The sequence below is a fragment of the Marinilabilia salmonicolor JCM 21150 genome (assembly GCF_000259075.1).
GTDB classification, from domain to species: Bacteria; Bacteroidota; Bacteroidia; order Bacteroidales; family Marinilabiliaceae; genus Marinilabilia; species Marinilabilia salmonicolor.
Map to the genome: position 1 here is coordinate 115343 of NZ_AJKI01000040.1, position 57671 is coordinate 173013.

A 57671-nucleotide genomic window follows, 5' to 3' on the forward strand; every position below is an offset into this window, starting at 1 on the left:
GCACCGGCAAAAGCACCCAAAATACCGACGATGGCGAATGCTGAACCGGTTCGGATATCCAAGTTGCCTTTTCTGTAATGCATTGCAGCCCCAACAATACATATTGGTAATGTTGCCACCAGCGAGGTAATGACGGCTGTCTGAGCCGGAGCCCCAATGATCAGGGTGAGTATCGGCAGAAAGAAAAAGCCACCACCACCGCCCAGAATTGTACCAAACAGGCCAACTATTAATCCTGCAAGAGGGAGTAAATAGTAAATTGGTTCTATGGTTGAGAAGAATGTCATTTTATGGCTGCAGGTTTTTGGCCAATTCAAAATCGTAATCTCTGATTTGAGTTAGCTGACTGAGTTTTGTGATAGTTAACTCAGAGGTTTTGCCACTGGTAGGATTGTAAACGTGTACCTTGTATGGAAAATGATTTTCTGAAGTATAAAATTCGGGATGTCTGTAATCAGTGAATTCAGTATTGGAGGTGAGGTTGTCTTTGTTATCAAAAGAATTGATGCGGTACAACAGTTCAGCCTGGACATCAAGATAAATCACCAGATATTCGGCATTTCCGGGAAGCTGAAGTTTGATTTTCTGAACTTCTCTGCCATTAAAATTATCTTTTTCTTCTTCTGAGATGAGATAATCGTCAAAAGCTGTGCTGCTGAAATGGCTCATCGGAATTTCGGTGCCGGGAATTTTTAAGTTTCGATTATTGGCTCTGAACTTCCTGATTTTCTTTGTTGAAGGCAAAAATACCTCAATGATATCCTTCCGGCTTTTGTCGGTGAAGTGAGTTGTTAAAATTTGAGTTCCTTTTAAATCTTCCGGTGCTGTAATTTCTATCATTACCTTTCTGGCTTTCTCAAAGCACCCAAAAGAGACGTTTAATTTTCGTAAGATGCTGCTGCCTCCTGTATCAGTAGTCTCCAGTGTCATCTGTGCCTGCACATCCTTAAGCGCAAGTTTTTTCACTGCATTTTCGAAAGCAGTTTTAGTATGTTTTTCTGCTCCCTTTACAGGATTAATTATTCCCAACAGGCAAATTAAGAGTATGGCTTTTTGCATAGTTTGTTTATTATCAGTTAATTATTTTGGTCAGGTTCCAGGAATTTCGGTCTGGTTAAGGTGACAATAGCAGGCACAAGCAATAATGCACAAATCAGGCAGGAAAAGATTGAAATGACTACCAGAAGTCCGAAAAAACGAAGGGGCGCAAACCCCGAGAAGGCCAAAACGGCAAAACCAATGATTACTGATAATGCATTGAATATAATACCTCTTCCTGTTGTTGTTAGTGTCGTTGAAATGGCTCTCTCCATGTTGCCTTGTGATGCGTATTCAGCCTTGTATCTCCAAAGGAAGTGGATGGTGTAATCGATGCCAACGCCAATCATAACAGAGGAGAGCAGAGCGGTTACAATATCCAGTGGTATTCCGGAAAGGCCCATTAATCCAAACAGCAGTAGGGTGGAGAAAAGAAGCGGCAAGCTTCCGTGTATTCCTGCAACCATTGTTTTGAAAATGATGGACAACAGAATGATGATGATGAAAAATGCCAGTATCAGCGAGGTGACCTGTCCCCGGATGACCATGTCGGCAATTTGAATTTTGGATAATCCCGATCCGGCAATTCCTTTTAGCAGAGGATCTTTTCCGGCAATATTATATAGTTCATTCAGGAGTTTTTTCCCTGTTTCGTTACTACCGTCGGTAAGACTAACCAGTATTCTGGCATTCTCATGCTTAAGGTCTATCAGCTGTCCTATTTGATTGTCAAAACCCGCCATAGATGCAATTTCAAGATATTGGGCTGCTTCAGATCGTGTTTGAGGGAGATGGTCATATCCGGGTTCATCTGTGGAATACAACCCTTTGCTCAGCTCTCTGAAAAGGGTTACAGGAGATATGATGTTACCTGCCTGAGGCAATAGTGCTATTTGAGCTGTGTATTGATCGATGCGCCGGAGTACCTCGGGTTCGAGGATGTTGCCGGAAAAGAGTAAAGAAATATATTGAGAACCTCCCAGTTTTTTATTGGTTAGTTCTATGCTGGTGCCAACGGTTGAGTCGTCGGTAAAATATCCTTCCACATTGGTGTCCACCTTAAGGAGAAAAAGTCCCCCGATACTGATGAAAGCGATTACCAAGAAGGAGATGACGATGGTTTTTGGATGCTTATTGACACACAGGGCAAAAAAATGAAGGATTTTGCTTAAGAAACTGTTGGCGTTTCTTTCAATGATCAGTGTTTTGGGAACTTTTTTATAGAATGTGAGGAGAACCGGGATGAGATAAAGACTCAATATCAATGCAATGCCAATGCCTGCTGAAGCAAGGACTCCTAACTGAGCAGCGGGGGCCATCTGATGCGATAGAAGTCCGAGCATCCCTCCAATGGTGGTCAGACCTGTGATAGTAATGGGGCGTTTGAGTGCCTTAAATATTTTTTGTGCAATAGCGGAAGGGGGCTCCTGATTGTTTTTAAGGGATTTTTCCTGGTATAAGTTGATGAGGTGGATGCCATAATCGTTGGCAATGGCTATCAGCATGATAGGAAGAAGTATCGAAACCAGCGAGATTTCCCAGGAGAAAAGGGCCATGAGCCCAAAGGATAACACAATGGATAGAAGGACCACCAAAAAAGGTAACAAAACGCCTTTCCACTCTCTGAAAAAAAGAAAGAGCATCACGATCATCACAATCAGAGCTGCAGGGAGTAAGGTTACAAGATCTTTTTTGATGTAGGATTTAACTGAACTTCTTATGTAAGCCAGTCCCCCAACGTGGATTTCATCTTTACCGGGAGTTTCCCTGATGACCCGGTTGATTTCAGCAATGATGGTCTGATCATCGGTGTTGTCTGATTTGGTAAGAACAATGGCAGAAGTGGTGAAATCATCACTTATAAGATGCCCGGCCATCGGGTTTTCGGTAACCTTCTTTTTCAGGGAGTTTAACTCTGAAGGCATATCCGGAATGTGCGAAAGAAGTGGGTGGATTTCTGTAAAATCATCTTTTTCCCTAAATTCTATAATATCCTTCAAAGAGAAAGTGTGCTCTATTTCATTTATTGTCTTCAGCTTTTCCACCAGTAGCTTCGTTCTGGAAAAGCTTTCAGGTGTGAGAACACCTTCTTTATTGTATTGAATCAGCAGGAGTTTTTCATTGCCTCCAAAGACACTATCCAGTTTGTTCAGAAACGCCCTGTTGTTGATGTTTTGCGGGATGTAACTGTCGAATGATGAATTAATACTAAGGCGGGGTAACATCCAGATCGACAGGGCAGATAAAATGGCTATCCCTGTAATCAGAGTTGTGCGGTATGTTGAGTTTTTTAACTTCACAGTATTCCTTTGCCTGATTTAGGGTGGAAAGATTATTGCAGCGATGCAACAAATCCATAAACCGAAGCGCAAAGGTAGAGAGCTGTGAAGTTATTTATCGGTGAAATAAAATGAACCTGCAAAATGAGAAATTGAAACTTCAAATTCGCAGGTTTAGTTGAAAATATCTTATCGGTCGAGCCAATTTTTGACTGTAGAGGCCTTATCGCGGCTAACCACAATTCGTTCCGGCGTGTCTAAGCCGGGAATAAGTTTGACGATTAGTTTGCTGTTGAAGTAGTTTTCAACCCTGTCGATTGCATTGAGATTGATGATGAACTGGCGGTTCATGCGCATGAAAACATCTGGGTTCAGTTCCTCTTCGAGGTCAGAAAGGGTCCAGTCGATAATATGTTGCCGGTTTTTGAAGGTTACAGCGAGCGTTACCTTTTCTTCCACCATAAAGAAGGCAATATCTTCAACCGGAATTTGCTTATATGAGTCGGCTTTGGGCACCAGGAATCGTTTCCTAAATTTGTTTTGATGGCGGGTGACTTCCTCTGCCAGTCTGGAATAATCGATGGTTTTAGCTGCTGCGATGTGGTGACCGATGGCCATGGAAGTTTTTTCGAGTTTGGCAAAAACCCTTTTCAGGTCTTCTGTCTTGATTGGTTTCAGTAAATATGCAACACTGTTGATATCAAATGCTTCGATGGCATACTCGTTGTAGGCGGTTGTGAAAACAATGCCCTTATTGGAGGCATCAACCTGGTCGAAAATGGAAAAACAGATTCCGTCTGCCAGCTGGATATCCATGAATATGAGGGCAGGTTCCGGGTTGTTCTTTAACCATTTTACTGTGTCCTCCACGGTTCTTAATTCATCATCTATCGTGATGTCGGGACGCAGGTTTTCTATCTGTTTCCTCAGCGCCTGTGACAACAGGGGCTCGTCTTCTACAATGAGTGTTTTATAGTTCATGATAATCGCTTTTTTGGATTAATGGGATAGAGACGGTGAATGTTTGGTTGGTGTTGAGGACTTCCACGCTGCTTTTCAATCCCAGGTACTGATATCTTTTTTTGAGGTTGGACAACCCGGTATTTGTGGAATAGGTTGAGTTTCTTGGTTGATAGTTATTGGAGACGGTCAATCGGTTGTTTTTTGTGTAGATATCCAGTTTTAAGGGCCGGGTTTCGGTAGCCAGATTGTGTTTGATGGCATTTTCGACCAGGTACTGTAAACTCAAGGGTGGCAAAAGCTTATTTAGTTGTTTTTTTGGTATCTTAATGTTGTAGTTAAAGCCTTCGGCCAGTCGCTCTTTATGGAGGTTAATATATGCTGTTATAAATTCAAGTTCATCTTCCAGCGGAATAAGGCTGGTGTTTGTGTTTTTTAGTACATATCGATAAACATCCGTAAAATTTTCGGTAAATGAAAGGGCCTTGCTTGTATCATTAGGAATGATGGCCATCAGGGTACTCAGATTATTGAACAAGAAATGTGGATTTAACTGATCCTGCAAGGCAAAATAATCCAATCTGAGTTTCTCCTGTCGGAGCTTCTCATTTTCAAGAATGAAATACTTGAGAGAATTATGGTAGTTGTTGGCCACCAGTGCAGCCACATAGATTATAACAAAGAGAACCAGAATGGTGATTCCCAGGACAAAAGAATCCGGGTCTTTCAGGGTTTCATCCGGAATAAAGAACGGGCGCACCAAGTTTCCGATGATTCCTGTCACTACCAGCCAAAAGGGAGCAAACATTAGGAGAGAAGAAACCCTTTTGAAAAGGGCCTCATGCCAGGGGTATCTTTTGCCTACCAGCGCATCAAAGACAAAAATTCCTTCGCTGAGAAACACAAAGATGGACACAAAAAACAAAACAGCTTTGAATTGCAACGTTTGCAGGGATTCCTCTCTTACAAGAGTGGTTATTGTAAATATGAATAGCAGAGATGTAATTATCTCTGCTATAAATCTTTTTAAGAATCCTATTTTGCGTGGTAATTGCTCGCTTTCGGAACAATACTTGTGTAATTGTTTAAAATTCCTCATTGGTTTGCTGCGCTTGCTGACCGGCGTTGAGTTGTCCAATCGCCTTGAGCCATTTTGTTTTAAGAACCTCGTAATCGGAAAGGGCCTTTACCAGGGATGCTTCCGAACGCTGGTGGGCCACACGGGCATTCAGCAGATCGGTGATGGTATTCAATTCTGCATTGTAACTGATTTCCACTTCCGATAATGTTTCGGAAGCTTCTTCCAGCGATTTGCGGGCCAGCTGTATTCTTTCCAGCCCTTCTTCCAACTTCAGGCGGGCCTGGCTGATTTCCAGTGTTACCAGCTCCCGGGTGTTTTCAAGTTCTAATATAGCCATTTGTTCATTAATCTCCGCCTGTTGCATTTTGTGCTTTTTCTCGCGCCAGTGAAAAACCGGTACTGAAAGTTGGGCTGCTGCATTAATATTCCAGGAGCCGGGTGCGATATCGGGTGCTTCCAGATAACCATAACTCACTTGTGCCCCCAATTGCGGAAGATAGTCAGCTTTGGTTACTTTTTTCTCAAGATTCATTATTTGTGCCTGATTTTCCAGAATATTTATTTCCGGGCGACTATCTACCCCGCCAGATATTTTACTGGCATCAGGAGAAATTTTACTTTTCTGGTTTGCCCCAGGATTAGTGGTGGCTAACAACTCTTCATTAACTGGTCGCCCAATGATATGTGCCAGATTCATTTGCAAAAGCCGAATCGCATTATTGACCTCGAGAGCGGTCATTTCCGCTTCATTCTTCCGAACGGTAACTTTCAGAAGCTCACTTTTGGGAGTGATTCCCAGGTTATAAGTGGCCTGAAGCTGATCTTCAAGGGAGTCGAGTGCTTCGGTAAAACGGTTTACAACCTTCTGCTGTTTCTGCATTGCAAAGAGTTGCCAGTAAGCTTCATCCGTTTCCAGAATAATGTCTGCTTGTTGTTTTTCTCTGGCTTTTTCTGCCATTAGCACTCCTTTACTGGCCATTTTGTTGGCCAAGCGGATTTTTCCTCCTGCATAAATGGGCTGTTGAGCCGATATTTGTGCCTGATATAGTTGAAGGTTGTCTTTCTCTATGCCAAATTGTCTCAATTCCTCGAGGTCGGGAATGAAAATTGCATTGGCACTCCCATCAATGGTTGGGAGATAAGCTGTGGTTGCTTCTTTTTTTGCCGCCTCTGCTTTCTGAACCTTCAATAGTGAAGTTTGAACTTTTTTATTGTTGGAGAGCGCCTCTTCCCGGCACTCCTGCAGAGTAACAGGAGTTTGAGAGATAGCGGCTACTTGTAGCAGGGAAATCAGAGCGATATATATTGTTTTTTTCAGCATAGTTTTAATTTGAATTTTTTGGTAAATCATCGTGATGGGCAATGGCCCGGGTGTCCACCTTGTAAAAAACTGCGTACAGCACCGGCACAATAACCAGCGTTATGACGGTTCCAAAGAGCAGTCCGAACATGATTGATACAGCCATTCCCTGGAACATTTCATCGAATAAAAGAGGGAACATTCCCAGAATTGTGGTAAGGGAAGCCATCGTAACAGGGCGCACTCTCGATACGGTGGCTCCGAGGATGGCCTCCAGTTTTTCTTTACCACTATTGATGTCGATATTTATCTGGTCAAGTAGCACCACGGTGTTTTTAATCATCATTCCTATTAGTCCTAATCCTCCGATGATGGCCACAAAACCAAAATTAAGCCTGGTAATGAGAAATCCGGCAATAATACCGATAAAGGCCAGTGGTACGATAAGGAAAATAAGTGTAGGCTGCCTGAAATTGTTGAACAGGGCAATTGTGATAAGGACCATCAGCAAAAGCGCAAGCGGCAGGTTTTCCATTAATGCCTGATTGGCTGTATTGCTGTCCTTTAGCTCTCCATGCCATTCAAGCGTGTAACCTTCGGGCAGTTCCAGTGCTTCAATTTCAGGCCTGATTTTCTCCATTACCTCTGGGGTTGTCATGCCTCTCACCGGGTCGCATTGAGCTTTGACAGACCTGATTCCGTCATATCTGCTTATCAGGTAGTTTTGCCCTGTCAGACTTAATGAATCTGTAATTTGGGCCAAAGGAACGCTACTTTTTGAATAGTTGCCCCATACGGGAACCGACCCAATATTTGCAGGATTATCTGCAAGTGATGGCTCCAGTTTTAGTAATATTGGAAGCTGGGTGTCTTCTTCATAGAAAGCTCCAATTGGCATGCCTTCTGAGGCAATAGCCAGAGCTGAGGCAATAGAGTTTCTTGAAATATTCAGCGGTCTGGCTTTTTCGGGGGCATAAATAGGTGCCAGGTTTTTAACTTTGTTGCCCCAGCTATCATTTACGAAAACCGCAGTGGGTTCATTGTTCATTATTTTCTTGGCTCTTTCTGCCAAATCCCTCAGAATCTCAGAGTCGGGACCTGAAAACATAGCCTGAATCTTATAGTCCCCTCCAATAGCTGAATACTGACGGCAGCGGATGGTTGAATTTGGGAACCTTTCTGAGAATTCTGCTTCTATCCGGGGCATGATGGTCATCGTTTCCTCGAAAGTATTGGTTTCGACTATCAATTCACCATAGCCTGGATTATAGCTGTTCATGGGGCGTGCCAGGGTATAACGTACAGGTGAACTACCCAAGGCTGTGGTAACTTTTGTTACTTCTTCCCATTGAAGTAGATTTTTCTGGATATATTCCAGGTCTTTTTCTACCTGGTAAATATCGCTACCGTCGGGTAAACTGTATTCAACCATAAACTGATTAAAGTTGGATACCGGGAAAAAATCTTTGTTAATAAAGCGAAAAGCCCAAAAGGAGATGACCAGGATTAATATTGTGGCAATGGCTACCAGCGATTTGTGCCAAAGGGCAAAGCTGATGATTTTTTTGAAGTACCGGTAAAATCCACCAGAGTAAATTTCTTCTGTATCTTCTTTCTTCTTCTTTCTTTTCCCTTTTTTGTAAAACAATGAAGCCATAAAAGGGGCCTGAATCATGGCCAGCATCCAACTCATAATAAGAGAAATTGTTAAGACAAAGAAGAGCGGTTTCATAAACTCTCCTGCCGCTGTTGTATTAAATGCCATTGGCATGAATGCCAGAATGGTAATGATGGTAGCACCCAGCAGAGGAAAGGCATTTTGTTTAGCGGCCATAACAAAAGCTTTGTGGCGCTTAATTCCTTTTTGCATGTCAGCAAGTATCCCATCAACCACCACAATTGCATTATCGACCAGCATTCCCATGGCAATAATAATGGCAGCCAATGATACTTTATCGAGGGTCATATCCAGGAAATTCATTATGATAAAAGTGCTTAGAATGGTAAAAATCAGACTACTGGCAATGAGTAGCCCAGCCCGAAATCCCATTGCTATCAGTAGGACAATAATGACAATGGCCACCGATTCAATCAGATTGATAGTGAAGTCGCTTATAGAATCTTGAACTTTGGATGGTTGGTCATAAATTTTATGGACTTCAATTCCGACCGGGATTTCGGGTTTCAGCTCTGTCAAACGTGAATCTACCCGTTCTCCCAACTTTATGATGTTGTCGCCCGATTCCATGGAGATGGCGAGCCCCATTGCAGCTCTTGAGTTGAATGACAAACCGCTCTGTTTGGGTCTATAGAAGTCTTTCGAAACGGTGGCGATGTCTCCCAGCCGAAAACTTCTGCCATCACCAGTAAAAATGTTTAGATTTTCCACTTCGGAAATGGAACGCAATTTGGTGCCCACATTGATGCGCAACCTCTCTGTTCCGGATACTGCGCTTCCGGCATCTACTACTTCAGCTTCGTCGTTGAGTGTTTGAGCAATGGACATGGGGTTGATGCCCAAATTGGCAAATTTTTCTGCCGAGAAAGAGATGTTTACCACCTCGTTTTGTTCGCCGACTACTTCGATTCGTTTCACCCCTTTAACCTGCAGTAATTCTTTTCGGAGGAAGTCGGTATAATTATCCAGTTCTTTGTAAGAATACCCATCGCTGCTGACAGCCAAAAATATGCCATATACGTCGCCGAAGTCATCATTGACAATGGGAGTTCCAGCTCCGGCCGGCAACCCTGAACTGGCATCGTTCACTTTTCGTCTGAGGTGATCCCATATTTGGGGGAGTTCCTCTGTTGTAACCTTTCCTTCGAGTGTTACAGTGATTTGTGACATACCTGGAATGGAGCGTGATTCTATGTAGTCGATGTTTTCGAGTTTTTGGATTGCCTCTTCCATTAATTGGGTTACCTCCAGATCTACTTCTTCAGTAGAGGCCCCCGGGTAGGGGGTTATAACCACAGCAGCCTTTACCGGAATTTCAGGGTCTTCGAGCTTGCTGAGACTGGAGAATGAGCCAATGCCTCCAATTACCAGGATGGTTAAGAATGTGATGAGTAGTGATTTCTTTTCGAGTATTTTCTCTAACATCGGTAACTGGTTTTTATAGTGAATGATTCTTTGAAAGTGGTTTTACCTGTTGCCCTTCCATCAGGGAGTGAACTCCTGCAACAATAATCAGGTCTTTTTCCTGTATTCCATTGATGATCTGTACGTGTCCGTTTTCGATGACTTCACCTGTGTTCACCTGGCATGCGGAAACTGTATGGTTTTGTTCGTTGTAAATCCAGACATTCGCTTTTCCGTCTTTGAAAAAGAGGGCTTCAGCAGGAACGGATACAGTTGTTGAGTGCCCAGTCTCAGTATTGTGGATGAATGCTCTGGCGGTCATGCCGGGTTTAACAGTGCGGGGATCCGGATTTTGCATTCTTAATTGTACATTGAACAACCCGTCGTCTCCGGCTTTTTGGGCCACCGATTTGATGGTTGCCGGATAGCGTTGTGTTACCTGGTGGTTGAGGCTCACCATGGCCTGCTGTCCTTCATGTAACTGGTTGATGATGGATTCAGCCACAGAAAAGTTCACTTCCAGTGTATTGGTTTCAATGATTACTAAGGCGGGTTCTCCCGGGGCAACCGTTTCATGGTTGTCGATGAGCTTTTGATGAATGTAACCCGAAAAGGGGGCTTTCAGCTCCGTGTCGGTAAGGGCATTGGCCGCACTTTTCCAGTTACTTTTGGAAGCCAAAAATCCGGCTTCCAGTTTGTCCAGGGAATTCTTCGGGAATTTGCCTTGTTCATAGAGTTGTGAATATCTTTCAAATTCGCTTTTGGTCTGTTTGTATTGGGCTTCGGCAGCAAGCAGGCGGGTTTTGAAATCCCGCTTGTCCAGGACTGCCAGCACCTGACCTTTCTTTACATAGTCTCCCTCCGCGTAATAAAGGTGGTGCACTTGTCCGCCTACCCGGAAAGCCACAGATGACTGTTGATTTTCTTCAATCGTGGCATTAAATGACCTTTCATTAGTAGAGTGGGGGATATCCACTTTCTCTACTTTCACATACCGTATTTCCTTTTTTTGGTCTTCTGGTGTGTTCGAGCACCCGATACTCAGAAAGATAAGACCAACAATGGTCAGGGATAATAGTACTGTTCTCATTTTCTTTTAGATTTAGATGTTGTTCTTCATCTGTTTTTTTGCAAAAATAGAAACTGAGAAAGGGGAGAACGTTTATTTTAAGTGGAAGGGGAAAATATCCGTGTTGAAGGGGAGAAATGAAGTGTTTAATTGGAAAATTGGAAGGTTGTTGTAAGGAGGATGATGGAATGAAATTAAGGGGTGTTTGGGGTATTTTTTTGGAAGAAGTGTTAGTTCTTTGGAAAAGGGGAATAGGGGAATAGGAATTTGCCAGACCCGGGGAGGATTCTGATTATGGGATAAGGGAAATTGTGCGATTAGGAAATCGCACTTCCTGGGAAATTGCACGTCTTAAGAAAAGACACCCGGCGGGAATAAGCTAATAGTATCAAGGGCCATGAAGATAGAATTTACTATCCCTAACCGGGTGTCTGTAGGATGGAAAGAAAAATTATGCTGTGTCTTTTTTGATTATTGGCGGGGTGGGATGAGCTTGATTATTTGCCGGGGAGAGGGGTTGGTTGATTTGTGAGATGTGATGGCCGAACTATTGGATGAGCTTGCGGTATCTGCCATTACATGATTCAACCGATGTGTTTTCTTATGTTGATGCAGAAAAGTATCGTAAAATCTGCATTGCTCAAAATAGGTTAATTTGATGTTGGTAGGGGTGAAGAGGTATTTCTTAAGGGTAAAACTCCATCTGCAACTACCACCCAAAGTTCGGATTCCCTTTATTTTGTAATAGTATTCGAGCAGTTCGTCCGTATTGAACCGGTGATTAGTAATTTGGCGGAATTTAATTATTACCTCCTGTCTCTGCGATGATCCATCCGGGAAAAGGATAACATCGAGCAACATGGTTGCTTTTCTTCTCATCAATGCAGGGATTATTCTGCGAAAGAAGAAAACCACACAAGGCAACAAGAGAGCCACTAAAATAATTATTGTCAGATAGTGCATTCAGTTGATTGAATTGTTTTGAATATGTACGTCGAAGGTTTGGGAAGGTTTCAGGATTTTAAATTAGGGGTGGTCGAAAGATTTTCATTGTCAATTTCTAAATTTCTATTCTGTATCAACAAAAAAAACGACTGAGTGTTGATAACTTTCTGTTAATTAATATTTTAATGTGATTTTTTGTCATGTTCTTTGTCAGATAACAAGAAAATATGTTTACCGAACAAAAAGTTAACATTCAAAAAGTATTAGGATTGATACCTGACGATCTTTTAGCCAGGTTAGGCCAAGACACAAAAGTTGATTACTGTGCCAAGGTCTTGTATGGACAAAGGATTTTCAATTTGCTCTTGTATGGTTTATTGACAACAGATAGAACCAGCCAAAGGACACTGGAAGATCTTTTTGGCAGCCAACTGTTCAAGTCTCTTTTCAATTACGATGCGGATATGAAAGTATCACACAGCTCCATTTCAACCCGGCTTTCAACTATTGATCCAGAATTTTTTAAGTTAGCCTATGAAGCAATTTACAGTGAGTTTTCGAAGTTTTTTTCAAAAGAAGAACAATTAAAGCATCGAATTATACGTGTGGACAGCAGCATGATAGCCGAAACATGCAATAAATTGGAGGAAGGCCTTTCTCCGGGAAACAAGAAAAGGAATGGCAAGGAATCTGTGAAGCAAATCAAATTCACAGCGGCTTTTGATGGATTAACTGCTTGCGCATTCGATGTTTTCACCCAATCCAAATATACCAGTGAAGATCGAGCCATCCCCGAAGTGGTGCTCAAAAATGCAATAAAAGGAGGCTCCCAAACTGATATTTATACTTTTGACAGAGGGGTTACTGCAAGCAAAACATTTGGTTCTCTTAACCAACAGAAAATCTCTTTTGTAGGTAGATTAAAAACCAATAGAAAGTTTGAAGTTATAAACACAGATGAATTACCTGAATCTGAAAGAGATTTAGGGGGACTTACTCTTTTGAGCAGTCAAGTTGTCCATTTGTTTAATCATAATAAGGTAGATACAAAAGAGGAATACCGGTTGATAATAGCAGAGCGCAAAGAAAAGATCGATACAACACCGCCAAACAATAAAGGCAAGGTCAGGAAGAAAGAAAACACCTTCGTTTTTATTACCAATAACATGGAACTATCCCCAAAGGAAATTGCTCAGATATACAAGCAACGATGGGACATCGAAGTCTTTTTCCGTTTTATAAAACAAGAGCTTAATGCAAGCCACTTTATATCTGTTAGTAAGAATGGGATAACTGTAATGCTTTATATGACTCTTATTGCAGCCATGCTGTTACAAATCTATAAAAAGATTAATGGGCTTGGTTATAAAACAGCAAAACGAAGATTTTCGATAGAATTATGGGAAACCCTCATTTCCATCATAGTAAAAGAATGTGGTGGGAATCCGGAGCGGATGAATAAAGCTTACTTCAAGCAATTTTCAATTCCTTGATTTTGACCTTATGAAAAGTCGTCCCTAAATGCTTCTTTCGACCACCCCTAATTTTAAATCCATTGTGTCCTGACCACTACTGGCACTATAAAAAGAAAGGCCTGCCGGCATTCCGACAGACCTTTGACCTTAACCCTAACCCAATGGCAAATATAAGTCTGAAAATATGGGTGAACAAGTTTTTTATAAGAAAAATTTTTCTTATAAAACATTTTCTTTTGTGAGCTTTAGCTTTGCAAAAACATTAGACGGGTTATTGTTTTTATTTAGGAAATACTCCATTATAGGATTTGTATCGAGTTGATTAAAATCCGTTAAAGCTTTCTCCTCTGGAAGGATTATAACCGGAAAGATAATACCTGTCTTGATATCGTTAATAAAATACCGGGATTTACTATAAGATATCCGGCCATAGAATTTTATTCCCCTGGCCATTCGTTCTTTGATAGATTCGATTGTTGGATTCTCGATAAAAGTAAGGTGGCAGGCCTGATAGTCATGATCTTTGTTATCTGAGGTTCTTAAACTAAAGGTTACCACATCGTCCTTGTGGGGACAAGTCATGGGCAGCTCTTTGGTTTGCCGGGCCCACAAAATCTGTTCATTTCTGTCATATTGGAAAAAGTAAGACTTTCCGGTAAGATCTTCTTTGATAAATCCGTAATTCTTGGTTACATCAAATTGGGTTACAACGCCTCTGTGCTCTTTGTTCATATAGGTTTAACGATGGTTTGAGTGCTAAAGATGGTGATTTTTATTGACTCAGATATACCCTAAAACAAATTATCCGAAAACCAGATTTGATGTTTTTTTATTTTCTTTTGTCGGGAGTTTCGGCGGGGAATGCGATGAGATTGCACATTTCCCGTAGGCGCGAACGAACTCTTGGCCCATAGATGTCTTCAATTTCATCGGCAGAGAGGTTGGTGGTAAAATGTGTTAATCTGTGATGGCGGGTGAAGTTTTCATAACGGGAGAGAATGATTTCTGCCATTACGTTACATTCCTTTCCGTAATGGGTAAGAATCTGTTCGGTTCCGAGGTCGTCAAAGCAAAACGTTTTGATGATTTTGGATTTTACACCCGCCAGGTAGGTGATACCAGAATATCGGCGAAGGATTTCAAACCCTTCTTTTTCAAATTCAAAAGCAATGTCGCGACATGGTTTCATGAAATGGGGTGCTTGTTCTCGTGAAAAATGTCGCATTAGATTCATAAGTGAAGTCTTACCGCTGCCAACCGGTCCGGAGAGGAGAACCCCTTTTTGGAGATTTATGCCTTTGAGGTCAGCTGTGGCTTTGTCGCGAAGAAACCATGCCAATAGTTTTCCTATCACCTGGGTATCGTTAGGGTATAGGAGGAAGAAATTTCCATACGTTTCTCTTCCTTTTTGTTGGAGGTATGCGAATGCTTTTTGGTAGTAGGGGGACATGGCGTTGGAGATTTAAGGGGATTAGATCCTAAGAAGTTGGGCATGGAGCATGGAGCATAGTGCATGAAGAAAAAGTGCATAAGGCATGGGGTATAGAGCATGGATCAAGGGGCATGGTGCATGGAGAAGGGAATGTGGGGGTTTGGAGGTTAGGGGCTGAGTGTTGGAAGAGGCTTTGTTGTTCATGGTATGAGATTAGAGAGGTGTGTTGTATTTTTTGTTTTGGTTGAGTTTGTGATTTCCCGGAATTTGGTGAGGTGTCTTTTTTCTTCGTTTTTTTGTTTTTGGGGGGTTGAACTTCGGGATGTTGATGATCCAGTTACGGGCGGCGGCCTTCCAGTTGGTGATTGGGTTGAATGAATTGTTGAGCCAGTTTCGTGCTTCATAGTAATTGAAGAATTTTTCTGCTTCCATATCCGGAGCTTTTTTTTCGTTGAAATAGATTCTGACGTGTTGCAGATTGGTTGGAGCACCCAGGTTCGCTGATTTTTCATTTTCAGGGGCGTAAGCGTTGAAATTTTGAATTTGAAAATCATTTTCTGACTTTTTATATATTGGTTTATTGTTTATATGTTTATAAAAAGGGGGCATGACTTGTTCCCTAAATACACTAGTCGGGAACATGTAAATTTTACTGCCGAAAACTCTTGAAGTTGACTGTTCATATTTGAAGTATCCCCAGTCGGCCATTTCCCTGATTGTTTTTGCATAGGTCTTAGGCGATTTGATTTTGGCTTTTTGCATGATGAGATCCCTGTTTACCATAATGGGGTTTGTGAATCCTGCATGGTTCCATTCCCTGAAAAGTGCCAGGTAGATCATTACATGGTAGGGGCCGAGTCGTTTGTCGTGATCGAACACCGCGAATATTAGATTTAGGTGTTTGATGTAGTTCATTGAGTGGTTTTTGTTTGTTTTTTTGTCCCGAATGACTTTTTTACATTGATAAATAGGACTAAACTATGATGCCTTTTTACAAAAATGTGTTGTAAGATGTTCTTTTTGGCATTCCGTGTGTCGCCGTAGCTTTAGCGTTTCACCTTCGGCAAGCCTTTGGCGACCGATGGGAGGCACTGCCCCAAAAAGGAACCAAATCCCGATTATGGTTTTTGAGAGTTTTTGGCAAAAACTTTACAAAACCTATATCGGGACTAGTCCGCCATGTTGTTCTTTTTGGCATTGCCCCAAAACGGGAACCAAAAAAGTCTAGTCCGCTTTATCCTATCCCCCCGCGAAAGCCAAAATTTCCGGCCTAAGTGTCGTATCCCGCATAAAATTGTGCACCAAGTATCATTGATTTTACTTTTTTCTGCATGATAAAAAAATCACGTAGCTAAGGCTATGCTCTTTTATTGTTCTTTTTGGCATTGCTCCAAAAAGAACCAAAAAGGTCTAGTCCGTTTAAACCTATCGGCCCGCATCAGGCTTAATTTCCGGCTGGCCCGCAATCCCTGAAGCCGCCCATTAAGCCTTCTCGCCACCGCCGGCCCGGAAAACGGACGGGCCCGCGCGCCTTTTAGGTAGTAAGCCTCGTTTTGGTGTAAGGCATAAATCAAAAATTAGAAAAAAGGTTGATAGTGGATTTTGAACGAATTGGGGTTTCCTATTCTTATCGGACCATGTTTTGGTTTAGGAGGGCATCAATGTCATCTTTGTTGTAATAGATGACTCCGTTAATCCGTGTAAAAGGTAAAGTGCCGTTTACTCTAAGGTTTTGGAGGGTTCCTGATGATATGCTCAGGAGTTCTTTGACCTGGGCTGAGCGCAGCCACTTTCGGCCATCTGTGGAGTTTGTTGAAGTTTCTTCCAGGATGGCCCTGATTTCGGTGATGAGGTCTTCCTTGAAAAGACGAAGTTCCTCTGTCGTTACAATTTGAATACTCATAATTTTTCCGATGAAGTTTGAGATGCAACAAATATGAGAAACTGAGGAGAAAAAATTGGGTTGCAGTGGGTTGCGCAACCCAGGTGCAACCCTTGATGTTATGCGGGTTGGAGGATTGGAAAAAAGTGAAATTTAACATTTGGGTTGCAGATGGTATTTCAGGTGATTTTTGAAAATCACCTGAAAGTGGTCTTTAACACTTGATTTTATCGGGTTTTGGGATTAATGGAGATGGATTTGTTCTTTTATTTGTAATTGATATCGTAGAGTATTTCGTTGATTTTATCATCCCAGGTTTTGATGATAGACTTGAACTCTCTGAGTGATTTCTCATCAGGGGAGTAGAATTTGTTGCGAAGGCTGGCGGCGGATATTTTTTCTTTGTTTTTGAGTTCCAGAAGTGTTGCCAGAGAGTTTGTGAGCTCCGTTGACGTTGCATTAATTATGTGACCATGTTCATGGAGTAGCCTGCATAGGATGCCCAGATGGCTGACTTTTAGCGATGTCTGCAGTCGGGGTCTTGAGTAATATTTTTTTGGTTCTCTTAATTCCTGAGACTGATTGTTATTCGCTATCTTATCAAAATATTGAATTCTGGAATTGATTGCTTTTTGAAAAAAGCTTTTCGCAGAAGGATTCTTTTTTGAGTACATCATAAATGTAGAACGGGGCAAATCAGAAAGACAAATTTTCAGATTATGCAGAATGTCTGATTTTTCATGGAGATAGGGCTGGTTGTCTAAAAGGGTTTTAATGTAATTGGTGAGATATGCCTGGAAAGAGATTGTGTTGAGATTTCTGGATATCAAAAGACAAATGAGATCACATTCAGCATTATGAAAGTGATTGTTGATTGAAAGATATTCGTCGAGCCACTGGTGATATCGGGATAAATAAAAATATCGATAAAACCGAATGTTTTTTTGTTTTTCGAAATTGGCCCGGATTGGTTTCAGTGCGACGTTTATCAGATTATCCGGAATTCCTTTGTCTTTCAATCCGGCTTGAAGGGTTGTGTATTTGTTTTTCAGCTCTTCCCGAAGTGATTCAGCCATGTACCGAGGGGAGTTCATTTGATAGTTGAACAGGGTTTGGTAATTGAATTCGAGGAACAGGATGAATTTTTTTAGTTGATTTAAAGTATTGGCGGATGATTCCTCACTGCAGTCATTTTCATTCATGATATGTGATATGATATCAAGCAGGTATGACAAGGATTGCCTTTTCTCCTTAGTTGAAATGGATTGAGCTGCCAGTTTGAAAACAAATGTTTTGAATGAGGTAATTAATCGTTTGAATTTACGCTCATCTTTGAGGTACGGTATGGAACCGGCTTTAGATACCAGGTCCTCAAGAAAAACCAGGCTCTTTTGCATTTTAGGGTGTTTTGGGTTAAATGTTGGTTTTAATATGTTAAAAGTAGCCTGATTTTTCTATAAAACAAAACAAATGCTATTGATTTGTTTTTCTATTGGGCTGGAAGCCTGGCCTTTCCAGTTTGTTCCTGAGTGATTGCATATCGTTTGCCACTTTATTCTCTATTACTTTGGCATAAATTTGAGTGGTCTTGAGGTCTGTATGTCCCAGAATCTTGCTAACGGTTTCGATGGGTACACCATTGCTTAGGGTTACCGTCGTTGCAAAGGTGTGGCGTGCCATGTGGAAAGTAAGGTTTTGCCTGATACCTACTAAGTCGGCAATTTCTTTGAGGTAGGCGTTTCCTTTTTGATTGGAAATTCGGGGGAGTAGCCAAGACTGACCATCTAAAGGTGGATAGTCGGAATATTTATCGATGATGGTTTGTGCCCTGCTCAAAAGCGGGAGTTTGACTGAAATCCTGGTTTTGTGTCTGTGGAAGGATAGCCAGTTCTGACCGTCTATTCCCTTAATAAGATTGTCTTTGGTCAGGTTTTGTAAATCAATATAAGCTACACCGGAATAGCAACAAAAAATAAAGAGATCTGCTACTGTTTGAAGCCGGGGTGAAAGAAACGTGAAATTCTCCAGCCGGGAGAGTTGGTCATTATCCAGGAATCCTCTGTCGAATTTGTCGTATTTTAGTTTGTAGCTTTTAAAGGGGTTTGATGAAATCCATCCTACACGTTCGGCGAGATTCAACATTTTACGTATTCTTGCCTGATGCTTCATTGCTGTGTTGTTGCAGAGCTTTGTGTCCACAAGTCGTCCATCCCGCTTTCGAAGGAATAATTCGAAATCGACCAGTAAGGTGTAGTCAATGGCTTTTACTGCAATGGTGTTGCTTTTCGTTTTTTTTGATAGAAATTCTCTCCAAAGATTTTGGGTGATGAGATATAGCTGGTAGGTTTTTGGTGAGAGTTTTGTCTGACACGTAGTGTTGTGGTATTCAAATAAATCGTCTGTTGTTTTAATCTGCTGCTCATTGATTCCGAAATAGGCATTCTTGATGGTTTGTCCGTTGATAAGTTTCCCGGCCAGCAGGGCTTCTTCGTAACAGTCCATTATTCTTCTCCTGATTTTGTCGAGATGGGTATTGATTTGTGGTGCTTCTTTGGATTTGGACTTTACTTTCCCTGCTTCTTTATTCCATAATTCCGGGTCAACTGCTCGTTTGACGGAGAATTCTGTTCTTCGTCCATTTATTGAAAAGCGCGCGAAGACGGGGGCTTTGCCTTCTTTTATCCGTTGGGTGCGAATAATAAAGGATACAGTGAAGTTTTGAGCGTTTGCCATGACTGCTGTGTTTAATGTTTGACATTCTGTTCACCGTGAACAGTTAAATTTCAGCTCAAAACTCATCGGAAAATGAAATGAGAGAATAATGTAACAAACAATAAACCAGGGCTTACGGTGATTGCTAATAACAAATATACGAAAAAAATTTGTTCACCATTTTGTTCACCGTCATTGTGGTTTTTGATGGTTTTTGATGAATGGGCTAAAAACAGAAAAAGCTGTAAATCAGGGGATTTACAGCTTTTTGTTATTCGTTGAATGTGGTATTGTTGTCCCGCCAGGATTCGAACCCGGACTGGATGGACCAAAACCATCTGTGCTACCATTACACAACGGGACAATCATTGAATGCTTTTTCCTTTAAAAGCGATGCAAATATAGGATGTTTTTAATGAACCCGCAAAAAATATTTCTCAAAAAAATTAAAGATTATCCAACTTCTGTTGAGTCTTGTTTTTACGGTGCTTTTGCAATAGTTTAGCAGCCAAAAGATTATTTGTAATGCAAAAGGGGTTGAGTTATCTGAAAAAAAACTTTCCGGGATTGCTGATTCTTGGGATTTCTTTGCTGGTTTATGGCAAAACGGTGGCACCCACCGTTAGTTTTTGGGACAGCGGCGAGTTTATTGCTTCAGCTTCCATGCTTCAGGTTCCACATCCTCCCGGAGCACCGGTATATTTAATGCTGGCTCGTATGTTCACGGTTTTTGCTCCCACTACTGCCGGTGTTGCCTTGTTTGTAAATCTTTTATCTGTTGTGGCTTCTGCGTTTACGGTGCTTTTTATATTCCGGATTTTATTACTTCTGTTCAGGATGGTGCGGACTCAGGAGCGTCTGGCTCCGCGGTGGATTGAGCAGGTGGCTGCCGGGGCTGGAGCATTGCTGTTTGCATTTACAGATACATTCTGGTATTCTGCCGTTGAAGCAGAAGTGTATGCGCTGTCTCTCTTTTTTTCGGCCATAACACTGTGGAGTTTTCTGAAGTGGTATTTGAGTGGCGATGAATCCCCCCGGTGGTTCTATCTCGGAGTGTTTTTGTTGGGGCTTTCCATTGGCGTACACTTGTTGAATTTGCTGATGACTCCGGTTTTTGTTTTATTTTTTTTCTGGAAAAGATTCAGATCCGGGATTAAATCAACCTTGTTGGGGCTTTTTTGGGGTTTTGTAACTTTGGGAACTTTATTTTTTGGTTTAGTATCCTATGGACTATGGCCGGCCATGGAACTTGAGTTGTTGTTGGTCAATAACTGGGGACTATTTCAGCACTCGGGTGTTTTGGTGTGGCTTATAATTCTTGCAGGCGGAACAATATCCGGCATGATTTTTTCCTTTAGAAGATATCCCAAAGCGCATTTTGGCTTTACCATTGCAGGACTGCTTCTTATGGGATGGTTTTCTTACCTGATGGTGCCGGTCCGGGCTTCTGCTAATCCGGATATCAACATGAATGCTCCCGATAATGTGTTTGCCATGCATGACTATATTAACCGCACTCAATACGGTAGCCGGCCGTTAATGGTGGGGGCTCATGCCTGGGCACAGGTGGAAGACTGGACTACAGTCAGCGGATATGTTTTTAACCGGGAGGATTCCCGGTATGAAGCTGTACCAGTCGGCACTGTTTTTTCTTATCATCAGGATGACTATGTGTTTTTTCCCCGGATGTATAGTCGCCAAAGTCATCACAAAGAAGGTTACGAGTGGTGGTCGGGAATTGATGGGGATATGGATGCTCCAGGACTGGCCCATCAGGTTGATTTTTTTCTTAAATATCAGATGGGTCACAGTTTTTTGCGGTATGTGATGTGGAATTTTGTGGGACGGCAGAATGATGAACAGGGACATGGAGACATTGTGTCCGGAAATTGGGCTTCCGGCATTGATTTTATCGACGGACACATGCTGGGCAGCCGGGAGTATTTTCATTCCGGAGAAGCCTACAGTGCTGCAGCCAATCATTATTACGGGTTGCCACTTGTCTTTGTTTTACTGGGATTTTTTTTCCTGTTGGCAAAGGGGCCGGGACGCAAGCAGGTGCTGGTGGTGCTGGGTACTGTGTTTCTGATGACTGGGCCATTATTGGTGCTTTACCTCAATCAGCCTCCTTATGAGCCCAGGGAACGTGATTATGTATATGTGGCCTCATTCATGGCACTTGCCCTTTTTGGGGGAATCGGGTTTTACAACCTTTTACGTACAATTCTTCATTTCTCCGCTTCGGTCTTAACCACTGCGTTGTCGGGACTGTTGTTGTTTCTGGCTGGTCCGGGGCTTTTGTTTTCCGTTAATCTGAATGATCACGACAGGTCGGAAAGGTATCTTGCCCGTGATCTGGCAGCAGCACAGTTGCGAAGCTGTCCTCCGGGCAGTATATTGTTCACCTATGGCGATAATGATACTTATCCCTTGTGGTACGTTCAACAATCAGAGGATGTTCGTCCCGATGTGAGGATTGTGAATCTTGGTTTGTTGCATGCCACCTGGTATCAGCAATACCTCAGACGTGCTCAAAAAGGGAATGGGGCCCTTGAAATGACACTCCCGGAGGATTTTTATCGCAACAATGCAGTGGAGTTTTTCCCGGTTTCATCCATTTACTCTGCCCCCGGTGGGGCTGTTGAGATACTGGAAAAATTGTCAGCGTGGACAAAATCAGGAGTGGAGGAAAGCCGTAATGACCGAATACATCCCGAATGGGAAATGATGTTGTCGGATGGAGAAAAATTGGAGTTCACCCTTGAACGTTCCTATTTATCCATCGGGGATCTTACGTTGCTTGATGTGGTTGCTGGCAATGCTGCTCAGCGGCCTGTATGTTTTACGCGCAACGTGGATGTAGCATCGCTTGGAAGCTTTAAAAATCACTTGCAACCGTTTGGGTTAACACTCAGACTTGTTTCCGGCACTTTATCTGATGAAGAAGTTCCGGCTCATTTAGAGGCGCGATGGGCCCTTTTTTCTGACAGCATTTCTCTTGGAAAGAACGAAACCTGGTACGATAACACTTGTCGTCAGGCACTTTCCACTTCAGAATATCGGGATGCTGCGTTGGAACTGGCCAGGGAGTTGCTGGCTGCCGGCGACAAAGAAAGGGCCGGAGAAGTTCTTCGGAAAAGCTTGCAGGAATGGCCCTTTTCACCCATGCAGGATCAGGCAAAGATGCTTGAGATGGCACAACTGCTGCAGTTGACCGGTAAGAGGGATCAGGCTTCGGGATTGGTGAATGATTTGGTTTATGTAAATTTGTCTGATTTGTACTGTTTTTATTACTCAGGATTCGACTTGCAGTATCTGAATCAACGCTATTGCGACTTTTTTAAGGATTTACATCATCTCTCGAAACAACTAAATATGGATCAACAGGCCATAGAACTGGAAATGGAACTTCAAAGGATTTGTAGTTTTTGAACAGATTGTTTTAATTGCGTCAAAAGATTTGTTTTTACAATATTTATGAGTCGAATGTAATATTCTTCGTTACCTTTGCTTCCATAAATGTAAAGAACAAGTAGATTAATTCTTTTTTGACAATATTCGCCTTTTTCGCCCGGGTAAAACGGGTTTATTGAGGATAGCCGGGGCACTCCGACTTAACCGAAGGTGTACTTTTTATTGCATCAAAAGAGCTGATGCCGGCAAAATAATTCTGCGAATATCAATCATCCTGATTTCTTCTGCATCTCTTTTCAGTTATTTTATTGAAACATGAATGGAGCTTTGATTTTTCAAATTTATTCCAGGCTGTTCCCGTTTGTCGGAAAGGATGTGGAAGAGATAATCGGGGGCCCTGTTCAACTTTTAAAAATCAAATTTTAAACGAATGCACAATTTTAGTCCCCACACATTTCACGTGCCTGTTATGGGCATTGGATATACCATTGACAGTCCTCTTAAGCTTGCCCATTTGGGGATAACTTCCGTAGTATCCCTGGTTGATGATATGCTTATGGAGAAAATGCGGGAGTTTCACAGCAAAAGTATGAACTCTCCTTTTCAGGGGATTTCTTCAAAAGTTGCTGATTTCAGAGCCCGACGCATTACAGCTTTTTTAGACCTGATGGATGGGATGGTTAAAGAGAAGATTGCCGGAATGAAAAATTCCTTTTCCAGAAAAAGTGAAGAAGTTGACAAGTATTTCGAGATGCTTCCGGCTTCTTCAAAGGCAAGGCAGACATATTTTTATCTGAAACAAAATGCCAATTTCAATGATCTGAAAGAATGGGTTTGGGAGAATCTTCAACCTGGTGAAATCGATGTCAATATTATGACCAAACTGGATAAGCCCAATTTTGCAGGAGGAGAACAGCTGCCGGTGGAATTTAATGATGCCCATGCTGCTTTGAGAGGCTTTGCACAAAGTAATCTGTCGTCTTCGCTGGTATTATCGGCCGGAATGAATCCCCGTCTTTTTAGTTATATGGAGAAATGGGATGATTTTTATCCCGACCAGGAGGGACTGATTAAGAAAAAAGTGACCATAAAAGTAAGTGATTTTCGGTCGGCCGTGGTGCAGGGGAAAATGCTTGCCAAAAAGGGCATCTGGGTGTCAGAATTTCGCATTGAATCAGGTCTGAATTGCGGTGGCCATGCTTTTGCTTCGCAGGGAAACCTTATGGGGCCGGTGCTTGAAGAATTTAAACAAAAGAGGAATGAATTGATTAATGATCAATTTGCTACCTTTTGTGCAGGTCTGGCAGCAAAGGGGATGAGGTGCCCTGAGCAGGCGCCCGCATTGCGTTTCTCTGCACAGGGCGGTGTGGGAACTGCAGCGGAGCATCAATTTCTGCTTCAACATTATCATTTGGATTCTGTGGGGTGGGGAACTCCTTTCCTTATGGTTCCCGAGGCCGTTAGTATTGATGCCGATACGATCAATAAGCTTGGCCGGGCTAAAGAAAAGGATCTTTATCTGAGTGATATATCCCCTTTGGGTGTTCCTTTTAATAACCTGAGGGGAAATACCAAGGACCTGGAAAAAGAGAGCAATATCGAAGCCAACCGTCCGGGAAGCAACTGTACCAAACAATATTGTTCGTTGAATAGTGAATTTTCAGGGCGTCCGGTGTGTACTGCTTCTCGTCAGTATCAGCGGAAGAAAATCCTACTGGCCGAAGCAGAATTGTCATCGCAGGCAGCCATTAATCAGGAAATTAAAAAAATTACCGAAAAGTCCTGTATTTGCGTTGGGCTGGGGACTTCTGCTCTTATTGCTAACGGCATTTCCCATTTAAGTGAAGGTGCCGGAGTCTCTGTTTGTCCCGGACCTAATATGGCATATTTTGACAAAGAGGCTTCCTTAAAGGAGATGGCAGATCATATTTACGGACGGGAAAACATCATGAGCCGGTCAGATCGACCACATATCTTTTTGAAAGAGCTGGAGCTGTATGTCAATTACTTTTTTGAGAAATTGAAGCCGCAGGAAGAATCAGATGTCCGGAAAAAGGCCGCAAATGAAAAGTTTTTACAGGCCATATCAGAATCTATTGAGTATTATCGCGCTATGTACATCCGGCAAAGTGCGCAACTTGGAGTTGTGATGGCTGATGTTTTGGGACGGTTGAGATTTTTTGAAAAACAGGTAAGTGGATTCTCCGTTGCTCAAAAGTAAAGAAACGAGCATGGCAAGTGATGCCACAAAAAACAATGAATAAATTCCTTACATGCGAGTTCCATCAGACTCTAACCTGCCTTATGCATAAGAAAGGTTAGATGCAAAATGTAAGCAGGCTGAAAGCCTGAAAGCAAATAGCCCAGGGCAACGCCCTGGGTTTTGAGGTATCCCTCCACCCCCTCTCATTATTGGTCGCGACGTGACCAATAATGAGAGGGGGGAGTTATTTCAATTTCCCTGGGGAGTTGCCCCAGGCTATTGCTCAAAATCTAAATCCTCAAATACATTAGTATTCTGCGGTTTAGATTTTTCACACGCCTTGAATTTGGACTTTCTATCTCAAACACGTGAAAAACGCTTAGTTTATGGACAGGCACTAAATAAGGTTTCACTTCTCTAACGATAAAGCAGGGATTTTTCTAACTTTTATGTATTTTTGGCAAACTTCTGATTAATCAGGCAGATCCGAAAATGCTTTTGGTGAAATGGTGGTACGGAAGCCTACCATCACAAGCCGGTTGTCAGTTGTTTTTTGAAACGCCAAAAACGAAGGAAAACAAAATACAGATGAGACAATACAAAAAGTTTAATCTCGCATTGGGTTGGCTGACCTTTTTGATTTCAGCTACGGTTTATCTGCTGACCATTGAGCCGACAACCAGTTTTTGGGATTGCGGTGAATTTATTGCTGCATCCTACAAGTTATTGGTAGGTCACCCTCCGGGAGCACCGTTTTTTATGTTGTTGGGGCGTTTCTTCTCCCTTTTTGCGCCTGATGAAACATACGTTGCAGCCATGATTAACTCCATGTCAGCTCTGTCCAGTGCGATGACCATTGCTTTCCTGTTTTGGACCATTACGCATCTGGCCCGCAAGATTTTTGTGGATAATCAGGAGTCGCCTGAGGACTGGCGTTATTGGGCTGTTCTGGGAAGTGGTTTGGTAGGTGCTTTGGCTTATACCTTTACCGATACTTTCTGGTTTTCGGCTGTGGAAGGCGAAGTGTATGCCATGTCCAGTCTCTTTACTGCTGCCGTTTTTTGGGCCATCCTGAAATGGGAAAATGTGGCTCATTTGCCGCACAGCAACCGATGGCTTATCCTTATTGCGTACCTGATGGGATTGTCCATTGGAGTACACCTGTTGAACCTGCTGGCTATTCCGGCCATTGTGATGGTTTACTATTTTAAGAAATTTGAGATTACCCGGAATAATACATTGAGAGCCCTGGGGATTTCCGCAGTTTTGCTTCTTTTTATTCTTTACGGGATTATTCCGGGAGTTCCCAAAATTGCCGGTGCTTTTGAGCTGGCTTTTGTCAACGGAATGGGACTTCCGTTTAACTCAGGATTACTGGTTTACGGAATTCTTCTCATTGGCGGACTTATTTTTGGTATTTACTATTCCTACCAACATAAAAAGGTGGTTTTAAATACTGCTCTCACCGCCATTACTGTCATTATTTTTGGTTATTCCTCTTTTGCCATGATCGTTATTCGTTCTGCTGCCGAACCAACAATGGATCAGAACTCACCCAACAATGTGTTTTCGCTGATTTCATACCTGAACCGGGAGCAGTATGGTGACCGGCCGCTTTTTACGGGGGAATACTACAACTCGGAAATAGACAGACAGGCATCACAGGCAAAGGAAGGGTCTCCCGTGAGAATCAAAAAAGATGGAAAGTATGAGATTGTTCAGTACCGACCGGAGTATGTTTTTAATCCCAACACAACCACCTTCTTCCCCCGGATGTACAGTCGTCAACAGAATCATATCTCTGAGTATAAAAAGTGGGCCAACATTGAAGGACGACCGGTTACGGTAAGAGACAGCAACGGAGAACCCAAAACCATTCAGTTGCCAACTTTTGGGGAGAATCTTACGTTTTTCTTCAATTACCAGATACGCCATATGTACTGGCGCTATTTCATGTGGAATTTCTCCGGCCGTCAAAATGATATTCAGAGTCATGGCGAATTGCATCACGGAAACTGGATTTCCGGTATTCCTTTTATTGACAATACCATGCTGGGTGACCAGAGCAAACTACCCGATCATTTGAAGAACAATCCTGCGAGAAATGCCTATTATTTCCTGCCTCTTTTGTTGGGACTTATTGGATTACTTTTTCAATATGGTTCCGGCCGTCAGGGCAAGCAGGGGTTTTGGATTGTCATGCTTTTATTTTTCCTTACCGGACTGGCCATTGTGTTGTATCTGAATCAGACGCCTCTTCAGCCGCGTGAGCGGGATTATGCTTTTGCAGGATCCTTTTATGCCTTCTCCATCTGGATTGGGCTGGGTGTGCTGGCTCTGGTTGATGGACTGCGAAAGGTTTTCGGTGGTAAAAATGCTGCCCTGGTTTCCACCTTGGTTGCATTGGGACTGGTGCCTGGTATTCTTGCAGCAGAGAACTGGGACGATCATGATCGCTCACACCGGACCATTGCCCGCGATCTGGCCATTAATTATCTCAATACTATTGATGAGGACGGGATTATTTATACCAACGGGGACAATGATACCTTCCCGCTCTGGTATGTTCAGGAAGTGGAAGGTGTACGTACCGATGTGAGGGTTTGTAACCTTAGTTATCTGCAAACCGACTGGTACATCGATCAGATGAAGAGAAAAGCTTATGAATCAGATCCTCTTCCCATCTCAATGAGCCACGATCAGTATGTTACAGGCACCCGGGATATGGTTTATCTTATCAACCGAACCGAAGGGGCACCTGATTTGAATGAGGCAATGGCATTCCTGAAAAGCGATAATGAAAGAACGAAGCGTGTTCCCGGATACAGTGCGGAAATTGAATATCTTCCTTCCAATTCGTTTAGTTTGCCTGCCGATAGTCTTAAATTGTTGCAAAAGGATTTTGTCAGTGAAGAATATGCTCACCTGATTGACTCTGTAATGGAGATCAATCTTGGCAGCAGGGATTATCTCCTTAAAAACGAAATGATTGTGTTGGATATGCTGGCGACCAACGACTGGGAACGTCCGATATTCTATGCAGTGACAGTAGGAAGCGATAACTATGTGGGACTGGATAAATATTTCCAGCTCGAAGGATTCGGATACAGAATTGTTCCCATTAAAGCAAATCGTCAGCAAGGTCTTACCGGGCGTGTTGATACCGAAAAAGCTTATCACAATTTTATGGAGGTTTACAATCTGGAGAATTTTAAAGATCCGAGAGTTTATCTGGATGAAAATCATCAAAGGATGGCCATTAACATCAGAAACAATATGGGGCGTCTTGCAACGGCATTGCTGGATGAAGATAAAACAGAAAAAGCGCTGAATGTATTGGATAAGGCGATGGAGGTGCTCCCTTCCGATAAAATTCCTCACAACTACTTTTCAATTTTCCTTGCAGAAGGATATTACAAAGCGGGGGCGTTTGAAAAAGGTGATGAGATTCTGAAGGGGTTTGCAGAGGTCAATTTCCAGGAGCTTGATTATTTCCTTTCCTTGTCGCCCCGAAAGCGGAACAGAGTAATGAACGACATTCGCCGCAATATGGCGATTTATGGTGAAATTGTTCGTACTGCAGAGAGCTTTGAACGCGAAGAAATCCTGAAAGGCCTTGATCAGAAATATAATTCCAGCCTTCAGAAAATGGGATTTTTTGAGTAAAACGAATTCATGGATTGTGAAGCCGCCATTATGGTTGCGGTGGCTTTTCCCCGGTGTGTTGTGGAGGCAAAACACCGAAGAAAAACGTGTTTTCCTTACTTTTGACGACGGACCGGTGCCCGGAGTAACGCCTTGGGTTATTGAACAGTTGAATATCGCAGATGCAAAAGCTACCTTTTTTTGCATTGGTGATAATATCCGTAAATATCCCGGGGTATTTGGTAAACTTCGTCAGGAGGGTTTTGAGACAGGAACTCATGGGTATGCACATCAACCCGGTCATAAAACGGGGCGAAAAGGTTATTTTGAGGATATAGACCGGGGACTTGAATATTGTGGCAAAGTTAATTGGTTCCGGCCGCCTCACGGAATTATTTTTCCCTGGTGGGTTTCGGAAATTAGAAAAAAAAAGCTGCAAGTTGTTTTATGGGATGTTTTATCATGTGATTATGACCGGACGCTTTCCCCCGCTGAGGTAACCGACAATGTTTTGAGCAATGTGAGACCCGGTTCCGTGATTGTGTTTCACGACTCATTAAAAGCCTGGCCTAATCTGAAAATAGCATTGCCGGCTGTTCTGCAGTGGCTCAAAACCAATGGCTATACAACAGAATTATTGACTACTATAAACCAAAACAAGAGGAAATTATGAATATTTTACTTCTGGGATCGGGAGGCAGGGAACATGCCCTTGCCTGGAAAATGAGGGTAAGTCCGCTGCTGGACAATCTTTTTATCGCGCCGGGAAATGCCGGAACCGGGCTGATTGGAAAAAACCTGAATGTGGATCCCACCGATTTCAACGGGGTTAAAAATGCTGTTATCAAAAATAGTATTGACATGGTTGTGGTTGGCCCTGAAGTTCCTCTTGTCCAGGGGATTGTTGATTTTTTTCTGAACGATCCTGCCATTTCATCGGTGCCGGTCATCGGTCCTTCCCGACGAGGGGCACAACTGGAGGGAAGCAAGGAGTTTGCCAAGCAGTTTATGGTGCAGCATAAAATTCCTACTGCCCGTTATCTGGCGGTTACCTCCGATACTATTGATGAAGGTGAGCGTTTTCTAAATACCCTGAAATCACCTTATGTACTTAAAGCTGACGGATTGGCTGCAGGCAAAGGGGTTCTGATTATTGACGCTATTGATGAAGCAAAAAATGAGCTTCAGATGATGCTCAGCGGGAAGTTTGGCAAAGCCAGTGATACCGTTGTTATCGAGGAGTTTTTGTCCGGCATTGAATTGTCGGTTTTTGTAGTCACTGACGGGCATAGCTACATGCTACTGCCGGATGCAAAGGATTATAAGCGCATCGGAGAAGGAGATACCGGGCTCAACACCGGTGGTATGGGAGCCGTTTCACCTGTCCCGTTTGCCGATGATGCTTTTATGCAAAAGGTGGAGGATCGCATTATTAAACCTACTATCGAAGGGTTAAAGGAGGATGGAATTGATTACAGAGGATTTATTTTCTTCGGACTTATAAAAGTTGAAGATGATCCCTATGTGATAGAATACAATGTGCGTATGGGTGACCCGGAGACAGAGGTGGTGATGCCTCGTTTGCAATCGGATGTGGTAGAGGTTTTTAAGGCAGTTGCTGCAGGCAGGTTGAAAGATCTTACCTCTAAATTTGATCCGCGTACAGCCGTTACTGTGATGATGGTTTCCGGGGGTTATCCCGGAAAATATGAAAAAGGGAAAAACATTTTGGGCCTTGACCACGTAGAAGGCAGTATTGTTTTTCATGCAGGGACCACAAGCGGCAACGGAGTACTCACTTCGGGCGGGCGTGTGCTGGCGATTACGTCGCTTGGGAACTCTATTGATGAGGCGCTTGAGAAGTCCTATCGAAATGCTGAAAAAGTACAATTTGAGAAGAAGTATTACCGAAAGGACATCGGATTTGATTTAAAGTAGTTAAAAAATGCTCTACAGGACGTTGCACAATAATAGCTTAATGGCTTTTATTCTTGTCCCTTTTATATTACTCTTGTTTTGGGTCAGGGTTTTTCTTTTTGAGGGGGTTCAGCCAATTAGTTTCGACGGGATACATATGCCCTTGTGGGAATGGCTTGTACGTCCGGTTTTCGGTCAAAGCGTATTTTGGGCTGCCGTATTCTCCTATATACTTGCTGTATTGACGGCTTTTACGGTCAACCGAGTGGTTGGCCGTTATGGTTTGTTGAGCAAACAGTCGGTACTTCCTGCCCTGATTTTCGGGTTGTTGGTAAGTGGTTTTTTATCTGTGCAACGGTTGCATATGGTGTGGATGTTTGCCCTGTTCTTTTTACTGGGCATAGAGAGAATAATGGGAGCCCCCGCTTCTTCCCGTAAGGAGGTACGATGCTTCGATGCAGGAGTGTTGTTTGGTGTCGGAGTGCTTTTTTATGCCAAAGGCGTTTATCTATACCCGATGATTGTTGTGGCGATGGGTGTGCTGCGCGTGCTTTCGGTACGTTCGTTTATTGCCGTTGTACTTGGGCTCTTACTGCCTTTTATGTTAAGTGCCGGCTACTTTTTTGTTTTTTCCAGTGTCGAGGAGTTTGGGGTTTATTTTGTGCTGAATTTGTTCAGCAATACAGGGCAGTTCGGACACAATCTGGTGTCTCAGATCTATCTTCCTGTCGTTATTCTGGTTACTTTAATTGGATTAATTACTCTTGTCAGATATATCCCTACTCAGAAAATCATTACCCGAAAGCACTTCAGAGTGGTTGTATGGCTGATCCTGGTTTCGGCAGCTCTCTGTTTAACACCATACTTTTCGGTGGAACTCACCCCCATTGTGGCCATTGGACCTTCCATTGTACTTGCCTTCTGGCTCGATAAAATGGGGGCTAAATTCTGGCGCGAATTTCTTATTTGGTTTTTGGTGGCCGGTACAGCAGCTGTTCAGATTTTAATGTAATACTGGGTCTCTTATTTACAGGGAGTTGTTACATCCATTTTTGAATGGTATGCTGGAGATCATTCAATTTAACCGGCTTCCCGATATAATCATTCATCCCGGCTTCCAGACATGCCTCTCTGTCGCCTTTAAGAACATTGGCGGTCATTGCAATAATCGGGGTGGAAATGCCTGCCTTTCGCAATTCACGGGTGGCATCCAATCCGTTTAAAACCGGCATCTGAATATCCATCAGAATGGCATCAAAAGTTTCCTGATTCTTTATGAGTAAATCCACCGCTTCAGCCCCGTTGTTAGTTATAGTGGTAACCATTCCTATTCTGCTAAGCATTTTTTCTGTTATTTTCTGATTGATGGGGTTGTCTTCCACCAGCAGAATTTTCTTATTTTCTTTGGGTTTGGAATTGTAATTATCGGAACTTTTGTCGGTATCGATGCCGAATATCAGTTGATTGATAATGTGGAAAAGTTCTGTGTGCTTAATGGGTTTTTCCAGCACCATATCAAATCCCTGAAATGCATGTTTGTTTTGCGAGGTGAAAAGTAATGTTTTAATATTGGGGGCTGTCTCTTTTATTTTTTGAATACCTGTTTCTTCATTATTGCTGAAGATGTGGGAGTCAATAAGAATCAGGTTAAAGCTCTTATCTTCGATCAGTTTCTCAAATGCGGATTTCTCATCACTTACAGTTACAGGCGTTATTCCCCAGTTGTGAAATGCTTTTTTTAACAGCAATAAGTTGGTTTTATGATTGTCCACAATCAAGGCTTTCAATGACTTCATTCGTGGATTTTTGAAGTCATCCTGCTGGTTTTTCTTATCGGCTTTGAATGGAAGGATGAAGTGAAATACAGACCCGGGGTTTTCTGCCGACCAGGCAAAGTTGGGGTTGGGACTTTCCACCCATATCTTTCCCCCCATTAGTTCTACAAGCATTTTCGAGATGCTGGTTCCAAGCCCGGTGCCACCATATTTTCGGGTAGTTGACCCGTCAGCCTGAGTGAAAGACTCAAATATTTTTTCTCTTTTATCGGGAGGAATTCCTATTCCAGAGTCTTCAATGGCAAAATGAACATTTAGGTTTTGTCCTTCCTGCTTCTCAAGGTCCACTTTTAGCACCACTTCTCCTTCCTGAGTGAACTTCACAGCATTTCCCATCAGGTTGATGATGATTTGAATCAGCCGTCCTTCATCCCCAAGCAGGTTTGAGGGGATGGTCTCCTCCACCGAGGCAATAAGCTCCAGATTTTTATCGTGGCTTCTGAAAGCCATCTGGTCCAGAAGGTAATCAACTGTTGAGCGGATATTGAATGAGTATGATTCGATTTTCATTTTTCCGGCTTCAATTTTTGAGAAGTCCAGAATGTCATTGATAATGTTCAGCAGATTGTCGCAAGAGCGGCTGATGATGGTAATGATGTTTTGCTGTTCACGGTTTAGCCTGGTTTGTCCCAGCAGTTCTGTGGCACCGATAATTCCATTCATGGGCGTACGGATTTCATGGCTCATATTGGCCAGAAACTCCGATTTTGCTTTGTTGGCTTCTGCCTCCCGGTGTTGCATCTCTTTTTGGGCCGAGATGTCCATGAATGCTTCCAGACGTACCTGCTGATTGTTGATCTTTAGGGGGATGATATTCTTGAGTATTACTCTGGAGATGTTATTCTCCTTCACATTAAGTCTTTCCTCAAGAGTAGATATGGTAAGCCCGGATCCATCATCCTTATAACGTTCATGCTTGATGGTTTCAAAGAGTTGGTTGTATCCCTGTTGCTTCACCTCCTGAATGGCATCCTCAAGGTTCTCAAATCCCATGATGGTTGCTGCTGTGGAGTTGATTTCAACAATATTCCGGTTTTCGTCGGTAATCAGGATTCCCACAGGCAGGTTTTCGGTAATGGTTTTAAGCGTTTCAATAGATTCCCTGAGCGATTGTGTCAACAGACGTTTTTCTGTTACATCTTCTTTTATAGCGATAAAGTTGGAGATGGTATTTTCATCGTTGAGAACCGGGGTGATGTATATCTTATCCCAGGCGGTTTCCCCCTTTTCGTTGGTAGATCGGATTTCTCCATTCCAGGTGCGGCCTTCCTGAATATTCTCAAGTAGAATTTTGGCAAACTCATCGTTCTTGTCCGATTGGAGCAGGTGGAGACTGGTGCCCTCTATCTCCTTCTTGGTCAGGTTGTTTTTTTGTTCGAAGGATTTGTTGACGTATTCAATAATGCCATTGGTATTGGTGATCATGATGGAAACCGGACTTTGTTCCACAGCTTTTAATAGTTTTACATTGGTCTCCTCTGCTTTCCGCCGGTGGAGGATGACTAATCCGATTTGATTAATTATAATAAAGGTAATGCTACCCACCAGGAGGGAGAAGATTATTAAACTCAGATATTTTATTCGGGAATATCTCTCAAACACAAAGATGCTTCTTTCGTTTAATTCCGAAATGGTTTTACTGATTTGAAAGGAGATCTGATTTTCTATTTCATAGATTCGTGCAAGAATACTTTCTGCCTGTTTTTGATAAAAATTGATGGATTCCAGGTTCTCTTTGGCTATCGGGGCGTTGCCTGTCATTTGTCCCTTCAGAGAACCTGTGATTTTGGCACTTAACGATTGCAATTCGTAGAGCATGGAAGGAATGTCGCGAATTTCCGGAATTGTTCCGGTATATTCATCGGGGCGGTAGTCGATAACTTCGGCTATCCGGTCGGCATTTTCCATATTTACAGCTTTCATCACTGTAATGCTTCCACCTTTGTCAAGTTTATCCAACATTGTCAGGCTTCGGTTGATGTTCTGCCGGATTCTGTTTTGAAGGTTGTTTAGTTGTTGAGGATGTGTTACGGAAGAATATGACTTCAAGTCCAGATTGATGTTGAGCAGGTTTTCCTTCAGTAAAGCTTCTATTCGTTGTTTTTGTTCCTGGTTTCTTATTGTATTCTGATAGTGGATGGTATAGGTTTTGTCGAAATAATTACCGATAATGAGGATGGAGGCAATGGTAAAAATAAATATCCCCAGCAGAAGATATAATTTGTTGATCAGGGGCTCTTTAAAAAGTCCGCTGCTCTTTCCGAATGGAAGCCTTCTTAGAATATTCTTACTTGTTTTCAGGACCAATTTGTTGCGTTTTTTGAGGTCAGGAATTTGTTGAACTGTCTGGTATGGTTAAGGTTAATTAGTTGAAAAAGGTTTTCCGTCTATTGCAAGCAGGTGTTAACGCCCCGGACAATGCACTTTGTTGAACTTGTCGGATGTTAACAATTGATGGTTTCTTACAAAGTATGCTTCGTGCTCGTCGATAAATTAAGTTTTTGTTATGTGTCTGATTCCCAAAGTCCATTTGCAATGTTTGCGACCGCGTGCCGCCTAAAGCTTTAGCGGTGGCGCAAACCGCCAAAAGAGCAGTTTACTCTCCGATAAGGAGTATTTTGGCAGCAATGATGCGAAGCAAGTGATTCTTTAAGGGAATACACTAATTAAATGCATGCTCAAGATAGGGAATTAACATGTGAAAATAAAGATACGGACTCTAAAAATCATATTGGTTGGCGAATTCCATACTTTTCAAAAATTTTCCGAGCATTTTCCTGATTCAGGATTGAAAGAAACTGCAGTGCATTTTTTTTATGGCTTCCCGTGTTTAGCAACACTGCCACTGCAGGAAAGCTTTTGTGTGGCGACTGTATTGAGAGGGTGTCCACCTGTGTTCTGATGCTGTTTGTGAGGTAGTCCGACTCCCAGGCAATGGCCAGAGATGCATGATTGGATGCAATATTCCTTACCAGACTTCTGGAATCAACGGTCAGAAAAAGCACCGAATTCATAACCTGATCATACAACAGATGCTTTCGCAGGAGTATTCCGCTGGAAAATCCAAGTGTGCTGCTTTCAGGATTGGCTAAAATAATTCCGTTCTCGGGAGTTGTAAGAGATTCTAATGCTCCGGAAAGTTTCAGTGGGTTTTTTCTTGGTATGATGAATACCAGGGTTTGATTTCCTAAATATACTGAGTCTGAAATCATTTCCGGTGATGCTGCCAGAATTTTATTAAGCGCTTCCCGGGAGTCAGGAATGAATATGTCGGCTTCACGCCGGTAATGGATAAGATTAATGAGATTTCGGGCACAATCGTTCTGAATGCTGATGTTGAGACCTGTACTGTCTTCATATTCCTGCACAATTTCCAGAACAGGAGCCAGGATTCCGTTTTCACAATAAATAATCATGTCCGGGTCCTCTTCTTTATCGGTTTCTTTTGCTGTATTGCAGGCACCGCTAAAAAAGAAAATCAGAAAGCTGAAGAGCATTATGGGAAAATGGGTCAGCCATTTTTCCAAGGCTGAAGTTTGATGTTTGTAAAGGCGCTCTCTCGTTGATTGTTGACTGTCATACATATGATTGACATTTCAGTATTGGCCCGGAAAAATAGCGATTACAGACTGTTGTGATTCTTCATTTCGGAGAGTGTCACGATCTGCCGGGCGGTTTTTGCAAATAACTCGTAATTGGTCAAATGCAAGTTACAACCATAATGATTTTATAATCATTTGATTAATCACAAAAACCGTGTTGTTGGTCAAATGTTAATGATGTATGATAGAAACGAAAGAGAGTCCTGAATTATTATTTCACTTTCCGGCTCAGGAAGTGTCTTCTTATCCAGCGTGGCACCATAAATGTTCCAAAAATCAGGTATGGGTAATAGCTTACCATACGCCACATAAAGGCCATGGCAATTCCTGTTCCCACGGGAATAAAAGCCGCAAGAAATTCTTTGAATACATATTCGGCAAATCCGCTACCTCCCGGAGTGGGGCTGATAAGCATCATGATCCACATAACCAGTTGCTTGGCAAAAACATGGAAGTGATCCTCCCAGTTGAGCCACTTTATTCCCAGGAAGGTTATGATAAGGGTGTTCACCACCCAATAGCGGGAGGTCCAGCTGAAAAATGTTGCTGCGAATGCTTTTATCCATTTTGATAATGGCCAGCCACTGAATTCCTTGGATGTCTGAATAAGGTCGGTGCCCGATTCGTTGGCCTGTGGACGCCACTTGCGGATGATGGGCAATTTGAAAATCATCAGAAGCAGCCATTTTAATCCGCGTGGATTGATGAACAAACCGTAGCTCAGAATGAGCGTGTAGAGTAGTTTAATAGAATAACCACCCATGGCAAGCAGGAAAAAGTTGTTTTTGTACCATGGAAGGGCGGCGTCGGCAGCATCCAGAATAAAAATGTCGGAACGCCCGAGCAGTAATAATATGATTGGAAAGGTGAGAATAAAATAGAGCTCATCGAGAAAAGAGGTGACCATCACCACTGCCGTACTTCTTCCCAACCGGACTCCTTCTTTGTTTAGGAAAAATATGGCTACGCTGGTACCTCCAATGGCTGAGGGGGTAATGGCGGAGGTGAACTCCCAAAGCATAATAATGTTGAAAACCTTCTTCCACGATAATTCATTGTTGGTAAGAATCCGAATTCGCAGCATGTAGCCAAAATCTCTGACTGCCATCAGCAGAAAGGATACCAATAACCAGAAGACAGACCAGAAAGTAAACCTTACAAAGCTAAAGCTGCCTGGCTCAAATTCCCGGTAAAGCAAAAAACCGGTTACCGATAATCCTATAAGAATTGGCAGGATTATCTTACTGGGGTTAATACTTTTTATGATTTTACCTGAGTTGTCTGTCATCTGTATTTCCTGAATAATTGAGCTATCGTTGGTGTCTGTAATAGCCGGTGATTGATGCTTGTTGTTGGAGAGACAAATTTAAGGCTTACATTTAACAACCGAAAGACACGGTGTTAAACTTTCTGAAAATGATATTAATAAAAACAAAAAAACCGGACGTTCTGTCCGGTTCTTCGTATATTAGTATAACAAACGTGGAGATGAGGGGAGTCGAACCCCTGACCTCGTGACTGCCAGTCACGCGCTCTAGCCAACTGAGCTACACCCCCGGTTTTCGAATTGCAAATATAAATGAAAATCGGGAAACTGGCCAAAGGATTTTCGAAAAAAATGTGGTTTGGATTGGTTTTTGTTGCGTATTTGCTGTTAAGGTGTTGAGATTTAGCTGTAAAAGGAATTCTTTCAGAGGTTTTGTTCTTTTGAATGATTAAAAAGAACCGTTAAAATTGCTTGGGTTTGATTATAAAATCCTATTTTTAGCCTCTCAAAATGAAAGACGACTTTTGTTCGTTAGATTTTGGAACATTGAAAAGCAGTAAGAGACATTAAATTTTAGGCACCAAAATTCGATTTTTATTATGGAAGTAAAAAAGTCGCCCAAAGCAGATTTGGAAAGCAAAAAGTCAGTCTTTATGCAGATTGGACTTGTTGTGGTGCTTTCTCTGGTTTTCATCGCCTTTGAATGGACATCAACCGATGCAGGTGTCAATGAAGGGTTTAAGATTGAAGAAGAGGAAGTAGAGGAGGAGATCATTCCGATCACCACCCAGGAAGAAGTGAAACCACCGCCGCCGCCGCCACCACCGAAAGTGACAGATGTATTGAATATCGTGGAAGACGACGTGGAACTTGAGGAGGAGCTGGTTATTGAAGATACCGAGGCTACCGAGGAGATGGAAGTTGACTTTTCCGACATGGAAACTGATGAAGAAGAGGAAGAAGCTCCGGTTTTCTTTATTGTGGAAGACATGCCTGAGTTTCCCGGCGGAGATGCTGCGTTACACAAGTATCTTGCAACTTCCGTAGATTATCCTGTGATTGCTCAGGAAAACGGAATTCAGGGACGTGTGTATGTGAAGTTCGTAATTAACACCGATGGTTCTGTAACAGATGTTCAGATTGCCCGTGGTGTTGACCCGAGTCTTGACAAGGAAGCTATCCGGGTTGTTAAGAGTATGCCCAAATGGAAGCCCGGTAAGCAAAGGGGTAAATCGGTAAGAGTATCTTACACTGTACCCATCAACTTTGTGCTTCAATAATAGCATTAAAAAGTTTTAAAATATGAAAAAGCCCGGTTCTGCCGGGCTTTTTTAATTTTGTTTTTTTGCATTGCTGAAGAAGGTTTTTTCCTCTTCTTTTTGATGTAAATCAATTACTTTTGCATCTGTAAATATTGCACAATACTATGAACGATCTGATATCGACAGAAAAAGAACTTGAAAAAGTTGTTTTAGTGGCCATTCGTACTCCTGATGTATCTGACCGGGAGGTGGAGGAGTATCTTGATGAACTGGCTTTTTTGGCTGAAACGGCAGGTGCTATCCCTGTGAAACGTTTTGTGCAGTCGCTTCCCATGCCCGATAAACGGTATTTTGTGGGAAGCGGAAAGTTGGAAGAGATTGTGGAGTATGTGAAAGTACATGAAGATGTTGACTCCATTATATTTGATGATGAACTGACTCCTTCCCAGTTGAGGAACCTGGAAGGGGCTTTCAGAAGACGCATTCTTGACCGGACAAATCTGATTCTCGATATTTTTGCACGCAGGGCACGTACTGCGCATGCAAAAACACAGGTTGAGCTTGCTCAATATCAATACCTGCTGCCACGCCTTACCCGCATGTGGACACACCTGGAGAGACAACGTGGGGGTATTGGAATGCGCGGACCGGGAGAGAAAGAGATTGAAACGGACCGTCGGATTATCCGCGATAAAATCTCCAAGCTTAAAAATGACCTTCAGAAGATTGATCGTCAAATGGCCACTCAGCGCAAGAATCGTGGTAAACTTGTGCGGGTGGCTTTGGTCGGATATACCAACGTGGGTAAAAGTACACTGATGAATACGCTTGCCAAGAGTGAGGTGTTTGCCGAGAATAAACTTTTTGCGACCCTTGATACCACTGTTCGTAAGGTAGTGGTGGGCAATCTGCCGTTTCTTCTGGCAGATACCGTAGGTTTTATCCGGAAATTGCCCCACCACCTGGTAGAATCGTTCAAATCGACTCTTGATGAGGTGCGTGAGGCTGATATTTTACTGCATGTGGTGGATATTTCACATCCCGGTTTTGAGCAGCAGATTGAAGTGGTAAACAAAACACTTCACGAAATTGATGAACGGGAAAAGCCCATGGTTATGGTTTTTAATAAGGTGGATGCTTTTACCTATACGGAAAAGGAGGAGGACGATCTAACTCCGGAAACACGGGAGAATTACTCTTTGGATGATTTGAAAGAGAGTTGGATGGCCAGGGATACTAAAAGCATTTTTATTTCAGCAAAGGAAAAGACCAATTTTGAGGAGTTCAGAGAGCTGTTGTATCGTGAAGTGGTGAAAATTCATGTCACCCGGTTCCCTTTTAACGACTTTCTTTATCCGGATATCGAAGCAGAATAGATTGCTTCGCCTTGCTCGCTAAGACGATTTCCAGGATATAAAAAGTTGGAGGGGTTGATTTTCGGCATTGCCAAAAATCAACCCCTCCAACTTTTTATATCCGGTAAAGTCGCGTCGGTGCGAACTTAGTGAAGCAATCCTGATTTTTCACTAGAGTGTTCCCACCAGTTCTGCAATCACGTTGGTCATTTTGGGTTCGGCTGCTGCTGCTACTTCCTGAACTTCCTCATGGGAGATTTCCACAATTTGTCCGGGAACTCCGGAGTCGGTGATGATGCTAACTCCGAAACAGGTCATCCCGGCATGACGGGCAACAATGACCTCGGGTACGGTGGACATACCCACTGTATCGCCGCCAATTACCCTGAAAAACTTGTATTCAGCTGGTGTTTCAAAGGTAGGACCTGCCGTTCCCACGTACACCCCTGTTTTGAGCTCAATGCCATTGTTTTTTGCAATTTCCAGGGCTTTTTGGGTAAGTGCTTTGCTATATGGTTCACTCATATCCGGGAAGCGTGGTCCCAGTTCATTCTGGTTTTTTCCTATCAGCGGGTTGTCTCCAAACATATTGATGTGATCGGTTATAACCATGATGTCCCCCACTTTAAATTCAGGATTCAGGCCCCCGCTTGCATTGGATACGATGAGGTGGTCTATTCCCAGTGCTTTCATTGCACGTACAGGAAAGGTTACTTCTTTCATATCGTAACCTTCGTAGTAATGAAAACGACCCTGCATCGCTACAATCTCGGTCCCGCGAATGGAGCCAAATATGAGGCGTCCTTCATGGCCTTCAACCGTTGAGACCGGAAAGTTTGGTATGTCTCCATACGAAACGGTTTCTTTTATTTCAATTTCTTTGACCAGACCACCCAGTCCGGTTCCCAGTATGATGCCCACGCGGGCAGAGGTGCTGTGGTTTTGTTTAAGAAACGTTGCTGTTTCCTGAATTTTCTTCAACATAATTTTTTACGGTTTTTAAAAATGTGTCCTGTTCGTTAAAGAGTATTTTCAACTCAATGGGAAGATACCAAATTTTTTCGGATAGGTCAGCCGGCAGATTCTTGTGCCTGAGTCTTACTGCATCCTTTTCGGTGGTGACAACAATGGAGTCAGGGCTCATTTTTGCAAGTTTGTTGTTGATTTTTCTTAAATCGGAATCAGAAAAATCATGGTGATCCGGGAATGATATTTTCTCGAATTCTTTGGCAAAACCGGCTACTTCATTAAAGAAGGGAGCAGGATTGCCGATGCCGGTAATTGCGAGTACGGACTTTTTTCCCTGGGCCGATTCGGGAAGGGTGTCGGTATCTTTTAGGGGTTTTAGTTTATCGTAGCCTATGCTGCTAAAAAATACCAGTTGATGAGCTGTTGGCTTAAGCTTTCGTAAGATTTGGGTTTTTTCTGTTTCACTCAGGTTGCAGGGGCATTTATTAACGATAATGATGTCGGCTCTTTTCTTGCCACAAAGGGGTTCTCTGAGATTGCCTGATGGCAGACAAAAGTCTTTGTAGATGGGGCGGAAATAATCTGTTACAAGAATGGAAAGACCGGGAGATACGGCTCTGTGTTGGTAAGCATCATCGAGCAACACTACTTTGGGGGGAGGATTTAGATGAAGCAGATGGTTCATCCCCAGGATGCGTCTTTCGGCCACCATTACGGTGAGTGCGGGGAATTTTTGTTTCATCTGCATGGGCTCATCTCCAATGGTGGATGCAGTTGCGTCATCATTTGCATGGAGCGGGCCTTTGGTTTTTCTGCCATACCCGCGACTCAGCAGAGCGCAGGGGTAATCCGGAATCAGGGTTTTAATCAACAATTCGGTCAATGGTGTTTTTCCGGTTCCTCCAACGGTTAGATTGCCCACTGAGATGAGCGGAACCGGATAAGGGGTGCTCTTTTTAATTCCGCTGTTGTATAGTGCGTTGCGAATGGAGGTTGCCAGGCAATACATCAGCGAGAATGGGAAAAGCAAAATCCGGAGGGCTCGTTGCATTGATCTGTCTTTTGGATAACAAAGGGCGCATAAGGTCTTTCACTTTATGCGCCCTCTGCAATAATATAGTATTGTTAGTTAATAGAGATTTCGTATGGAATTCGTGCCTGAATGGGGTACGATTCCTTCAGATCTTCGATGGTTTGCATATACTGGAGGTATTCTGAGTTGCCAAAGAATACTGACTTCATGTGTGCTGAAGCATTGCCGGTAAGATCTTTCATCAGTTGTTCAAATGGAGGCAACACTTCCGGCAGCTCTACGATTCGGTAGTTATTAGCAACGCCGGCTTTTTCTGCTGCAATATCCACGGCAGTGTCGATTCCGCCCAATACATCCACCAGGTCGATTTCAAGGGCATTTTCACCACTCCAGACGCGTCCCTGGCCTATTTCATCAATGGCTGCTTTGGTGGTTTGTCGTCCATCTGCGCAACGTTGCAGGAAGAAGTCATAAAAATGTTCGATGTAAGCCTGCATGATCTCTTTTTCCTCAGGTCGGAAAGGGCGTGTCAGAGCTGGCATGTCTGCAAATTTATTGGTGTTGACCACGTCGGTAGAGATGCCTATTTTGTCAAGAAGCCCCTTGAAGTTGGGGATGGTTCCAAAAACGCCAATAGACCCGGTGAGCGTGTTGGGATGTGCCACGATGGTATCGGCGGCACACGCAATGTAATAACCACCGGATGCTGCAAGGTCGCTCATAGAAACAATCAAAGGTTTGGTATCAGCGGTCAGCTTCACTTCTCTCCAGATGATTTCGGACCCCATGCCGGAACCCCCGGGTGAATTGATGCGTAAAACCACGGCTTTGATTGATGAATCGCGACGGGCTTCACGAATGGTACGCGATAGATCCTCGGAGTTGATGCCATCCTGACCGGCATCGATAGCTCCTTCTGCGTAAATGATGGCCACTTTATTTTTGGCAATGCCTTTTTTACCGTCAGCCACATAAGCTTTGGCATATTGTCTTATGCCGACACTGTTGAGGTCTTTGGTGTAATCGGTTTTTGTGGAGTCCTTCAGCTCATTGAGCACCTGGTCCTTGTACTTCAGGTCGTCCAGCAGGCCTGATTTCAAAAGAAAGTCATCGGTTTGGAACATGGGCACCTGATTGGCTATCTCATTGAGCCTTCCCGGTGCAATATCCCGGACTTCTGATATTTTCTGTGTGATGTGATCCCACATGGAATTCACATAAGTTTCTGTCTGGAGTCTGGCCTCATCACTCATGTCGGTGCGTGTAAATGGCTCAATGGCCGACTTGAATTTTCCATGACGAAATACCTGAACATCAATGCCAAGTTTTTCAAGGGTATTCTTGAAGTAGGTGTGTTGTGACGAAATACCCTGGAAATTGAGCATCCCGGCAGGAGGCAGATAAATGCGGTCGGCCGCGGAAGCCAGATAATAAGATTTTTGGGAATAAACAGGCGCAAAGCTGATGATAAACTTGCCGGTTTTCTTGAAATCCAAAAGGGCATTCCGGATCTCTTCAATGGTGGCATGACCTCCCATTACCAGGCCGGACTCAAGGTAGATTCCTTTGATTCTGTTGTCGCGGCCGGCTTTTTTGATGCTCGAAAGGATTTGATTCAAACCCATTGGGGCGGCTTCTCCGGAAATTTCAGCGAAAATTTGTGCAAAAGGGTCATCGGCTGTTCGCTCTACAATTGGGCCGTCCAGTTTGAGCACAAGCAGTGAGTTGTCTTTAACGCTTACTTCCTGCGAACTTGAAGCTGCAAGAATGCCTACAAAAATAAAAAAACCGAGCGTCAGGATGGTGATGGAAACCACTGACCCTACAATGACAGCAAGGGTGTACTTAAGAAATTTCTTCATGTTCGTTTTTTTAGGGTTATTTTCCTGTTTAAGTTAACATGCTTAATTTACAAATAAATAATTATTTCTTCTATCCGTTTTATTCGTTGTTGATTGTAATTTCTTGATCGTTGAACATTGCATTGAAATAAATCACACTCCCTCTCATTTTTGGTTGCTTCGCGACCAATAATGAGAGGGGGTTGGAGGCAACTTCCAAACCCAGGGCGTTGCCCAAGGCTATTGCTTTCAGGCTTTGAGCCTGTTCACACCTTACCTGTCTTATGTGTAAAGCAGGTTAAGTTAAAAACAGGAATTGTTTAGTAAAAATAATAGCTTTAAGACTTGTCTGTTTTCTTCAAAAGTCATTCTTTTACAAATTTGCAAAAAATAATTTATTTGAAGGTGACAGACTTCAGCTTTTCACAAAACAACTGATTATTATGTCAACGGTCATTCTACTTCTCGGGGGAAATCGGGGAGAAACAGAGAAGGTGTTTCAGCAGGCTATCGGGCTTATTGAACAACAGATTGGATTGATTCAACGGATCTCCTCCATGTATAAAAGTCCGCCATGGGGCTTTGAAGATGAGCAGTGGTTTCTGAATCAGGTGATTTTTGTGGAAACGACTTTGGCAGCCGGGAGTGTGTTGGAAAAAACGCAACAGATTGAGCGTGATATGGGGCGTAAAAAAAAGACGACCACTCATTACGAAGGTCGTCTTCTGGATATTGATATCTTGTTTTATGATAATGTCATAATCTCCTCTCCGAACCTCACGATTCCTCATGAGCGTATTCATTTGCGGCGTTTTACGTTGTTACCGTTGCATGAACTAACGCCCGGTTTCATACATCCGGTAATGAATAAAAGCATTGCAGAACTGCTGAAAGAATGTCCTGATGAATCGGAAGTGAAAAAACTGTGAGAACCCGCTATAATTTGGGGCCATAAGCCAGGTCTCCCGCATCTCCCAGTCCCGGGACGATGTAGGATTTTGCATTGAGTTCATCATCCACTGTAGCCAGCCATAATGTAACGGGTTCATCTCCCAGTTTTTTCTGAATATACTCCACACCTTCCTGACTTGCCACAATACTCACCAGGTGCACATGTTTTGGGGTTCCGTTGGCTTGAATGGCTTTGTATGCCAGTTCGATGGATGACCCGGTAGCAAGCATGGGGTCGGCCATAATTACAATTTTATCGTTGAGATCGGGTGCTGAAATGTACTCGATGTGAATGTCGAATTCTCCGTCGTCAGTGTATTTTCTGAAGGCGGATACAAATCCGTTTTCTGCACGGTCGAGGTAATTGAGCAATCCGTTGTGGAGCGGTACTCCGGCCCTGAGAATGGAGGTCACCACCACTTTTTCCTGAGGCAACCACTCTTTGGCTGTTCCAAGTGGAGTAGGAATGTCAGTTTCTTTGTAGGTCAGCGTCTTGCTGATTTCCAGTGCAAATATTTCGCCGATCCGTTCAAGATTTCTGCGAAAGCGAAGGGGGTCGTGCTGAATGTTGACATCTCTTAATTCTGCGACAAAAGTGCTAAGGATACTGAAGGGTTCATTAATGAGTTTAATTTCCATTTCCCGATTTTTACATGCAAAAATAATGTTTAAGGTTCAAAAAATCATAAAAGTGCTGTGTTTTTTACTTGTAAAACATATAAGTGAGGTTTTTCAGTCTGTTCGAAAGATGTGCCCTTTTCCCTAATTTCAGAATCAGTGGCAGGTTGTTTTTCTGAAATGCCGGATAAATAAGGTGATCAGCTCCGAAGCTTTTATTGAATGAAGCAATACTCTCAATGTCGGAGCCGGCAAAATCGAGTAGCTTGTTTTGTTGTGAATATTCTTGAAGGAAATGGTTTATCAAACCAAATGTGGCGTAATTCTTCCGGCCAAAAGCATTGGTGATATGGTAGAGGATTATTCGTTTCTTGCCGAAAAGGAAAAAGCAGGCACCTGCAATTTCTCCTTTTTTCGTTGCTGTATAAAGTGCTCCCTTTTTTAGGTTGATGGCGGTTTGTACCATTTTGGAGAAATTGGCGTTGTGGCTTTCGGGAGTATAAAGTTCCGGCTTGTCTTTTGCTCTTTGTTGTTGTAATGTTTTGTAAACTGTGGGATTCGTGTTATGTTCAATGGTGAAATTTTCTTTCAGGAATCGTCTGACGTTTTTTCGATGAGTTTTGGAAAACGTTGAAAAAATAGTTTCGTAATCTGACTTCAGGGAAAGTTCATAGTTGTTTCTGAAGGATAGAAATTTTTCTGTTATGGTATTCGATGAGTCCATTCTTACATCAGGAAGAAAGCTGTAACTGATGAATCGGAAATTGCGAAAAAGAGGATGTTTAAATACCAAATGTTTGAGTGAGGATAATTGCGTCAATGAGGAGAACAAATCGAGATTGTGAATGTCATGCGGCATTTGAATTAATCTAATTCCAAACCTTGAAGATATTTTAACCGGCATCACCCCAGCATAATCGCCTATAACCAGTCCGTGCCAATCGGGTGTCAGATAATCCAGTACCCAGCTGTAGGCCACCGGGGTTTCGTTTATTGAGTTTTCGATGCATTTGTCCCAACGGTCGATGTTGATTTCTGTACGGGGTAGCAACTCAACTGAATAGTCGGCAAGAGTCTCTTGTGAGGATGATGAAGAAGCATTTGGTGCTTTGGTCATTACAAAAATCCTTTTTTATATCTGAGGCATTGATGTTGATCAAACATTATGAGAGAGGTGAGGGGAGTACAGGAAAAGGGAATCTCGAGAGTGAGGTTGCTTTCGCAATTGCTCTCAATCAGGTGGTTGATGGCCTTAAATACGCCTTTTGATTGTCGCCCTTCCTGGTTTTCAACGCAATCGAACAGAAAGAGCCTGTTGTTGGATTTAATCAGGAAGACCGCTGCAATTAATTCATTACGTGCAGAGTAGGTGGCATAAATGCCGGCGCTTTTGTAACGGATAGCATAGTTCATAATCCTTGTGAGTTGCATCTCCTCAGTGGCTCCTTTTTTCTTTTGTCTTCTTCTGAAGAACATATATTCATCACTTCTAATGGAGCGCATTACGAAAGTTCCGTCATTTTTCAACAATGTTTCTTTTGCCCCCTTGCTGTAACGTTCTTTTATTTTTTTGTAAGGTGTGATTAGGTCCAGAACCGGCACTTTTACGGTTCTTCGACGGTTGTATTTAGTGATACGGTTCAGGTGATTGAGTGTAAGGGAGATGTTGGTGTAGGGGATGCAGTGCAGGATTGCTTCAACTTTTTCGGCGGGCAGGTGATTGGAAGAAAAAACACCAAGAAAAGGGGCCATACGGGGTTGACTAACCTTTACGATGCCCATTTTGCGGATTAATGGAATCGGACATACTGTTTCGTAATCTCCTTCAATAAGCAGTTCCCATTCGTCACAGGTCTGATCTAAATACCAGGAATAGGCAAAGATATTGGCATTGAAAGATCTTTTTAATGCATTGTCATATTTAAGGCGGTTTATCTCCTGGTTGTGTAAGTGTTGAATTTTCATGAAACTGTGTATATAATGGGGTTTTTTCCAACAAATGGGCATTAGAGAATACCTTCATCTGCAAAGCTAAAATAATGGTTTTCGGCAATAATCACATGGTCTAATACATGAATGTCAAGAATTTTTCCAGCTTCGGCAAGTTTTTTGGTGATTGAGATGTCCGGTTGGCTGGGTTTGCGGTTTCCTGAAGGATGGTTGTGACATAAAATGATGGAAGAAGCGTGCTGGTAAAGTGCTTTTTCCATGATAAGACGTACATCAATAACGGTTCCGGCAATCCCTCCCTTACTAATATTGAAGCGGGTTACTACTTTATTGGCCTGATTGAGTACCAGTATCCAGAATTCTTCGTGTGGTAAATCTGCCAGTGTCGGGCTCATAAGGGTAAAGACATCTTCGCTTTTTCTGATTTGGGGTTTTTCGAGGGGGGAGGCCAGTTGGCGTCTTCGGCCCAGCTCCAGCGCTGCAACAATGGTGATGGCTTTGGCCTGACCAACTCCGTGGTAGCTTTTTTGTAAGGATTCAATGGTGCTCTTTCCCAACTCATTTAGGTTGTTTCGGGCATCTCTCAGGATTTTTCTGGAGAGTTCAACTGCCGATTCTCTGCGGCTGCCGGACCCTATTAATATGGCCAGAAGTTCAGCGTTTGAAAGAGATGCAATGCCCTTTTGGATGAGTTTTTCGCGGGGGCGATCCTCAATGGCCCAATGTCGGATGCTGGTTCTTTGATATTCTTCCATCCTTCTTTTTTTGGCACCAAGTCCCGGCACAATAGAAGTTCATGAGCAGGGGTTGGGCAGGTTAATGGATTGTTCGGGGTAAACGGTTGATGCAATATACAAAAAAAAGAAGCATAAAAAAAGGCCTTTCCAAACAGGAAAGACCTCAGCAGTCCCTAGGAGAATCGAACTCCTGTTTCCAGGATGAAAACCTGGCGTCCTAACCACTAGACGAAGGGACCATAAAAAGGCTTAATACTAAGCCAGTTTACTGATGTGATTTGCCAAACTTGATTTCAGGTTTGACGCATTATTTTTGTGAATAATGTTCTTTTTGGCAAGCTTGTCGATCATAGAAGTAACCTGAGGATACATTGATTCAGCTTCTGCCTTCTCTGTAGTGCTTCTCAGCTTCTTGATAGCATTACGGGCCGTTTTGGCGTAATACTTATTGTGAAGCTTGCGCTTCTCAATCTGACGAACTCTCTTCTTTGCTGATTGATGATTTGCCATCTCTAATCCTTGCTAATTGTTACAAATATTTTTAGCAGTCCCTAGGAGAATCGAACTCCTGTTTCCAGGATGAAAACCTGGCGTCCTAACCACTAGACGAAGGGACCATATCGGTGCGCAAATGAAATGTTCTTTTTCAAATGCGGATGCAAAGATAAATCAAATTTCACTTCTTGCAAATTTCGGGAATGAAAAAAGTAAAAAAATCGTGGTTGTTATTGCATTTTTTTTGTCGGTATATCTTAATTTATTTTGAATCAGTCTGTTTGTCGCGTTGTTGGGAATAATATTTTTCAATGAACTTGCAAATACATGATTTCCGGGAGTGTGCAATTTTCCTTTTGATATGTGTTCTATACACACCAATCTGATTTTGTGTTGTTATTGAGTTTTTTAAGTGGCTGTAAAATAATTTTTTAAAATTTGTGTGTGCGTACACACAAAATGATTAATTTTGTATCAGGAAAAAAGAATTATCCAATTAAATAAGGAGCCATTATGACAGAGTCAACATTAAGGAGTCACCTGGAAAAGGTGGCGGTTAAAGTTTTCAGCGATCGTGATGAAGGATCAGCGTTTGTGGCAAGAGAGATAGCCTCATTAATAAAGGAAAAGAATAAAATCAATAAAACAACGGTTCTCGGGCTGGCCACCGGCAGTTCGCCATTGTTACTGTATAAAGAGCTTATCCGGATTCACAGGGAGGAAGGGTTGAGTTTTAAAAATGTAATATCATTTAACCTGGATGAGTATTATCCCATGGAGCGTGAGGATGTAAACAGTTATCACCGGTTTATGCAGGAGAATTTTTTCGCTCAGGTGGACATCCTTCCTGAGAACATTCATATTCCTGATGGGACTCTGTCACGTGAACAGATAGAGGGATATTGTCGCGACTATGATAATAAAATTAAATCCCTGGGTGGACTGGATATTCAAATTTTGGGTATTGGGCGAAGCGGACATATCGGGTTTAATGAACCAGGATCGCAAGCTGGCGATGAAACACGACTGGTTCATTTGGATGAGGTAACTATAGAGGATGCAGCCAAGGATTTTGGCGGTAAAGAAAATGTACCCCGTAGTGCAATAACCATGGGGGTGAAATCTATTATGCAAGCAGAAAGAGTCTTCCTGATGGCCTGGGGTCAGGGTAAAGCGGAGGTGGTAAAATCTGCGGTTGAAGGACCCGTGACTGCTGAGCTTCCTGCTTCTTTTCTTCAAAATCATCCGGATGCTTTATTTGTTGTTGATCCTGCAGCAGGGGCTCAACTTAGCAGAATCGAGACCCCCTGGCTGACCGGAGATTGCAAGTGGACGGATACCATGCGAAAAAAAGCGCTCATCTGGCTTTCTAAGCAAACCGGGAAGCCTATTCTGAAGCTAACTGAAGCCGATTATAAAGAGTGGGGATTGAAGTCACTTCTTCAGACGGGTGAAAAGGCGTATGATTTGAATATTGAAATTCACAATTTGTTGCAGCAAACCATCACCGGATGGCCGGGAGGTAAGCCCGGAAGTGATGACAAAACACGCCCGGAGCGTTCTGAACCTTTCCCTAAAAGGGTAATTGTATTTAGCCCTCACCCCGACGATGATGTGATTTCCATGGGTGGAACTTTTATTCGTTTGGCAGAACAGGGTCACGATGTCCATGTGGCTTATCAAACATCCGGGAACATCGCGGTATTTGATGATGATGCACACAGGTACATGGATTTTCTGCGAGGCCTTTCCCGTCAGATGTCACTATGCGAGACGGATATTGAGAAGTTCTATAATGAGATTACCGGTTATCTGAAAGAAAATCCGGGGAATGGGAATAGTCATCCTTCTGTTTTGGCCATTAAAGGACAAATCAGGAAGGGAGAGGCTATTGCTGCCAGTCGTTTCAGTGGAGTAAAAGAAGAGAATATTCATTTTTTGGACCTGCCGTTTTATGAAACGGGAAGTGTGGAAAAAAGTCCTGTTTCGCAGGCCGATATCGATATTATTGTAGATTTGCTGCGAGAGGTGAAGCCTCATCAAATTTATGCTGCCGGCGATTTGCAGGATCCTCATGGAACTCATGCCGTTTGCCTGCATGCTATTTTTGATGCACTCAAAGTTGTGAAGGAGGAAGAGTGGGCCAAAGATTGCTGGGTATGGCTTTACCGTGGTGCATGGCAGGAATGGGACATCGAGGATGTTGAAATGGCTGTGCCTATCAGTCCGGATGAGCTCAAGAAAAAAAGAATGGCTATTTTTAAACACCAGTCACAAAAAGACGAGCCGGTGTTCCCGGGTACTGACTCACGTGAATTCTGGGAGCGTGCCGAAGACCGGAACAGAGAGACAGCTAAGCTGTATGACAGCCTTGGGCTTACCGAGTATGAAGCCATTGAGGCTTTCAGACGATATAAATTTTAAATCTTGAAAGAAATCTATTATGAGTAATCAAATTGCATCTGCAAAGAGAGGCAGCACACAGTTAGTTGCACTCGCCATATTAGGGATGATGTTTTTCTCCATCGGTTTTGCCCTGGGAATCAATAGTTATCTGATACCACTTCTGAAGAGTGAGTTGAGTATCAGTTCTGCAGAATCTTATCTGGTACTGGCAGCTACTTTCTCCGCATTTCTTATTTTCGGGTATCCTGCATCGTTTGTGATCGCCCGTATCGGTTACAAAAAGACCATGGCTTTGTCATTTCTTTTGTTTTCCATTGGATTTTATTTATACATCCCTTCCGGACAAATGGAGAGTTTGCCTTTATTTTTGGCAGCTTCCTTTCTCAGCGGCATGGGAAATACGTTTCTTCAGGCAACCGTGAATCCATATGTGACAATTCTTGGGCCCATTGACAGTGCTGCACAACGGATGAGTATCATGGGCATCCTGAATAAGCTGGCATGGCCGGTGGCTCCATTGTTCCTGGCATTGGTGATCGGGAAAAGTGTGGATCAGGTGACCTTCTCCGACACCACGCTTCCGTTTTATATCATCATTGGGGTTTTTCTCCTTTTGGGGCTGATTGCATTGATTTCTCCTCTTCCTGAAGTGAAAGCAGTGGGTGAAGATGAAGAAAGCGCAGACGACTGTCCTTATGCTGCAAAAAAGACTTCGGTATTTCAATTCCCTCACCTGTTGCTCGGGGTTCTGGCCCTTTTCTTCTATGTAGGTGTGGAGACTGTGGCACTGGGAACATTGGTTGATTACGCTGAGAGTCTTGGGTTGTCTAACCCTGAATGGTATGCATGGATTGCTCCGGTAGGAATGGTGGTTGGCTATATTGCGGGAATCATTTTGATTCCAAAGTATGTCAGTCAGTCCAAAGCCCTGGTGGTAAGTACCGTTACTGCTATTGCAGGTTCCCTGCTGGTCGTTTTGACCCCTATGGAAATCTCAATTTTCTTTGTGGTACTTATTGCACTGGGAGCTGCGCTGATGTGGCCCGCTATTTGGCCTTTGGCAATGACCGACCTGGGGCGTTTTACAAAAGCAGGTGGATCACTGATGGTGGTTGCTATTGTAGGTGGTGCATTAATACCAACGCTTTATGGTTTTCTGAAGGATATGTTTGGAGCACAAAATGCATATTGGCTTTGTCTTCCCTTGTTTTTGTATATCCTTTATTATGCCCTGAAAGGACATAAAATACGGAATTGAATTTTTAATTATCTGTCCTGAATCTGAGTATTGCTTCAGGGCAGATTATAGATCTACCTTTTTGAAAAAGATTGCCCGCATAAAAGATATTGCCAGACAGGCAGGCGTGTCAGCCGGAACAGTTGACCGGGTGCTACATAACAGGGGCCGGGTTTCAGAGGGTGCCAAAAAGCGCATCACAAAGGCAATGGAAGCCCTGGACTATGAGCCCAATATTATGGCCCGGGCGCTTGTGTCGTCAGGAGAATATCGTATTGCAGCAATTATCCCCAACCCCGGAAATGATGAGTATTGGAGTGCCCCATTTCAGGGTGTTGAGGAGGCTGCAGAGCAACTGCGACAGTATGGAGTCGTTGTTGATAAATTTCTGTTTAATCAGAAAGATGCGGAATCTTTTAAGAAAGAAGCTCAGAAAGTTAGTACGAGCCATTACAGCGGTATTTTGGTGGCCCCTATTTTTTACCGGGAATCACTTGCTTTCTTAAGTAAGTGGAAACAGGATGGGATTCCTTTTAATCTTTTTAATACGCACATCCCTGACTATAAGCCTGTGGCTTATGTGGGGCAGGATTCTTATCAAAGCGGATTATTGGCCGGCAGATTATTGCACTATGGCTGTAAGCAACCCGGAACCTTTATGGTTGTCCATCTGGATGAGCAGGTAACCAATTCCACACATCTGATCCGCAAAGAACAGGGATTTCTTGATTACTTTGAGGATCTTCGGTCCGTAGGATACAAAGTAATTCGCACTGAGGTGGATTTTTGGGAAGATAAACCCCGTTTTGATCAGCACTTACAAAAACTATTAGAGTCAAACCCTGATTTGAGAGGGTTTTTTGTAACCAATTCCCGTTCTTTTGTACTTGCCGATTTTCTTCAGAAGTATCAGTCCGGGCATTTCCAGCTTGTTGGTTATGACCTTCTTTTGAAAAACCGGGAACTGCTGAACAGGGGTGCTATTGATTTTCTGATAAATCAGAATCCTCATGGTCAGGGCTATTGGGGCGTAAAGCTTATGGCTGATTACCTTGTGTTTAAGAAGGAGGTGGAGCAAATAAAATATTTGCCGCTGGATGTGGTGACGAAAGAGAATATGCAGTATTATGAATAAAAGTTAGTCTCCTTTTTTCGGGGAATGAGTTTCGCTGTGAAACCAGTGATATTCTATAAAAAAAAGTGCAACGCAGGCCTCCTGCGTTGCACTTTTTTTTAAGCTAATTCAATGATCCCGAAAAAATCCGAACGGTGAAAATTGGGCTCTTCAATCTCAATGGAGTTCCAGGAAACAAAATGTGGTTCGGGAGTTTTGTCCCCACATTTGTAGAAATTTCCTTTGAGTTGCATTCCGGAAGTAAATTTCATCCCCGGGTGATTGACAAAAGTGGCCGCAGGAATAATCAGGGTTAACTGATATTCAAAACGGCCACTTTGTGGCTCTATTGCTTTGCGTTCCAGGGTGGAATGTTTCTTAACAGCATCAATGGTTCTGGGAGCCAGAAGGGTTCTTTCTTCTTTGTGGGCTCCCCATCCGATGAGTTGGGTTCCGATGCAGTTGGTTTCCAGGTTGTAATACCCCCGGTTGTCGAAGGCACAGAAGAATTCACAACAGCTGTCTTCCCACACATTTCCGTTGGTTTTGGTTTCCATGGCTCTGATGTGCTCCTCCTGCACCTTAAATTTCAGAAACAGGTTGTTCTGGTTGTATGCCATGGAGAAAGAGACCTTAGGACGGTATGGAAAGGTTTTCCAGTTGACCGTTTCAATTTTTCCCTGCATCCCTTTTTTATCAAGGATTTTGGAGACTTCCTCCGGGGATGTAAATGATGTATCTAAATATGGAATGGTGATTTTCTTCATAATGTGAGAAATATCGTACGTTTTAAGTTTATTGTTGTTCCACAATCTTTTGCATGGCATCCCAGTTTTCTTCCATGCTTTTGAGTAATTTTATCTGGGCCCTGGTTCTGATCAGGTTGTGTTTTGGACTTTCGGTTTTGTAGTAATTGTCGCCATCAATGTAATCATCGAGGAACCGCACTGCCTGTTCGTAGGTCAGCAGTTTGGCACCAAAAGCGAGCGTCTCTTTTTCGGCAGGGGTAAGAATCTCTTTGGTTTCCTGCAAAAAACCCTTGATGAATCCTTCGTAAAGGTCCATATTGATGCTTACTCTGTCAAGGTCGGGATCATCCTCTTTGCCGGTGTTGGCTCCGTTGCGGATGGCATCGCCAATGTCGTAACAGACATACCCGGGCATCACGGTGTCCAGGTCAATAACACAAAGCACTTCATCATTTTCATCGAGTAGCACATTGTTGAATTTGGTATCCTGATGTACGATTCGTTCGGGGATTTTGCCTTCTTTTCCCATCTGAACAATTTTTTTGTATTCTTCGGAGCGTTCCATCAGGAAATCAACTTCTTCTTTAACCTCTTTCAAGCGACCTACGGGGTCTTTTTCAACGCGTTCCTTGAAATTGTTGATGCGCATTTCGGTGTTGTGAAATCCCGGAATGATTGGGTAAAGAGGATCTCCGGGCAAGTCGGAAACCATTCTCTGGAACTGACCGAATGCTCGTCCTCCGGCATTAGCCTGTTTGGTGTTGGTCAGCTGGTCGTAGGAACGTGCCCCTTCAATAAAGAGAAACATCCGCCAATACTGTCCTTCAGCATCTTTGTAGAAACCTTCACCCTCGAGGGTCTCAACGGGTGTTAGTACCCGCCGGTCGATGTCGTCAATTCCCTGAGCTTCGAGTTTTTCTCTGAGGTGGTCGGTTACTCTTTTAATGTTTCGTGTGAGTTCCGGCACATTTTGAAAAATCTGGTGGTTGATGATTTGAAGCAGGTAGTTGGGATGTTCGTCTTCCTGCGTTTTTACTTTGTATGTGGTGTTGATCAGTCCGGTTCCGAAAGGCTTTATACCTTCCACGGTTCCTTTTATGGCGAACTGACTGGTTATTTGTTCTGGTGTCATAGCTTTAATTTTTTCTGTCAGTCGGGGGATTTTTCAGTGACTTTTGTTTTTGAGGAGAAACGCCCAAAACAGAAGACTGTTTTAACCAGAACTGTTTTGGGTGTTTCTGTTCCTGATTATTTTTCAGTAAAAAAATCAGCTGGAGTGAGTTTTTTGACAGATCCATCCGGGAATTGCAGTTTCAGGTTGAGATTGTATCCACCGCCACCTTCCGTAAAATATATTTTTACTTTGTAGAGGCCCTTTTTCAAGGCAGCCGGTTCAATAACAGTTTGATTGGAATGAAGCCCGTCATTATCGATGAATTCCTGTTCGTTGAGGTACATTTTGCTTCCGTCGTCAGACGAAAGATGGAAGTGATAAAGGCCCTCTTTTTCAACGGGCAGAACACCTGAGAAGGTAAACCCAAAAGAACCGCTGTTCACAACCTCCGGAATCCATTTGGATGTTACAATTCCTGTGTTTTCCGGTTGTTGCTCTTCCATTTCTTTCACAGTTCTGAAAAAACCTTCGTAATAGTTGTAAGCCAAGCCGGCTGATCCCGGGGTAATGTTCTCTACCGGGTCAGTATAGGCCACTTTGGTAACAGGAATTTCCAGAGGGGCACTGATTTCACCTGTTGACTTTTTCACGGTAACAGCTTTTAGCACTCCTGTTTCTTTAACCTTCACAGGATTGGTGTAAAGTGCTGATTCTGTCGTTGGTTCCGAGCCATCAAGTGTATAGCGAATTTCGCTGTTGCTGAGTGGTGTGCTGAGGGATATTTCAGTAGATTCCAAAAAACCGGCTTTTGCTGTGTTTGAGGATGGTTTTGGAACTTCATAAAAGTAATTCACGTCCAGGATATCCAGTCTTTTGTAATGCTTTTCCAATCGGCGCAGGAAGTCGCTGTAATCTTTCTTCTCTTTGGGTGTCCAGACAACCTCAGAAAGTGCCACTGCTCTTGGGTAAACCATATACTCAACATGCTCCGAAGTCTTTACATATTCGGTCCATAAATTGCCCTGAGCGCCTAATATGTGTTTGGCTTCTTCATCTGTGAGAGCATCAGGAACAGGGTGGTATGAATAAACTGTCTCAAGTGGCAGATAACCACCAATGCCCAATGGTTCATTTTCCGGGTCGGTCTGGTAGTAATCCAGATAAAGGTGAGAATTCGGGGTCATGATCACATCGTGTCCCATCTTTGCAGCTTCAATACCCCCTGCTTCACCTCTCCAGGACATTACAGTGGCACCGGGGGCCAGACCACCTTCCAGAATTTCATCCCATCCGATGATCTGACGTCCATGTTTGTTGAGGAACTTCTCCATTCGGGTGATGAAATAGCTTTGAAGTTCGTGTTCATTCTTCAATCCTTCCCTGCGAATGCGGGCCTGACATTTGGGACACTCTTCCCATCGGTCTTTTGGGGCTTCATCTCCTCCGATGTGGATATATTCGCTTGGAAAAATGTCCATTACTTCGAGCAATACATTTTCCAGAAATTCAAAGGTTTTTTCTTCTCCGGCACAATAGATGTCCGGGAATACTCCCCATCTTTTAATTACTTCATAAGGACCTCCGGTGCATCCCAGTTCAGGATAAGCGGCCAAAGTTGCTGTTGCATGACCGGGCATTTCGATTTCGGGAATGACTGTGATAAAACGTTCTGCTGCATACGCCACCACTTCCCTTGCTTCTTCCTGTGTGTAATAGCCGCCATAGGGTTGGTCGTCGTATTCGAACGGGGTTTCTCCTCCATGTCCGATCAGGGTACCGTCTCGTTGACTTGCGATTTCCTGAAGTTTAGGATATTTTTTGATTTCCAGCCGCCATCCCTGGTCTTCGGTGAGGTGCCAGTGAAACTTGTTCATTTTGTGCATGGCCAGCAAGTCGATGTATTTTTTGATAAAGCTCACCGGGAAGAAGTGACGCCCAACATCCAGATGTAATCCACGGTACTGAAACCGAGGCTCGTCTTTGATTTCCACAGCCGGAACACTCCATGCAATCCCGCTTTGAACGGTTGAAGATTCAACTTCGGCAGGCAAGAGCTGTCGCAACGACTGAACTCCGTAAAACAGGCCTATAGATTCAGGGGCTTCGATAATGACTTGATCATCAGAAACCGTCAGGTGATATGCGCCGGTCTCCCCTGAAATTTCCGGATTCAGTTTCAGAAATATGGTGTTCTTTGCCGCTTCTGTTGCCAACTCTGCGGTGAAAGCAAATCCGGTGGCCGGAGATAAAAGTTCAGACAAATATCCGGCAACTCCCTGAACCTCTTCATTATCAGAAGAAGTAAGGATATTGGTTTTTTCATTCAATTTGAATTTGCCGGTTCCGGCATTCATTTCCATCGGTAACGGAATGATGGAAAGGTCGTCTTTGGTGGCCTTTTGAGAGTTACACCCTGCTAGAAGAGTGATTCCCAAAACCATTGAAAGTGCTAATAGTCCTTTTTTCATTAGTTTGAAAATTTTGTGATTATCTGATATTTAATTAAAAGTCTCAGGGGTCAGGTAGTTTAAAAGTCCTGTGCCAGAATAATGGTTGTTTCCCCTTTATTGATGGTCACATTGATGGCTTGCCCGTTGTAAACCACCGGAACATCTGTATCCACCGGTCCAATAATTTCTGCTGTGGTTAGAGCGCCATCGCTCCAGGATATGTTAATGGTATATCCACCCCGTGCCTTAAGA

43 protein-coding genes and 4 tRNA genes (2 of these 47 running past the window's edge) are annotated in these 57671 nt (G+C 43.0%); 13 read left to right on the forward strand and 34 right to left on the reverse strand.

Going from position 1 to position 57671, the window contains the following annotated elements; genetic code table 11:
• The 9 genes from W7W_RS0116855 to W7W_RS22420 all read right to left on the reverse strand — a co-directional run.
• Nucleotides 1-287, reverse strand: the 5' portion of a protein-coding gene (locus W7W_RS0116855; RefSeq protein WP_010664851.1) for a sulfite exporter TauE/SafE family protein. 496 nt of this gene lie to the left of the window's left edge; the window shows 287 of its 783 coding nt (coding positions 1-287); the start codon lies at nucleotides 285-287; its stop codon lies beyond the left edge, outside the window.
• 1 nt (nucleotide 288) lies between these two features.
• Nucleotides 289-1059: an outer membrane lipoprotein-sorting protein gene (locus W7W_RS0116860; RefSeq protein WP_010664852.1), complete on the reverse strand. Its 771-nt coding sequence runs from the start codon at nucleotides 1057-1059 to the stop codon at nucleotides 289-291.
• 17 nt (nucleotides 1060-1076) lie between these two features.
• Nucleotides 1077-3338 carry an efflux RND transporter permease subunit gene (locus tag W7W_RS0116865; protein ID WP_010664853.1) on the reverse strand — a complete coding sequence of 754 codons (2262 nt, stop codon included), beginning with the start codon at nucleotides 3336-3338 and terminating at the stop codon, nucleotides 1077-1079.
• A 168-nt stretch (nucleotides 3339-3506) separates the two neighbouring features.
• Nucleotides 3507-4298 carry a LytR/AlgR family response regulator transcription factor gene (locus W7W_RS0116870; protein WP_010664854.1) on the reverse strand — a complete coding sequence of 264 codons (792 nt, stop codon included), beginning with the start codon at nucleotides 4296-4298 and terminating at the stop codon, nucleotides 3507-3509.
• On the reverse strand, nucleotides 4288-5376 hold the full coding sequence (locus W7W_RS0116875; protein WP_010664855.1) for a sensor histidine kinase: 1089 nt from the start codon (nucleotides 5374-5376) through the stop codon (nucleotides 4288-4290). The genes W7W_RS0116870 and W7W_RS0116875 overlap by 11 nt, the downstream gene beginning before the upstream one ends.
• Nucleotides 5363-6679, reverse strand: a complete 1317-nt coding sequence (locus W7W_RS0116880; RefSeq protein WP_148660841.1) for a TolC family protein — start codon at nucleotides 6677-6679, stop codon at nucleotides 5363-5365. The genes W7W_RS0116875 and W7W_RS0116880 overlap by 14 nt, the downstream gene beginning before the upstream one ends.
• Before the next feature lie 4 nt (nucleotides 6680-6683).
• On the reverse strand, nucleotides 6684-9761 hold the full coding sequence (locus tag W7W_RS0116885) for an efflux RND transporter permease subunit (RefSeq protein WP_010664857.1): 3078 nt from the start codon (nucleotides 9759-9761) through the stop codon (nucleotides 6684-6686).
• Nucleotides 9762-9774: 13 nt separating this feature from the next.
• Nucleotides 9775-10830 carry an efflux RND transporter periplasmic adaptor subunit gene (locus tag W7W_RS0116890; protein WP_010664858.1) on the reverse strand — a complete coding sequence of 352 codons (1056 nt, stop codon included), beginning with the start codon at nucleotides 10828-10830 and terminating at the stop codon, nucleotides 9775-9777.
• Nucleotides 10831-11280: 450 nt separating this feature from the next.
• A complete protein-coding gene (locus W7W_RS22420) occupies nucleotides 11281-11688 on the reverse strand; it encodes a hypothetical protein (RefSeq protein WP_148660842.1) in 408 nt (135 codons plus the stop codon).
• Nucleotides 11689-11981: 293 nt separating this feature from the next.
• Between W7W_RS22420 and W7W_RS0116905 the strand changes: the two genes are divergently transcribed.
• Nucleotides 11982-13247, forward strand: a complete 1266-nt coding sequence (locus W7W_RS0116905) for an IS4 family transposase (protein ID WP_010664860.1) — start codon at nucleotides 11982-11984, stop codon at nucleotides 13245-13247.
• 201 nt (nucleotides 13248-13448) lie between these two features.
• Here W7W_RS0116905 and W7W_RS0116910 read toward each other — a convergent pair whose 3' ends face one another.
• From W7W_RS0116910 to W7W_RS0116940, 7 genes are all read right to left on the reverse strand, one after another.
• Nucleotides 13449-13961: a cold-shock protein gene (locus W7W_RS0116910; RefSeq protein ID WP_010664861.1), complete on the reverse strand. Its 513-nt coding sequence runs from the start codon at nucleotides 13959-13961 to the stop codon at nucleotides 13449-13451.
• A gap of 97 nt (nucleotides 13962-14058) precedes the next feature.
• A complete protein-coding gene (locus W7W_RS0116915) occupies nucleotides 14059-14679 on the reverse strand; it encodes a P-loop NTPase family protein (RefSeq protein WP_010664862.1) in 621 nt (206 codons plus the stop codon).
• A gap of 195 nt (nucleotides 14680-14874) precedes the next feature.
• A complete protein-coding gene (locus tag W7W_RS0116920) occupies nucleotides 14875-15576 on the reverse strand; it encodes a hypothetical protein (RefSeq protein WP_025006846.1) in 702 nt (233 codons plus the stop codon).
• A 712-nt stretch (nucleotides 15577-16288) separates the two neighbouring features.
• A complete protein-coding gene (locus W7W_RS0116925) occupies nucleotides 16289-16564 on the reverse strand; it encodes a helix-turn-helix domain-containing protein (protein ID WP_010664864.1) in 276 nt (91 codons plus the stop codon).
• 245 nt (nucleotides 16565-16809) lie between these two features.
• The gene (locus W7W_RS0116930) at nucleotides 16810-17940 is read right to left on the reverse strand and encodes a hypothetical protein (protein WP_010664865.1); all 1131 of its coding nucleotides are present in this window, start codon (nucleotides 17938-17940) and stop codon (nucleotides 16810-16812) included.
• 76 nt (nucleotides 17941-18016) lie between these two features.
• Nucleotides 18017-19276 (reverse strand): site-specific integrase, encoded by a 1260-nt coding sequence (locus tag W7W_RS0116935; RefSeq protein WP_010664866.1) that lies wholly within the window; start codon nucleotides 19274-19276, stop codon nucleotides 18017-18019.
• Nucleotides 19277-19548: 272 nt separating this feature from the next.
• A tRNA-Gln gene (locus W7W_RS0116940) sits at nucleotides 19549-19619 on the reverse strand.
• A gap of 161 nt (nucleotides 19620-19780) precedes the next feature.
• On the opposite strand from W7W_RS0116940, the gene W7W_RS0116945 reads away from it, so the two are divergent.
• The 6 genes from W7W_RS0116945 to W7W_RS0116975 all read left to right on the forward strand — a co-directional run bounded on the left by W7W_RS0116945 (nucleotide 19781) and on the right by W7W_RS0116975 (nucleotide 31446).
• Complete coding sequence (locus W7W_RS0116945) at nucleotides 19781-22687, forward strand: glycosyltransferase family 117 protein (protein ID WP_010664867.1); 2907 nt, start codon at nucleotides 19781-19783, stop codon at nucleotides 22685-22687.
• A gap of 412 nt (nucleotides 22688-23099) precedes the next feature.
• On the forward strand, nucleotides 23100-24890 hold the full coding sequence (locus W7W_RS0116955; protein ID WP_010664868.1) for a hypothetical protein: 1791 nt from the start codon (nucleotides 23100-23102) through the stop codon (nucleotides 24888-24890).
• 570 nt (nucleotides 24891-25460) lie between these two features.
• The gene (locus tag W7W_RS0116960; protein ID WP_010664869.1) at nucleotides 25461-28538 is read left to right on the forward strand and encodes a DUF2723 domain-containing protein; all 3078 of its coding nucleotides are present in this window, start codon (nucleotides 25461-25463) and stop codon (nucleotides 28536-28538) included.
• Nucleotides 28531-29190 carry a polysaccharide deacetylase family protein gene (locus tag W7W_RS0116965; protein ID WP_025006847.1) on the forward strand — a complete coding sequence of 220 codons (660 nt, stop codon included), beginning with the start codon at nucleotides 28531-28533 and terminating at the stop codon, nucleotides 29188-29190. Before W7W_RS0116960 ends, W7W_RS0116965 begins: the two co-directional genes overlap by 8 nt.
• Nucleotides 29187-30455 carry a phosphoribosylamine--glycine ligase gene (gene purD, locus W7W_RS0116970; protein WP_010664871.1) on the forward strand — a complete coding sequence of 423 codons (1269 nt, stop codon included), beginning with the start codon at nucleotides 29187-29189 and terminating at the stop codon, nucleotides 30453-30455. The genes W7W_RS0116965 and purD overlap by 4 nt, the downstream gene beginning before the upstream one ends.
• A 40-nt stretch (nucleotides 30456-30495) precedes the next feature.
• The gene (locus W7W_RS0116975; RefSeq protein WP_010664872.1) at nucleotides 30496-31446 is read left to right on the forward strand and encodes a hypothetical protein; all 951 of its coding nucleotides are present in this window, start codon (nucleotides 30496-30498) and stop codon (nucleotides 31444-31446) included.
• Between the two features lie 28 nt (nucleotides 31447-31474).
• On the opposite strand, the gene W7W_RS0116980 is transcribed toward W7W_RS0116975, so the two are convergent.
• From W7W_RS0116980 to W7W_RS0116995, 4 genes are all read right to left on the reverse strand, one after another.
• Complete coding sequence (locus tag W7W_RS0116980) at nucleotides 31475-34576, reverse strand: PAS domain-containing hybrid sensor histidine kinase/response regulator (RefSeq protein ID WP_010664873.1); 3102 nt, start codon at nucleotides 34574-34576, stop codon at nucleotides 31475-31477.
• A 419-nt stretch (nucleotides 34577-34995) separates the two neighbouring features.
• Entirely contained in the window at nucleotides 34996-35853 is an 858-nt protein-coding gene (locus W7W_RS0116985) for a substrate-binding domain-containing protein (RefSeq protein ID WP_010664874.1), read from the reverse strand.
• Nucleotides 35854-36082: 229 nt separating this feature from the next.
• Nucleotides 36083-37159: a lysylphosphatidylglycerol synthase transmembrane domain-containing protein gene (locus W7W_RS0116990; protein WP_010664875.1), complete on the reverse strand. Its 1077-nt coding sequence runs from the start codon at nucleotides 37157-37159 to the stop codon at nucleotides 36083-36085.
• A 195-nt stretch (nucleotides 37160-37354) separates the two neighbouring features.
• Nucleotides 37355-37428, reverse strand: a tRNA-Ala gene (locus W7W_RS0116995).
• 309 nt (nucleotides 37429-37737) lie between these two features.
• On the opposite strand from W7W_RS0116995, the gene W7W_RS0117005 reads away from it, so the two are divergent.
• Together W7W_RS0117005 and hflX are read left to right on the forward strand one after the other, a co-directional pair.
• A complete protein-coding gene (locus W7W_RS0117005; protein WP_010664876.1) occupies nucleotides 37738-38418 on the forward strand; it encodes an energy transducer TonB in 681 nt (226 codons plus the stop codon).
• A gap of 146 nt (nucleotides 38419-38564) precedes the next feature.
• Complete coding sequence (hflX, locus tag W7W_RS0117015; RefSeq protein WP_010664877.1) at nucleotides 38565-39776, forward strand: GTPase HflX; 1212 nt, start codon at nucleotides 38565-38567, stop codon at nucleotides 39774-39776.
• 150 nt (nucleotides 39777-39926) lie between these two features.
• Here hflX and W7W_RS0117020 read toward each other — a convergent pair whose 3' ends face one another.
• From W7W_RS0117020 to sppA, 3 genes are all read right to left on the reverse strand, one after another.
• Nucleotides 39927-40739: a purine-nucleoside phosphorylase gene (locus W7W_RS0117020; protein WP_010664878.1), complete on the reverse strand. Its 813-nt coding sequence runs from the start codon at nucleotides 40737-40739 to the stop codon at nucleotides 39927-39929.
• Nucleotides 40702-41775, reverse strand: coding sequence for a tetraacyldisaccharide 4'-kinase (gene lpxK / locus W7W_RS0117025; RefSeq protein ID WP_010664879.1), 1074 nt, complete (start codon nucleotides 41773-41775; stop codon nucleotides 40702-40704). Before lpxK ends, W7W_RS0117020 begins: the two co-directional genes overlap by 38 nt.
• Nucleotides 41776-41849: 74 nt before the next feature.
• The gene (sppA, locus tag W7W_RS0117030) at nucleotides 41850-43619 is read right to left on the reverse strand and encodes a signal peptide peptidase SppA (protein ID WP_010664880.1); all 1770 of its coding nucleotides are present in this window, start codon (nucleotides 43617-43619) and stop codon (nucleotides 41850-41852) included.
• A 422-nt stretch (nucleotides 43620-44041) separates the two neighbouring features.
• On the opposite strand from sppA, the gene folK reads away from it, so the two are divergent.
• Complete coding sequence (gene folK / locus W7W_RS0117035) at nucleotides 44042-44527, forward strand: 2-amino-4-hydroxy-6-hydroxymethyldihydropteridine diphosphokinase (RefSeq protein ID WP_010664881.1); 486 nt, start codon at nucleotides 44042-44044, stop codon at nucleotides 44525-44527.
• 7 nt (nucleotides 44528-44534) lie between these two features.
• Here folK and upp read toward each other — a convergent pair whose 3' ends face one another.
• The 7 genes from upp to W7W_RS0117070 all read right to left on the reverse strand — a co-directional run bounded on the left by upp (nucleotide 44535) and on the right by W7W_RS0117070 (nucleotide 48471).
• The gene (upp, locus tag W7W_RS0117040) at nucleotides 44535-45188 is read right to left on the reverse strand and encodes a uracil phosphoribosyltransferase (RefSeq protein WP_010664882.1); all 654 of its coding nucleotides are present in this window, start codon (nucleotides 45186-45188) and stop codon (nucleotides 44535-44537) included.
• A 64-nt stretch (nucleotides 45189-45252) separates the two neighbouring features.
• The gene (locus W7W_RS0117045) at nucleotides 45253-46284 is read right to left on the reverse strand and encodes a hypothetical protein (RefSeq protein WP_010664883.1); all 1032 of its coding nucleotides are present in this window, start codon (nucleotides 46282-46284) and stop codon (nucleotides 45253-45255) included.
• Entirely contained in the window at nucleotides 46284-47132 is an 849-nt protein-coding gene (locus W7W_RS0117050) for a hypothetical protein (RefSeq protein ID WP_010664884.1), read from the reverse strand. The genes W7W_RS0117045 and W7W_RS0117050 overlap by 1 nt, the downstream gene beginning before the upstream one ends.
• Before the next feature lie 41 nt (nucleotides 47133-47173).
• Nucleotides 47174-47872 (reverse strand): RadC family protein, encoded by a 699-nt coding sequence (gene radC / locus W7W_RS0117055; protein WP_010664885.1) that lies wholly within the window; start codon nucleotides 47870-47872, stop codon nucleotides 47174-47176.
• Nucleotides 47873-48021: 149 nt separating this feature from the next.
• Nucleotides 48022-48093: transfer RNA gene (locus W7W_RS0117060), tRNA-Glu, on the reverse strand.
• A 16-nt stretch (nucleotides 48094-48109) separates the two neighbouring features.
• Nucleotides 48110-48364, reverse strand: a complete 255-nt coding sequence (rpsT, locus tag W7W_RS0117065; protein ID WP_010664886.1) for a 30S ribosomal protein S20 — start codon at nucleotides 48362-48364, stop codon at nucleotides 48110-48112.
• Between the two features lie 35 nt (nucleotides 48365-48399).
• Nucleotides 48400-48471: transfer RNA gene (locus W7W_RS0117070), tRNA-Glu, on the reverse strand.
• A 391-nt stretch (nucleotides 48472-48862) separates the two neighbouring features.
• On the opposite strand from W7W_RS0117070, the gene nagB reads away from it, so the two are divergent.
• The 3 genes from nagB (at nucleotide 48863) to W7W_RS0117090 (ending at nucleotide 53127) form a co-directional block, all read left to right on the forward strand.
• Nucleotides 48863-50773, forward strand: coding sequence for a glucosamine-6-phosphate deaminase (nagB, locus tag W7W_RS0117080; RefSeq protein ID WP_010664887.1), 1911 nt, complete (start codon nucleotides 48863-48865; stop codon nucleotides 50771-50773).
• A 19-nt stretch (nucleotides 50774-50792) separates the two neighbouring features.
• A complete protein-coding gene (gene gluP / locus W7W_RS0117085; protein ID WP_010664888.1) occupies nucleotides 50793-52013 on the forward strand; it encodes a glucose/galactose MFS transporter in 1221 nt (406 codons plus the stop codon).
• A 61-nt stretch (nucleotides 52014-52074) separates the two neighbouring features.
• Nucleotides 52075-53127, forward strand: a complete 1053-nt coding sequence (locus W7W_RS0117090; protein ID WP_010664889.1) for a substrate-binding domain-containing protein — start codon at nucleotides 52075-52077, stop codon at nucleotides 53125-53127.
• 98 nt (nucleotides 53128-53225) lie between these two features.
• Here the strand turns inward: W7W_RS0117090 and W7W_RS0117095 are convergent, their stop codons facing one another.
• The 4 genes from W7W_RS0117095 to W7W_RS0117110 all read right to left on the reverse strand — a co-directional run.
• Nucleotides 53226-53873 (reverse strand): carbohydrate-binding family 9-like protein, encoded by a 648-nt coding sequence (locus W7W_RS0117095; RefSeq protein WP_025006851.1) that lies wholly within the window; start codon nucleotides 53871-53873, stop codon nucleotides 53226-53228.
• Nucleotides 53874-53901: 28 nt separating this feature from the next.
• Entirely contained in the window at nucleotides 53902-54987 is a 1086-nt protein-coding gene (locus W7W_RS0117100; RefSeq protein WP_010664891.1) for a phosphotransferase enzyme family protein, read from the reverse strand.
• A gap of 116 nt (nucleotides 54988-55103) precedes the next feature.
• On the reverse strand, nucleotides 55104-57437 hold the full coding sequence (locus tag W7W_RS0117105; RefSeq protein ID WP_025006853.1) for a family 20 glycosylhydrolase: 2334 nt from the start codon (nucleotides 57435-57437) through the stop codon (nucleotides 55104-55106).
• A 59-nt stretch (nucleotides 57438-57496) separates the two neighbouring features.
• Nucleotides 57497-57671, reverse strand: partial view of a glycoside hydrolase family 95 protein gene (locus W7W_RS0117110; protein ID WP_010664893.1) — the end only. The gene runs 2129 nt beyond the window's last position; 175 of the gene's 2304 nt are visible here — the last part of the coding sequence; the start codon falls outside the window, past its right edge — the gene reads right to left on this strand; the stop codon is at nucleotides 57497-57499.

Excerpts from the sequence above, each read along its gene's own strand:
- W7W_RS0116860 (WP_010664852.1), bottom strand. The coding sequence starts at position 1,059 with ATGCAAAAAGCCATACTCTTAATTTGCCTGTTGGGAATAATTAATCCT.
- W7W_RS0116870 (WP_010664854.1), bottom strand. The coding sequence starts at position 4,298 with ATGAACTATAAAACACTCATTGTAGAAGACGAGCCCCTGTTGTCACAG.
- W7W_RS0116875 (WP_010664855.1), bottom strand. The coding sequence starts at position 5,376 with ATGAGGAATTTTAAACAATTACACAAGTATTGTTCCGAAAGCGAGCAA.
- W7W_RS0116880 (WP_148660841.1), bottom strand. The coding sequence starts at position 6,679 with ATGCTGAAAAAAACAATATATATCGCTCTGATTTCCCTGCTACAAGTA.
- W7W_RS0116885 (WP_010664857.1), bottom strand. The coding sequence starts at position 9,761 with ATGTTAGAGAAAATACTCGAAAAGAAATCACTACTCATCACATTCTTA.
- W7W_RS0116890 (WP_010664858.1), bottom strand. The coding sequence starts at position 10,830 with ATGAGAACAGTACTATTATCCCTGACCATTGTTGGTCTTATCTTTCTG.
- W7W_RS22420 (WP_148660842.1), bottom strand. The coding sequence starts at position 11,688 with ATGAGAAGAAAAGCAACCATGTTGCTCGATGTTATCCTTTTCCCGGAT.
- W7W_RS0116905 (WP_010664860.1), top strand. The coding sequence starts at position 11,982 with ATGTTTACCGAACAAAAAGTTAACATTCAAAAAGTATTAGGATTGATA.
- W7W_RS0116910 (WP_010664861.1), bottom strand. The coding sequence starts at position 13,961 with ATGAACAAAGAGCACAGAGGCGTTGTAACCCAATTTGATGTAACCAAG.
- W7W_RS0116915 (WP_010664862.1), bottom strand. The coding sequence starts at position 14,679 with ATGTCCCCCTACTACCAAAAAGCATTCGCATACCTCCAACAAAAAGGA.
- W7W_RS0116920 (WP_025006846.1), bottom strand. The coding sequence starts at position 15,576 with ATGAACTACATCAAACACCTAAATCTAATATTCGCGGTGTTCGATCAC.
- W7W_RS0116925 (WP_010664864.1), bottom strand. The coding sequence starts at position 16,564 with ATGAGTATTCAAATTGTAACGACAGAGGAACTTCGTCTTTTCAAGGAA.
- W7W_RS0116930 (WP_010664865.1), bottom strand. The coding sequence starts at position 17,940 with ATGCAAAAGAGCCTGGTTTTTCTTGAGGACCTGGTATCTAAAGCCGGT.
- W7W_RS0116935 (WP_010664866.1), bottom strand. The coding sequence starts at position 19,276 with ATGGCAAACGCTCAAAACTTCACTGTATCCTTTATTATTCGCACCCAA.
- W7W_RS0116945 (WP_010664867.1), top strand. The coding sequence starts at position 19,781 with ATGCAAAAGGGGTTGAGTTATCTGAAAAAAAACTTTCCGGGATTGCTG.
- W7W_RS0116955 (WP_010664868.1), top strand. The coding sequence starts at position 23,100 with ATGCACAATTTTAGTCCCCACACATTTCACGTGCCTGTTATGGGCATT.
- W7W_RS0116960 (WP_010664869.1), top strand. The coding sequence starts at position 25,461 with ATGAGACAATACAAAAAGTTTAATCTCGCATTGGGTTGGCTGACCTTT.
- purD (WP_010664871.1), top strand. The coding sequence starts at position 29,187 with ATGAATATTTTACTTCTGGGATCGGGAGGCAGGGAACATGCCCTTGCC.
- W7W_RS0116975 (WP_010664872.1), top strand. The coding sequence starts at position 30,496 with ATGGCTTTTATTCTTGTCCCTTTTATATTACTCTTGTTTTGGGTCAGG.
- W7W_RS0116985 (WP_010664874.1), bottom strand. The coding sequence starts at position 35,853 with ATGTATGACAGTCAACAATCAACGAGAGAGCGCCTTTACAAACATCAA.
- W7W_RS0116990 (WP_010664875.1), bottom strand. The coding sequence starts at position 37,159 with ATGACAGACAACTCAGGTAAAATCATAAAAAGTATTAACCCCAGTAAG.
- W7W_RS0117005 (WP_010664876.1), top strand. The coding sequence starts at position 37,738 with ATGGAAGTAAAAAAGTCGCCCAAAGCAGATTTGGAAAGCAAAAAGTCA.
- hflX (WP_010664877.1), top strand. The coding sequence starts at position 38,565 with ATGAACGATCTGATATCGACAGAAAAAGAACTTGAAAAAGTTGTTTTA.
- W7W_RS0117020 (WP_010664878.1), bottom strand. The coding sequence starts at position 40,739 with ATGTTGAAGAAAATTCAGGAAACAGCAACGTTTCTTAAACAAAACCAC.
- lpxK (WP_010664879.1), bottom strand. The coding sequence starts at position 41,775 with ATGCAACGAGCCCTCCGGATTTTGCTTTTCCCATTCTCGCTGATGTAT.
- sppA (WP_010664880.1), bottom strand. The coding sequence starts at position 43,619 with ATGAAGAAATTTCTTAAGTACACCCTTGCTGTCATTGTAGGGTCAGTG.
- folK (WP_010664881.1), top strand. The coding sequence starts at position 44,042 with ATGTCAACGGTCATTCTACTTCTCGGGGGAAATCGGGGAGAAACAGAG.
- upp (WP_010664882.1), bottom strand. The coding sequence starts at position 45,188 with ATGGAAATTAAACTCATTAATGAACCCTTCAGTATCCTTAGCACTTTT.
- W7W_RS0117045 (WP_010664883.1), bottom strand. The coding sequence starts at position 46,284 with ATGACCAAAGCACCAAATGCTTCTTCATCATCCTCACAAGAGACTCTT.
- W7W_RS0117050 (WP_010664884.1), bottom strand. The coding sequence starts at position 47,132 with ATGAAAATTCAACACTTACACAACCAGGAGATAAACCGCCTTAAATAT.
- radC (WP_010664885.1), bottom strand. The coding sequence starts at position 47,872 with ATGGAAGAATATCAAAGAACCAGCATCCGACATTGGGCCATTGAGGAT.
- rpsT (WP_010664886.1), bottom strand. The coding sequence starts at position 48,364 with ATGGCAAATCATCAATCAGCAAAGAAGAGAGTTCGTCAGATTGAGAAG.
- nagB (WP_010664887.1), top strand. The coding sequence starts at position 48,863 with ATGACAGAGTCAACATTAAGGAGTCACCTGGAAAAGGTGGCGGTTAAA.
- gluP (WP_010664888.1), top strand. The coding sequence starts at position 50,793 with ATGAGTAATCAAATTGCATCTGCAAAGAGAGGCAGCACACAGTTAGTT.
- W7W_RS0117095 (WP_025006851.1), bottom strand. The coding sequence starts at position 53,873 with ATGAAGAAAATCACCATTCCATATTTAGATACATCATTTACATCCCCG.
- W7W_RS0117100 (WP_010664891.1), bottom strand. The coding sequence starts at position 54,987 with ATGACACCAGAACAAATAACCAGTCAGTTCGCCATAAAAGGAACCGTG.
- W7W_RS0117105 (WP_025006853.1), bottom strand. The coding sequence starts at position 57,437 with ATGAAAAAAGGACTATTAGCACTTTCAATGGTTTTGGGAATCACTCTT.